The sequence below is a fragment of the Streptomyces sp. NPDC002513 genome (assembly GCF_053595355.1).
In genome coordinates this window covers 112,669-167,117 of record NZ_JBSFXK010000006.1, presented here as the reverse complement: position 1 = coordinate 167,117, position 54,449 = coordinate 112,669, and the positions used below count along the sequence as shown (strand labels likewise).

Sequence of the window (54,449 nt, the reverse complement as noted above, 5' to 3'; positions counted from 1 at the left end):
GGTGGTCGGCGACCGTCGCGGCCGTGGCGATCGGGCGCGGGTTGCGCTCCTCGAAGGCGTGGTGCACCTTCATCGCCTCGGCGGTGGTGTCGAGGTGGTGGAAGCCGTGCGCGCGCATGTTGTCGTCCGCCGCGGCCGTCCAGTCGACGGCCGCCTGGAGGACGAACTTCGGCACGAACGTCACCATGGCCACACCCCCGTTGGCGGGAAGGCGTTCGAGGACGTCGTCGGGGATGTTGCGCGGGTGGTCGCACACCGCCCGGGCGGAGGAGTGCGAGAAGATCACCGGGGCGTCCGTCGTGTCCAGCGCGTCCCGCATGGTCGTCGCGGCGACGTGCGAGAGGTCGACGAGCATGCCGAGGCGGTTCATCTCCCGGACGACCTCGCGGCCGAACCGCGTAAGACCGCCGGCCACCGGCTTGTCGGTCGCCGAGTCCGCCCACGCGACGTTGTCGTTGTGTGTGAGCGTCATGTAGCGCACGCCCAGCTCGTACAGCCCTCGCAGGGTGCCGAGGGAGTTCGCGATGGAGTGGCCGCCCTCCGCGCCCATGAGGGAGGCGATACGGCCCTGCGTACGCGCCGCCTCCATGTCGGCGGCGGTCAGCGCCGCGCGCAGGTCCGCCGGGTACCGGGCGATCAACTGCCGTACGCAGTCGATCTGTTCGAGCGTCGCCGGCACCGCGTCGGGCAGGTCGGCGCGGACGTACACCGACCAGTACTGCGCACCGACGCCGCCCTCGCGCAGCCGCGGGATGTCGGTGTGCAGGTGGGCGTTCTGGTGCGTGGCGATGTCACGGGCGTCGAGGTCGTAGCGGACCTGTTCGCGCAGGGCCCAGGGCAGGTCGTTGTGTCCGTCGACGACCGGGAACGCGCGCAGGAGTTCCCGGGCCGCGTCGAGTGAGCTGCTCACCGCGGTCACTTCCCCGTGCCGAAGCCGAAGCCGCCGGCCGCGCCGTCGACCTTGGCGCGCAGCCGCTTGCCCTTCTCGGTGGCCTGGTCGTTGAGGTCGTGCTGGAAGTCCCGCATCCTGCCGAGGAGTTCCTCGTCGTGCGTGGCGAGGATACGGGCCGCGAGCAGACCGGCGTTGCGGGCGCCGCCGACCGAGACCGTGGCCACCGGCACGCCGGCCGGCATCTGCACGATCGACAGCAGCGAGTCCATGCCGTCGAGGTACTTCAGCGGGACGGGGACGCCGATGACGGGGAGCGGGGTGACGGAGGCGAGCATGCCGGGCAGATGGGCGGCGCCGCCGGCACCGGCGATGATGACCTTCAGACCGCGGTCCGCGGCGTGCTCGCCATAGGTGATCATCTCGCGCGGCATACGGTGCGCGGAGACGACGTCGACCTCGTACCTGATCTCGAACTCGTCGAGGGCCTTGGCGGCGGCCTCCATGACGGGCCAGTCGGAGTCCGACCCCATGACAATGCCTACGACCGGGCTCATTCCGTGATCGTCCCTCTCAGGTAGCCGGCAGCGTGACGGGCGCGCTCCAGCACGTCGTCGAGGTCGTCGCCGTAGGTGTTGACGTGGCCGACCTTACGGCCGGGCTTCACGTCCTTGCCGTACATGTGGATCTTCAGCTGGGGGTCGCGGGCCATGCAGTGCAGGTACGCGGAGTACATGTCGGGGTAGTCGCCGCCGAGGACGTTGACCATGACGGTCCACTTGGCGCGGGGGCGGGGGTCGCCGAGCGGGAGGTCGAGGACGGCCCGTACATGGTTGGCGAACTGCGAGGTGATCGCGCCGTCCTGGCTCCAGTGGCCGGAGTTGTGCGGGCGCATTGCCAGCTCGTTGACGAGGATGCGGCCGTCGCGGGTCTGGAACAGCTCGACGGCGAGGTGGCCGACGACACCGAGTTCCTTGGCGATCCTCAGGGCCAGTTCCTCGGCCTTGAGCGCCAGTTCGTCGTCGAGGCCGGGGGCGGGCGCGATCACGGTGTCACAGACCCCGTTGACCTGCTGCGACTCGACGACGGGGTAGGCCACCGCCTGGCCGTGCGGCGACCGTACGACGTTGGCGGCCAGCTCCCGGACGAAGTCGACCTTCTCCTCGGCGAGGACGGGCACGCCGGCCCGGAACGGCTCGGCGGCCTCCTCCACCGACCGTACGACCCACACGCCCTTGCCGTCGTAGCCGCCGCGGACGGTCTTCAGGACGACCGGGAAGCCGTCGCCCTCCGCCGCGAAGGCGGCGACGTCCTGCGGGTCGCTCACGATGCGGTGGCGCGGACACGGCACCCCGATCGTGTCGAGCTTCGCGCGCATCACGCCCTTGTCCTGGGCGTGCACGAGCGCGTCCGGGCCGGGGCGCACGGGGATGCCGTCCGCCTCCAGGGCCCGCAGGTGCTCGGTGGGCACATGCTCGTGATCGAACGTGATCACGTCGCAGCCCCGCGCGAAGGCACGCAGCGTGTCCAGGTCGCGGTAGTCGCCGATGACCACGTCATGGGCGACTTGCGCCGCGGAGTCCTGGGGGGTGTCACTGAGGAGCTTGAATCTGATGCCGAGCGGGATGCCCGCCTCGTGTGTCATACGAGCGAGCTGACCCCCGCCGACCATGCCGACTACCGGGAATGTCACGCCCCTAGGGTATCGGCCGCGCCACGGAGGCCGGATTCCGCTCCTCTCCGGGCATTCTTTCCGTCCTCATGTAGTCGTCCAGCGGCGTCGCTCACGGCCGCTGGTTAGCATGGCGGGGTTGGCGGAACCGTTCGGCGTGCCGTGCCGACCGGCCGATGCGACGGGGCGGACGCATCCGATCGGTGCGTCCGGCCGTGACGAACGACCGATACGACCGACTCGACGGGGGCTGGCAACACCATGGGCAATGGTTCCACGGGCCTGCAGAACACACCCCGCGGCGCGGTGCGCCGGCAGGTCGAGCACCTGATGCGCGAGATCGCCAAGTTCGGGGCGGTCGGCGGAGCGGGGCTGCTGGTCAACCTCCTGGTGTTCAACCTGGTGCGCAGCGTCACCGGTCTGCAGGTGGTCCGGGCGAGTGTCATCGCCACGATCGTCGCGATCGTCTTCAACTACATCGGGTTCCGCTACTTCACCTACCGGGACCGGGACAAGAGCGGCCGTACCCGTGAGATGGCGCTGTTCCTGCTGTTCAGCGCCGCGGGTCTGCTGATCGAGAACGGCGTGCTGTTCGTGGCGACGTACGGGTTCGGCTGGGACAGCCCGCTGCAGAGCAACGTCTTCAAGTTCCTCGGCATCGGTCTCGGCACGCTCTTCCGCTTCTGGTCGTACCGTTCGTGGGTCTTCCGGGCGATGCCGGCCGGGGAGGCCGTGGCGGGCGCGGAGTCGATACTGGAGCAGGCGGAACAGCGCCGCCGCCAGGGCCAGCGCGTCAACCCCTGACCTCACGTCCGGGTGCCCGCCGGCCCTCCCCCGCACCCGCGGCGCGCCCTCGGCCCTCGCGGCTCGTCCGGCCTCTCCCAGCCGTCGCCGTCGCGGCTCATCTGACCGTCGGCTCCGCTTCCTCGCCCGGCGGGGGCATCCTGAGCGGTGTACGGGACAGGAACAGGCCGAAGACCGCGGGCTTGGCCTGGAGCATCTCCAGACGGCCGCCGTCGGCCTCTGCGAGGTCCCGGGCGACCGCCAGGCCGATGCCCGTGGAGTTGCGGCCGCTGATCGTGCGCTCGAAGATGCGGGAGCCCAGCTCCGACGGGACGCCCGGCCCCTCGTCGGTGACCTCCACGACCGCCTGGTTGCCGGTGACGCGGGTGCGCAGCGCGACCGTGCCGCCACCGTGCATGAGGGAGTTCTCGATCAGGGCGGCCAGCACCTGGGCGACCGCGCCCGGCGTGCCCACGGCCTGCAGATGCCGCTTGCCCGAGCTGACGATCGCCCGTCCCGCGCTGCGGTAGGCGGGACGCCACTCGGCGAGCTGCTGCTGGATGACCTCGTCGAGGTCGAAGGAGACGGCGGAGCCGGTGCGCGGGTCGCGGGCGTTCGTGAGCAGCCGTTCCACCACGTCCGTGAGCCGCTCCACCTGCGTCAGCGCGATGGTCGCCTCGTCCTTCACGATGTCGGGGTCATCCGTGAGGGTGATCTCCTCCAGCCGCATCGACAGGGCCGTGAGCGGCGTGCGCAACTGGTGGGAGGCGTCGGCGGCGAGCCGCCGCTCGGCCGTCAGCATGCGCCCGATCCGCTCGGCGGAGGCGTCGAGGACATCGGCGACCCGGTCCAGCTCGGGGACGCCGTACCGCTTGTGGCGGGGCCGCGGGTCGCCGGAGCCGAGGCGCTCCGCGGTCTCCGCGAGGTCGGTGAGCGGGGAGGCGAGGCGGTTGGCCTGGCGCACGGCGAGCAGGACCGCGGCGATGATCGCGAGCAGCGCCACCAGGGCGATGATCAGGAGCGTACGGCCGACTTCGCGGGTCACGGCGGAGCGGGGCTCCTCGACCCGTACGGTCTCGCCCTGCTCGCCCTTGGCGGTGGAGTGGATGACGTCTCCGGCCGACTTGACGCCGACCTGGATGGGGGCCTGGCCGGGGATGTCGATGACCGCGTACCGGTCGCCGGCGACCTGGGCTCTGAAGATCTCGCGGTTGACCTTCTCGTCGCCGAGGAGCCGGCTGTCCACGATGCTGGCGAGCCGCAGCGCCTCGGAGTCGACGCGCTCTTGGGCGCTGTTGCTGATCGTCCGGCTCTCGACGATCACGAGGGAGACACCGAAGACGGCGATCACGACGAGGACGACGGCGAGGGTGGACTGGATGAGACGACGACGCACGGGGCCCTCCGGGCGGTGGCTTGACGACGACCAGTGTGCCCCGGACACACCGGCACCCTCTGAGGGGGCGACGGCCCCCGACGGGCGCGGAGCCGTGACGTCGTACGGCGCAGCCGTCGTGGGCGCGGCCGTGGCGGCGTGACACGCGTAGCCCCGCGCGCCGTCGTCACGGCCGCGTGCTCTGGCAGGCAGCGTCTGCCCAGGGGCGAACGCTGCCTGCCGCGGTACTAGTTCTTCTCGAAGCGGAAGCCCACTCCCCGCACCGTGGCGATGTACCGCGGGTTCGCCGCGTCGTCGCCCAGCTTCTTGCGCAGCCAGGAGATGTGCATGTCGAGGGTCTTGGTGGACGACCACCACGTCGTGTCCCAGACCTCGCGCATCAACTGGTCGCGTGTGACGACCCGGCCCGCGTCCCGGACCAGGACCCGCAGCAGGTCGAACTCCTTCGCCGTGAGCTGCAACTCCTCGTCGCCCATCCACGCGCGGTGCGACTCGACGTCGATGCGCACCCCGTGCGTGGCCGGCGGCTGCGCGGGCTCGGTGGCGCCGCGCCGCAGCAGGGCCCGGACCCGGGCCAGCAGTTCGGCGAGCCGGAAGGGCTTGGTGACATAGTCGTCGGCGCCCGCGTCGAGACCGACGACGGTGTCCACCTCGTCGGCCCGTGCGGTCAGGATGAGGATGGGTACGGTGTGGCCGTCGGCGCGCAGTCGGCGGGCCACCTCCAGGCCATCCATCCCGGGCAGCCCGAGGTCCAGCACGACCAGGTCCACGCCGCCCTGCATTCCGGCGTCGAGCGCGGTGGGTCCGTCCTCGCGCACTTCGACCTCGTAACCCTCCCGTCGGAGGGCACGGGCCAGCGGCTCCGAGATGGACGCGTCGTCCTCGGCGAGCAGTACACGGGTCATGGGGTGATGGTAGTCCGCCTACGACCTGAGCATTGGTGTGATCGCGGGTGTGACCGGCGTACGGGCGTTCTTACCATCGGCTGCCGTCACGCGGCGGCCCGCCCCTCCGTCACGGAGCGCATGCGCGCCTTCGTCCTAGTGGCGTCATCCTGACAAAGACCTTCGAAAGAGCGCCCAGGGTTCCGGCATCACCTGTGATCTCGATCTCAAGTCCTTCCATATCTGGCAGTGTCATGCCGTAGGGTGACCGAAACGCCTGTAGCACCACCAGGGACCTTTGGCGGGCACTCGACGCTGAAGGTCTCTTTTGCGTGCGGGCTGGTTCTTTTTCCAGCCTTGAAAGGAAAGACCTAGGGCCGGGCCTCTGGCGCATCGACGCGCTCCGAGGCGTGGATCCCGGTGACCGCCGTCCGCCGCTCCGTGCGCCGGAGCGCACCCCCGTGGGCGTGGGGGTGGACGACTGTCCCACCGGTGTCGGCCACACCCCATACCGGGTACGCATGCCCCTTGAGCTCTCGGCTCCGCCCGAGCGGAGGGACCCCCACGGCAGCGCGCCCCGACCAGCAAGGAACGACCATGGCGTCCAGCCTGACGAAGGACTCGGTCCACCCGGGCACACCCGGCTCCGGGAAGACCTTCTTCGGCCACCCCCGCGGACTGGCCACCCTCTTCATGACCGAGATGTGGGAGCGCTTCAGCTACTACGGCATGAGGGCTCTGCTCGTCGTCTATCTGCTCTCCGGCGGCCCCGACGCCAAGAAGGGCGGCATGGGCGGCGGCCTCGGCATGGACCTGGCCACCACGACCGCGATCTACTCCGTCTACGTGTCGATGGTGTACCTGCTCGCCATGCCGGGCGGCTGGCTCGGCGACCGCGTCTGGGGTCCGCGCAAGACCGTGGCGATCGCCGCGGTCACGATCATGTCCGGCCATCTGGTGCTGGCGCTGCCCGCCGGCCAGGCGTCCTTCTTCGCCGGTCTGGCCCTGGTCGCGCTCGGCTCGGGCCTGCTGAAGGCCAACATCTCCACCATGGTCGGCCACCTGTACGACGGCCCGAACGACCCACGCCGTGACGGTGGCTTCACGATCTTCTACATGGGCATCAACATGGGTGCCTTCTTCGCGCCGCTGGTCATCGGCACCGTCGGGCAGCAGGTGAACTGGCACCTGGGCTTCGGTCTGGCCGCCGTGGGTATGGCGATCGGCCTCGTGTGCTTCCTCCTCGGCACCCGCTCCCTGAGCCCGCAGAGCAGTGTCGTCCCCAAGCCGCTGGACGCCGCGGAGCGCGCCTCCTGGCTGCGCAAGGGTCTGCTCTGGCTGGCCGTCGCGGCCGTCTTCTACGGCATCGTCGGCTTCACCGGCCACTTCACCCTGAACTGGGCGATGATCCCGCTCACCGTCATCGGCCTTATCATCCCGGCCGGTGTGCTGCTGCGCATCAAGCGGGACAAGGACCTGTCGGCCGTCGAGCAGTCGAAGATGACCGGCTACATCTGGTTCTTCATCGCGGCCGCGGTCTTCTGGATGATCTACGACCAGGGCGGCTCCACGGTCCAGGCCTTCGGTGAGACCAAGGCCAACGGCTCGCTGCTGGGCTTCGACTTCCCGTCCTCCTGGTACCAGTCGCTGAACCCGGTGTTCATCATGGCCCTGGCCCCGGTCTTCGCCTGGTTCTGGGTCTGGCTGAGCCGGAAGGGCAAGGAGCCGAGCACGGTCACGAAGTTCGCGGTCGGCCTGTTCTTCGTCGGCGTCTCGTTCTTCTTCTTCCTGCTGCCGCTGGGCATGGCCACCAACGGCACCCTGGTCAGCCCGATGTGGCTGGTGGGCATCTACCTGATCCAGACCGTCGGCGAGCTGTGCATCTCCCCCGTCGGCCTGTCGGTGACGACGAAGATGGCCCCGGCCAAGTACGCCAGCCAGATGATGGGCGTGTGGTTCCTCGCGGTCACCGCGGGCGACTCGGTGACCAGCCTGCTGTCCAACCCGGCCGTGGCCGGCGTGGACCTCAGCGGCACGGCAGCGGTGGCCGTGGAGGCCGTCCTCGCCGCCCTCGCGGGCGTCGCGGTCTTCCTGTACCGCCGGAAGGTCAAGTCCCTGATGGGCGACGTCCGCTGACGTTCCCCGGACCTGTGGAAAGGGCCGCCGCACCTTGGGTGCGGCGGCCCTTTCCACAGGGGGGCCGCTGAAGCCGCAGGGCACCGTCGGCTTCTCACCCGGCTTCCTCCACGGGCCGGACACCGTCCACGGCGTCGACGCCGAAGGGGCGGGTCCGGTTCACCCCCGATCCGGGGCGTCCGCCTCCGCCGCGCTCCCGCCGCTCAAGTCGGGTGAGGCGCTCGTACCGTTCGGGTGAGGCGTCCGTGCCGTACGAGGGAGACGCCGGACCGGCGGCGCGGCCTCCGGCCCGCGAGGTCAGGCGGGAGCGCCCAGTTCCGCCCACACGGTCTTGCCCGGCACGCCGGGCGTGCGCACGACCCCCCAGTCCAGACAGAGCCGCTGCACTATGAACATCCCGTGCCCGCCGGGGCGCCCGGCGCGGTGCGGGGTGCGCGGGGCGGGCCCGCCCGGGCCGTGGTCGGCGACCTCGACACGCAGCACCTTGTTGTCACAGGCGACCCGCAGCTCCTGCGGCCCCTCGGCGTGCAGGCACGCGTTGGTGACGAGTTCGGAGACGACGAGGAGCACATCCTCGGCGGCGGCCCGGTGGTCGGGGGTGGGGGCGGGCAGCCAGCCCCATGCGTACAGCGCCTGGCGGGTGAAGTCGCGGGCGAGCGGGACGACGCCGCTCTGGTCCTCGAAGCTCAGCCTGCGGACCTGCGGGACGCGGGCCGACGCCTCATCGCCGGGCACGCCGGACGCGGCGGGCACGCCGGACGCGGCGCCCTTGGCGGACGGCCCCGGCGCGGGCATGCCGGAAGCGCCGCTGGGCTCGTGGCCGCGGTCGCCCGGCGAGTAGGGCCGGGTGGTGCTCATCAGCGCTTCACCTCACCGATTCACCAGTTCACCATTCAGGACTCAGTACAGGGATGGGCGGCGTTCTCGCCGGTTGCTGCTCGTGCTGTGCGCGGGGGCTCTCCTCCTACGGCCCTCCACCGGGCCGCGGGCCTGTTCAGCATGTCTCCTGCCCGACCGGATCGCCGGAACACCCATGGATGAGGCCGGAACCCGTGACACCCGCAACGCACCGGTCGCAGAAGGGCACCCCGGGGCGCGGGCCCGCACACCGCGCTACTCGGCCAGGGCCGCGTTCAGCGTGTCGTGGACGGTGAAGACGGCGTCGGCTCCGGTGATCTCGAACACACGGGCCACCACCGGCCGCATCCCGGCCAGATGGATCCCACCGCCCGCGGCCTCGGCCTTCAATCGGGTGGCGAGCAGCACGTTCAGCCCGGTGGAGTCGCAGAACTCCAGCCGTGAGCAGTCCACGACCAGGCGCGCGAGGCCCTTGCCGAGGAAGTCCTCGAGCGGGTCACGCAACAGATCGGCGGTGTGGTGATCCAGCTCACCCGCCGGAGTCACGACGGCACTCGTGCCCTCTTGCCGCACCTCGACCAGAAGCCGGCCCGACTGTGCGCTGCCGACCGTCCCGCGGTCCATGCCGTGTCTCTCCCGACGTCGTCGCTGATGGTGGACGCCTTCGAACAGTACGCCTTCCTCGCGCTTCCCGGCACCCGAACAACCCCACCAAAACGGATATTTGTCGATGAAATGCACTTGCGGGGGGCTGACGAAAGCAGGTAGGGCTAGTGGGGACACCCGTACGACACGGCCGGCTTTGGAGGCGCCGCACACCGCAGTGCACGTACAGGCATCGGCGGCCATATGCCGAGAACGATGGAGGACATTCATGTCACCCCGGCTCGACGCATCGCAGAACCAGAGGGCGACGTCGGCACCCTCTCCGGTACGACCGGACGTACAGCCCGCAGCCGGCCCCGCACACCGCGACGGCGTCCCCGCGCCGCGCGGTCCGGTCGACCTCCCGGAGATCCCCCCGTACGACGAGGTGGAGGCCGTCGACGCACGGGCCCTGTCCAAGACGCTCTTCGAACGGCTGGAGTCGCTCGAGGAGGGCACTCACGAGTACGCGTACGTCCGCAACACCCTCGTCGAACTCAACCTGGCCCTGGTCAAGTTCGCCGCCGCCCGCTTCCGCTCCCGCAGCGAGCCGATGGAGGACATCATCCAGGTCGGCACGATCGGCCTGATCAAGGCCATCGACCGCTTCGAGCTCAGCCGGGGGGTGGAATTCCCCACCTTCGCGATGCCGACGATCATCGGCGAGATCAAGCGCTTCTTCCGTGACACCTCGTGGTCCGTGCGCGTCCCGCGACGGCTGCAGGAACTCCGCCTCGACCTGGCGAAGGCCGGCGACGAACTCGCCCAGCGGTTCGACCGCGCGCCCACCGTCACGGAGCTGGCGGATCGCCTCGGCCTGTCGAGGGACGAGGTCGTCGAGGGCATGGCGGCGTCGAACGCCTATACGGCGAGTTCCCTGGACGCGCAGCCGGAGGAGAACGACTCCGAGGGCGCGCTCGCGGACCGCATCGGGTACGAGGACCACGGGCTCGAAGGCATCGAGTACGTCGAGTCGTTGAAGCCGCTCATCGCCGAACTGCCGCCCCGGGACCGGCAGATCCTGTCGCTGCGCTTCGTGGCCAACATGACGCAGTCGGAGATCGGCGAGGAGCTGGGCATCTCACAGATGCATGTGTCGCGCCTGCTGTCCCGGACGCTGGTGCGACTGCGCGAGGGCCTCACCGTCGAGGAGTGAACGGGGCCGCGCTGCGGCCAACCCAGCCCGCACGGCGGGGGGGTGCCGCAGCGCGAACCCGTCGGCACGCCGTCGGAGTTACCCGGGGAAACATCTTTCCTCACGAGTTCCCTTCCATCACTATGGTCCCCCCAAACCGACTGGTCTGTCAGGACCACGGCGCATGGCCGCCGGGGCGCGAGGAGGCAGGTGGATGGCCCGGGCCGACGGGACCGACAACGACGTCGAGGCGACAGGCGGGGTGCACGCGGACGCGTCCGACGTGCGGCTCACCGAGTTGCTGCAGGCCAACACGCCCGGCGTCTATCCGGCGTTGCAGGAGGTACGCGCGCGGCACCGGCCGTCCGTGCTCCGGTACGCCCGTCTGTGCACGACGAGCGAGTCGGCGGCACGGCAGCTCGCCGCACAGGCGTTCACTTTTGCGGCCAGGGAGACGGCACGCGGCAGCGACCCCGGTGTCCCGCTGCGGCACCGACTCCTGCTGCTGACCGCGCGGCTGGCCGCCGCCTGGGCCCGCGACGAGCGGGCGGGCGGTCTCGACCCCGCCTTCCTGCTGACGCTGGCCCCGGCGGGACCCGGCGGCCCGTTCCCGCCGATGCTCGCCGCGTTCCGGTCCCTGCCGTCCCGCTCCCAGGGCCTCATCTGGTACGGGATCGTGGAGCGGGAACCCGAGGACCGCACGGCGGTCTTCCTCGGCCTGACCCGCGAGGACGTCGCGTACGGCACCCAGCAGGCGCTGGCGGCCCTCGGCCAGGCCTCCCTCAGATCCCGGCTGGCCGCCTCCTCCGACCCGCGCTGCGCCGACTTCCGCCGGCTGATCGAGGAGTCCGTACGGCCGGACACCCCCCGCCACAGCACCGATCTGCACGCCCATATGGCGCGCTGTCCGCACTGCACGACCGCGTTCGAGGAGCTGTCCGCCCTGCGCGACCAGCCGCGCACGGCGCTCGCGGAAGGGCTGCTGCCGTGGGGCGGTACGGCGTATGTCAAGCACCGCGAGGCCGAGGCACTGACCGAGCCCCGGGCCGGGACGGGCACCTGGTCGCCCTCCCGCCGGCTGGCCCTGGCCTCGGCGGCCCTCGGCACGGCCCTCGTCTCTCTGCTCCTCTTCCTCGTCCCCTCGGGCGGCGCACCGGACGAACACGCCGCTCCGGCCGCCGCGATCCCCGTGAACCCCCCGCCCGTGACGGTGACGGCGACGGTCTCGGCGACCCCGCCGAAGCCGAAGCCCTCCCGGACCTCCGCGTCTCCGTCCCCGTCTCCGTCCGCGACCCCGAGTCCCACGCCGTCGAGGACGGCGCACCCGAAGGCGCCACCCCCCGGGCCGGTCCCGAAACCCGTCCCGGCACACGCGCCGGACGGCGCCTTCGCCCAGGCGGTGAACGCCGCCTCGGGCCTGTGCCTGGAGGTCGCCGGGGACTTCGACAACGGCACGGACGTGGTCACGGTGCCCTGCACGTCCTCCCCCAGCCAGCGGTGGCGCGTGGACTACGGGCGCGGTGTCGTGCAGTCGATGGCCGATCCCGACTTCTGCCTGGACAGCCGCGGCTCCGTCGACAACGGCGTCGGGGTCTGGGCGTGCTCCTCGGTCTACGGCTCCAACGGCCGGAACCTGATGTTCACCGTGGACGGCAACGGTGTCATCCGCCCGGCCATCGACCTCGGGACCGCGCTCACGGCGTACGACGACGGCAGCCTGTGGCTGTCGCCGCTGACCGGGGGCGCGGAGCAGCGGTGGCGGGCGGGCGCGAGCTGACGGTCAGACCACCCGGACGCCCCGCCGCCACACACCGGTGACGAGCGGCACGCCCGGCCGGTAGGCCAGGTGGACATGGCTCGGGGCGTCGAGGAGCGCCAGGTCCGCGTACGCGCCCGGGGTGAGACGGCCGATGTCCGTGCGGCGCAGGGCCCGCGCTCCGCCCGCCGTGGCCGACCAGACCGCCTCGTCCGGGGTCATCCCCATGTCCCGTACGGCCAGCGCGACGCAGAACGGCACGGAGGACGTGAAGGACGACCCCGGGTTGCAGTCCGTGGACAGCGCCACCGTGACGCCCGCGTCGAGCAGCCGGCGGGCGTCGGGCCACGTCGCGCGGGTGGAGAACTCCGCGCCCGGCAGGAGCGTGGCGACCGTACGGCTGTTCGCCAGCGCGTCCACGTCGGCGTCCGTCAGATGGGTGCAGTGGTCGGCGCTGGCCGCGTCGAGTTCGACGGCGAGCTGCACGCCGGGGCCGTACGAGAGCTGGTTGGCGTGGATGCGCGGGTGCAGGCCCTTCTCCTTGCCCGCGGTGAGGATCGCGCGGGCCTGGTCGCCGTCGAAGGCGCCCTTCTCGCAGAAGACGTCGATCCACCGGGCGTGCGGGGCGCAGGCGTCGAGCATCTCGCCGGTGACCAGGGCCACATAGGCGGCGGGGTCGTCGGCGTAGTCCGGGGAGACGATGTGGGCGCCGAGGTAGGTGACCTCGTCCGTGTGCGCGGACGCGATGCGCAGGGCGCGTGCCTCGTGCTCGACGGTGAGGCCGTAGCCGGACTTCGTCTCGAGGGTGGTGGTGCCCTGGCGGAGGGCCTCGGTGAGATAGCGGACGAGGCCCGCCTCCAGCTCCGCGTCCGTCGCGGCGCGGGTCGCCGCGACGGTGGTGCGGATGCCGCCCGCCGAGTAGCCGCGGCCCGACATGCGGGCGTTGAACTCCTCGGTGCGGTCGCCCGCGAAGACGAGGTGGGAATGGGAGTCCACGAAGCCCGGGATCACCGCCCGGCCGCCGGCGTCGACCCGGTTGTCAGTGGCGGGTGCTTTGCTTGACTCACCGATCCACGCGACGCGGTCGCCGTCGATGACGACGGCCGCGTCCCGGATCAGTCCGAGGGGAGAGGTTCCCCCACTCTCGAATGCGCTCGAGCGGGCGGACTCCCGTCCGAGGGAGGGATCGTTGGTGACCAGGCTGGCGATGTTGGTGATGACCGTGCTGCTGCTCATGGGTTCCTCGTGGGTGGGCGGGCCGGTGATGGGCGTCAGGCGCGCAGGGCTTCGACGGCGTCCGCCAGCGCCCGCGGCACATCCGGTATGCGGGTGTGCGCCCCGTCGCGGACGACGTGGCGTCCGCCCACGACGGTATGGCGCACATCCGTCGCCGTCGCGGCGAATACGGCCGTCTCGGCGCCCAGCCGCGGCAGCGGTCCCGCGGTCCTGACCGAGTCGAGCGCGATCGTCGTGAAGTCGGCGGGCGCGCCGGCCTCCAGGACGCCCGCGCCCTGCCAGCCGAGCGCGGTGTGCCCGTCGGCGGAGGCGGCCCGCAGCAGCGCCGCCGCCGTCCAGTGACCGCGTGTGCGGGTGCGCAGCCGCTCGTTCAGCTCCATGGCGCGCGCCTCCTCGAACAGGTCGATGACGGCGTGGCTGTCGGAGCCCAGCGAGAGCGGGGAGCCGGCCGCCTGCAGGGCCACGGCCGGGCCGATGCCGTCCGCGAGGTCCCGTTCGGTGGTCGGGCACATGCAGGTGCCGGTGGAGGTGGAGCCGATCAGCCGGATGTCCTCGTCCGTGAGATGGGTGTTGTGGACGCCGGTGGTGCGCGGCCCGAGCACGCCGTGGTCGGCGAGGAGGCGGGTCGGGGTGCGGCCATGGGCCTGCAGGCAGGCGTCGTTCTCCGCCGTCTGCTCGGACAGGTGGACATGCAGCGGGGCCCGCCGCTCCTCGGCCCACCGCGCCACGGTCGCCAACTGGTCGGCGGGCACGGCCCGTACGGAGTGGATGGCCGCGCCGATCCGCGTGTGCTCCCGTTCCTTGAGAACTGAACAGCGTTCGGCCCAGGCCTCGGCGGTGCCGTCGGAGAAGCGGAGCTGGTGGATGTTGGGCGGCTGTCCGAAGCCGGAGGACAGATAGGCGGTGTCGAGGAGGGTGATGCGGATGCCGGCCTCGGCGGCGGCGTCGATGAGGGCCTCGCCCATGGCGTTGGGGTCGGCGTACGAGGTGCCGCCCGGGGCGTGGTGGACGTAGTGGAACTCGCCGACGGCGGTGACTCCGGCCAGTGCCATCTCCGCGTACACGGCGCGGGCGAGCGCGTGGTACGTCTCGGGGGTCAGCCGGTCGGCGAACGCGTACATGACCTCCCGCCAGGTCCAGAAGGTGCCGGAGCCGACCTGGACCGTGGAGCGCAGGGCGCGGTGGAAGGCGTGCGAGTGGGCGTTGGCGAGCCCCGGCAGGGTGAGCCCGCGCAGGATCTCGGCGCCGGGCGGCGGGGTGTCGGCACCCGTGCGGACCGACGCGATACGGCCGTCGGCGATCTCCAGGGCGACGCCCGGCTCGACGAAGGGGTCGAGCCAGGCGTGCTCCAGCCAGTACGTCTGTGTCACGTGCGGACCAGCCCTTCCAGGACGTCGGCGAGTGCGGTGACCCCGGCCAGGCAGTCGTCCTCGGCGGCGTGCTCGGCCGGGGAGTGGGAGACGCCCGTGGGATTGCGCACGAACAGCATGGCGGTCGGAATACTGCCGGAGAGGATCCCGGCGTCGTGTCCGGCACCGGTACCCAGGACGGGGACGGTCAGTCCCGGGTCATGGTCCTGGCCGAGGATGCGGGCCAGTTCGTCGCGCAGCGCGTGGTCGAACTCGACGACGGGTGTGAACGACTCACGGACGACGTCGAGTTCGACACCGTGGGCGGCGGCGTACTCCCGGGCCGCCTTCTCGATGCCGGCGACGACGGCGTCGAGGCTCTCCTGGCCGGCGGCCCGGGAGTCGAGCCAGCCGCGCACGAGGGAAGGGATGGCGTTGACGCCGTTCGGCTCCACGGCGATCTTGCCGAAGGTGGCGACGGCACCGGCGAGTTCGGCCTCCCGGCGGGCGGCGAGGACGGTCTCGGCGTACGACAGCATGGGGTCGTGGCGGTCGACGAGCCGTGTCGTCCCGGCGTGGTTGGCCTCGCCCCGGAAGTCGAACCGCCACCGCCCGTGCGGCCAGATCGCGCTGGCGACGCCCACGCGGTCACCGCTCAGGTCGAGGGCCCTGCCCTGCTCGACGTGCAGCTCGACGAACGCGCCGATGCGGCCGAGCCGCTCGGGGTCGGGCCCGATGGCGTCGGGGTCGTATCCGGCGGCCTCCATGGCCCGCGGCAGCGTGACTCCGTCGCCGTCGGTGAGCCGGTGCGCCTGCTCGACGGTGAGGTGCCCGGCGGTCAGCCGCGACCCGACGCAGGCGAGCCCGAACCGGGCGCCCTCCTCGTCCCCGAAGTTGACGACGGCGAACGGCTTGGCGAACTCGACGCCCCGCGCCCGCAGTTCGTCGAAGGCGGCGAAGGAGGACACCACCCCGAGGGGACCGTCGAAGGCGCCGCCGTCGGGCACGGAGTCCAGATGCGACCCGGTGACCACGGCGTCCCCGGCGGCGGGGTCACCGAACCAGGCCCACTGGTTGCCGTTGCGGTCCACCTCGTGGACCAGCCCCCGGGCCCGGGCCTGCTCCTCGAACCAGGCCCGGCACTCGGCGTCGGCGCCGGTCCAGGCGAAGCGCCGGTAGCCGCCGGAGCCGAGGTGCCGGCCGATGGGTACCAGCTCCCGCCACATCGCGTGGAAGGAGCCGCCGGGCACGGGCCGGGGCGCCCCGGCCCCGTCCCGTCCCGCTGCGTCGTGCGTCACGCGTCGTCACCTTCACGCATCGGAACCCGCACGCCCCGCTCCCCGGCCACCGACTGCGCGAGGTCGTACCCCGCGTCGACGTGCCGGATGACCCCCATGCCGGGGTCGTTCGTGAGGACGCGGCGGATCTTCTCGCCCGCGAGCCGCGTGCCGTCGGCCACCGTCACCTGACCGGCGTGGATGGACCGGCCCATGCCGACGCCGCCGCCGTGGTGGATGGACACCCAGGACGCGCCGGAGGCCACGTTGACCATGGCGTTGAGCAGGGGCCAGTCCGCGATCGCGTCGGAGCCGTCGAGCATCGCCTCCGTCTCGCGGTAGGGAGAGGCGACGGACCCGCAGTCGAGGTGGTCGCGGCCGATGACGATCGGCGCGGCCAGCTCCCCGCTCGCCACCATGTCGTTGAACCGCTCGCCGGCCTTGTCCCGCTCGCCGTAGCCGAGCCAGCAGATACGGGCGGGCAGGCCCTGGAAGTGGACCCGCTCGCCGGCCATCTTCATCCAGCGGGCGAGGGACTCGTTCTCGGGGAACAGGTCGAGGATCGCCCGGTCGGTCTTCGCGATGTCGGCCGGGTCGCCGGACAGCGCCGCCCACCGGAAGGGGCCCTTGCCCTCGCAGAACAGCGGGCGGATATAGGCGGGGACGAAGCCGGGGAAGGCGAAGGCGCGGTCGTAACCGGCCAGTTGCGCCTCGCCGCGGATCGAGTTGCCGTAGTCGAAGACCTCCGCACCGGCGTCCATGAAGCCGACCATCGCCTCGACGTGCCTGGCCATCGACTCACGGGCGCGGGTGGTGAAGCCGGCCGGGTCCTTGTCGGCGTAGGAGGCCATGTCCTCGAAGGCGACACCGACCGGCAGGTAGGAGAGCGGGTCGTGGGCCGAGGTCTGGTCGGTGACGATGTCGATGGGGGCGCTCATGGCGAGCAGCTGCGGGACGAGTTCGGCGGCGTTGCCGAGGAGGCCGATGGACAGCGGCTTGCGCTGGTCGCGTGCCTCGACGGCCAGCTGGAGGGCCTGCTCCAGGGAGTCGGCCTTCACGTCCAGGTAGCGGTGCTCGATGCGGCGCTCGATGGCGCGCGGGTCGCAGTCGACGCAGATCGCGACGCCGTCGTTCATCGTGACGGCGAGCGGCTGGGCTCCGCCCATGCCGCCGAGACCGGCCGTGAGGGTGATGGTTCCGGCCAGCGAGCCGCCGAACTTCTTGGCGGCGACGGCGGCGAAGGTCTCGTAGGTGCCCTGGAGGATGCCCTGGGTGCCGATGTAGATCCACGAACCGGCGGTCATCTGCCCGTACATGGTCAGGCCGAGGGCCTCCAGCCGGCGGAACTCCTCCCAGTTGGCCCAGTCGCCGACGAGGTTGGAGTTGGCGAGGAGGACGCGGGGCGCCCACTCGTGGGTCTGCATGACGCCGACGGGGCGGCCGGACTGGACGAGCATCGTCTCGTCCTGCTTGAGGGTCCTCAGCGTGCGGACCATCGCGTCGAAGGAGCGCCAGTCACGCGCGGCCTTGCCGGTGCCGCCGTAGACGACCAGCTTGTCGGGGTGCTCGGCGACCTCGGGGTCGAGGTTGTTCTGCAGCATCCGCAGGGCGGCTTCCTGCTGCCATCCCAGGGCGCTCATTTCCGTGCCGCGGGGTGCCCGGACGGGGCGGGGTCCTGACATGGTCTGCCTCCTGGAGGACGGCCGCACGCGGCCGGGGGCGCGCGGGGACTTTTGCAGCGATTATTCACATACTCGCTTCATGAATAGAGCCAGTCAATACGTGCGCGTGTCAGCGTCGGGACGGCCGGGATGTTCGGCCGGGGACGGAGCCGCCAGCGACCGGGATGCCGGGACCGGAGCCCTGACCGCGAGTGGGACACGGCGGAACGGCGGACGCGGTGAGCATGAGGCACGGCGGGACGGGGGACGCGGTGGGTATGAGGCGCAACGGGACGGAACACGACGACCACCACCGGAACGGGGACGGGCACCCCGACGACGCCGGGCGGGTGGCGCGCCGGGACGGGGCCGTGCGCGGCGCCGTCGAGCAGGGACTCCTGGGGCCGGATGCGCCCCTGGTCGGCCTGCTGGACGTCGTCGGCATCCGGGACTCGGCGGCCGCGCTGCGGGCGGCCTTCGACGCGGTGGTCGCGCCCGGCACGGCGGTGCTGCACGCCTTCGCGGTGAAGGCGGCCCCGCTCGTCCCGGTGCTGCGGCTGCTGCGGGAGGCGGGCATCGGCGCGGAGGTGGCGAGCCCCGGGGAGCTGGCGCTGGCCCGCGCGGCCGGAGTGGAGCCGGAGTGGACGGTGCTGGACTCGCCCGCCAAGACGACGGCGGAGCTGCGCGAGGCGCTGGCACTGGGTGTCGCGGTGAACGCGGACAACCCGCAGGAGCTGGAGCGGATCGACGCCCTCGTCCGGGAGTCGGCAACGTCCTCCCCGCTCGGGATGCGGGTGAATCCGCAGGTCGGCGCGGGGGCGATCGACGCGCTGTCCACGGCGACCGCGACCTCCAAGTTCGGCGTGGCGCTGCGGGACGAGGGGGCGCGCGAGTGGCTGGTCCGCGCCTATGCCGACCGGCCCTGGCTGACCCGGCTGCACGCGCACTCCGGCTCACAGGGGGTCCCGCTCTCGCTGATGGCGCGGGGCATCGCGGAGAGCCACGCGCTCGCCGAGGAGATCAACCGGCGCATCGGCCGCCACCAGATCGACACGATCGACATCGGCGGCGGGCTGCCGGTCAATTTCGCGTCGGACACGACGACACCGACGTACGCGAAGTACGCACGGCTGCTCGCGGAGGCGGTGCCGATGCTGTTCGACGGGCGGTACGGACTGGTCACGGAGTTCGGGCGGTCGCTGCTGGCCAAGCACGGGACCGTGGTGGCGCGGGTGGAGTACGCCAAGCGCGCGGGCGGCCGGGCCGTGGCGATCACGCACGCGGGCGTGCAGGTCGCGACCCGCACGGTGTACGCGCCGGAGTCCTGGCCGCTGCGGATCGCGGCGTACGACGCCAAGGGGCACCCCAAGGAGGGGCCCGCCGTGGTGCAGGACGTGGCGGGGCCAGCATGCTTCGCGGGCGACCTGCTGGCCGAAGCGCACCCGCTGCCGCTGCTGGAGCCGGGCGACCACGCGGCGGCCCTGGACACCGGGGCGTACTACTTCGCGCACCACTACGCGTACAACTCCCTGCCCCGGCCCGGGGTGTACGGCTACGCACCGGGCGAGGGCGGCGGGATGCGCTTCGCGGTCGTACGGGATCCGCAGACCGTCGAGGAGATCGTCGCCGAGTCGGGCGGGGGGCGCGCAGGCGCCCTGATGGAGCTGTGACGAGCGCGCGCACCCCCGGGGCGCCGCCCCCCTCGGATACACCCCGCCCGCATCCACGCAGGTCGGCGAGGGGGCGCCGCAATCGCCCCAACGGCCCTACTAACAAGGCAAGTTGACCTACCTTAGCGATTCCACGCATGTTCCACTGGAAAATGCCGGAAGCCTCACTCCTCGCGCACACGTTGCGTAGCGTCAGGGTCACTCAGCCGTACCCGAGGCGGGAGGGGAGCCACGGTGCCCGGAATCGACGAGTGCCTGTTGGAAGCCATGCGACTGCCCGGTGCCCGGGGCGCCGCGGTGGTCGACTGGACCAGCGGGCTCGCGCTGGGCACGGTCGGGGACGCGCCCGGCGGTGACCACGAGACGGCCGCGGCGGAAGCCGCGGAGCTGGCCCGGCTGGCGGCCGAACACCGCGCGTTCGCCCCGGAGGAGGACGCCGACTGGTCCGACGCCGCGTGCCCGGTCGAGGATCTGATCATCGCCAACCGGGACAGCTACCACCTGCTGCGGTTCGTCCCGACGACGTTCGACAGCAGCGTCTTCCTGCATGTGTGGCTGGCCCGCTCGGAAGGAAACCTCGCCCTCGCCCGCATCCGGCTCGGCGAGATGGCCGGGCGGCTGGTGCTGGGATGACGATGGTCGCGACTCCTGTGCCGCCCCCGCTGCCCGTGCGGCAGCGCACGCAGATCCCGGGCGGCGGCCTGTCCCCCATGCTCGACAGGCTCGCCGTCGAGCGGGCCACCGGAGTGCTGATGCGCGAGGGCGGCCTGCTCCATCTGGTCGACGGCCAGGTGGTGTACGCCGAGAGCCCCGCGACCCCCGGCCTCGACGTCCTGCTCATCGCGCACGGCGCGCTCGACGAGGACGGCTGGCGGGAGGCGGTCTCCGAGGCGGGGGCACGACAGCGGGTGGGACGGTTTCTGGTCGACAGCGGCCGGATCAGCGAGGGCGCCCTGGAGCTGTGCCATCTGGGAGCGCTCTACGACGCGGCGTACTTCGTCCTGGGTCCGAGCAGCGCCCCCGCCCGCTTCCGGTACGGCGAGGCGCACTGGCTGGGCCCCGTGCACCCGGTGCCCGTGGCCGGGGTGGAACGCGAGACGCTGCGCCGCCGCGCGCTGCTGCACCGCATCTGGCCCGACCCGGCCGTCGACGAGGCCCCCCTCGTGCGCACCGACCACCCGGCCGGCCCGGCGGCCACCCCCCGCCAGGGGGAGGTGCTCGACCGGATCGACGGAGTGCGCACGGCGGCGGACATCTCCCGGGCGCTGGGCCGCCCGGCGTTCCACACGCTGGTCGACGTACGGCGGCTGACGGCAGCGGGCGCCGTCACGGCCGGCCCGCGCCCGGTCACCGGCCCGGCGCCGGCCCCAGGGCCGGCCTCCAGCCCGCTTCCGGCCCCTGGCCCGCTTTTGGCTCCGGTCCCGAGCCCGGTGCCTCGCGCGCAGGCGCCGTTGCCCGCGCAGGAGGCGCCAAGGCCCGCGCCCCCGGATGTGCTGCCGCCGTTCGCCGACCCCCACGTCACGTTGCTGAAGAGGCTGAGGGATGCGCTGGAGGCCCTTTGACCGGCTCGAACGCCTACGCCCCGCCGAGAGGAGATCCCTGATGGACACGGAGCCCGAGGTCCTCGACGAACTCCGCCGCCTGAGAACCCGTATCCCCCAGCTCACCGGTGCCCTCGCCGCCAGCGTCGACGGACTCGTCCTCGCCCAGGACACCGCCGGCATCGAACCGGAGGGGGTCGCCGCGCTCACCGCCGCCGCGCTGGGCGTCACCGTACGGCTGGCCGAGGCGACGGGGCAGGGCGACTTTCGCGAACTGCTCGTCCGCGGCGTCCACGGCTATGTCGCCACGTACGCGGCGGGCCGCAGCGCCGTCCTCACGCTGCTCGCCCAGGACCGTGTGAACGTCGGCCGGCTGCATCTGGAGGGCCGGCGCGCCGGCGGCCGGATCGGCGAGCTGATCGACGAGGCCGTCCTCCGGGCCGAGCCGCCGCAGCCCCGCACCGCCAGGGCCCCCACCCCTGCCACCGACCGGTCCGCCCCCGCGCGGACCCGCACCGCGCGCACCGCCGCGAGCCCGCGTTCGGCCGCGAACGCGCGCACCACCACGGAAAGTTGAAAGGACACACTCCGAACATGGCCAACACCGAAACCGCGCTGAAAGAGGCGCTCGCCTCCATCGAGGGCGCGACCGGAGCCGCCCTCGTCGACTACACCAGCGGCATGGCGCTGGGCACGATCGGCGGCAGCAAGAGCTTCGACCTCACCGTCGCGGCCGCCGGCAACACCGATGTCGTACGGGCCAAGCTGCGCACCATGGAGCACCTCGGCCTCAAGGGACAGATCGAGGACATCCTGATCACGCTGTCCGACCAGTACCACCTGATCCGGCTGCTCACCGGCCGCGGCGGCAACGGCCTGTTCCTCTACCTGGTCCTCGACGCCAAGCGCGCCAACCTGGCGATGGCCCGCCACCAGCTGAAGAAGATCGAGGAGGGCCTGGAGGTCTGACCGCCGGCCCACCTGCCCCCGGCCCGCGCTACACCAGCTCCGCGGTACGGCGGCGCGCCCTGCCCGGGGCCGCGTCGCCGGCCGTGACACCGGTGCTGCGGCAGCCCTTGACCGGCTTGCCCGCGGGCGCGCCGCCACGGCGGCCTGGAGGACCGGAACCGGGAACGTCCGGGCAGCTCCGCGGGCTACTCCACGAACAGCCCCCGGGCCGCCGCCCGCGTGTCGAACTCCTCCAGGCGCGCCTGGGCGTCCGGCAGGTCGTCGCACATCGCCTCCAGCAGGACCCGGCCGAGCAGCATCGGCGCACAGGCCGTGTCGAAGGCGAGCCCCGTGCCGACGGCGGCCGGCAGCAGCAGGTCCGAGACCTTGGCCACCGGAGCGAACACCGAGTCGGCGACCGTGACCACCGTCAGATCCGCCTCCTGGGCGTAGCCGAGGGCGTCCAGAACCTCGCGCGGATGCCGGGGCAGCGCGAAGCACAGCAGGGCGCTCGCACCGGCCCGTACGGCGGCGTCGATGCGGTCGTTCAGCACCGTGCCGCCCTCGTGCAGCAGCCGTACGTCCGGATGGACCTTGGCGGCGAAGTACGCGAAGCCGTACGCCTGCGAGGCCGCGGCCCGCAGGCCGAGCACGGGCAGCGGGCGCGAGGCGGCGAGGAGCCGTCCGGCCTGCTGCACGGGCCGCGGATCGGCCAGCACCTCGGCCAGGTGCCTCAGGTTCTCGATCTCGGCCTCGACCGCCTGCTGGTACTCGTTGTACGCGCCGGTGTCCGCCGCCTGTTCCGCGGGCGCGACCTCCCGCAGGTGCTTGCGCAGCGCCGGGTAGCCGTCGAAACCGAGGGCGACCGCGAACCGGGTGACCGACGGCTGGCTCACCCCGGCCAGTTCGGCCAGCTCCACGCTCGACAGGAACGGCACGTCGGTGGCGCGCCGCACCATGCTGTGCGCGATGCGCCGCTGGGTCGGCGTGAGCCGGTGCCCCTCGAAGAGCGTCTGCAGCCGTGCCGCAGGACTGTCGGTCACGCTCATCACGTCCTCCCCCTCCAGATCTTCCGTGCACCGGGTCGGCACCGGCGCGACCGGCTCCGGCGCCCGGAGCACCGGAGGCGACCGTGCGCGGTCGGCCCCCAGACGGTACGCACCGCGGGCACGCGGTGTCTCACGTCCGGGCCCCTGTTCCGGCTCATGCCCACCTATTCAAACACCAAGAAACCTGCATGGCGATATGCAAGGGGGCGTCCGGCGTTGCGCGGCGCGCGCCCCGGAGCACGCGGACGGAAGCGCCGGCTGACGATCAAGCCGCGGTTTCTCGGCGGCTGCGATCCGCGGCCCTACCGAAAGTCCCACCGGGTACGCCCGGCGGGCCCCACCCCGAAGACGGGGGCTTCCCCCACTGACTCCGGCGCCCCGGCTCCCTAACGTGGTGTGCATGACGGGAATGGACGCGCGGGGCGCCGACCTCGAGAAGGAACTGGACGCCACCCTGAGGGCCCGCAGGGAACTGGGCGAGGAGTACGACTCGGCGCTGGTCGAGTCCTTCCTCGAGAAGGTCGACCAGCACATCGACGGCGCGGTCGACCGCCGGCTGCGCAGACACCTGGCCGAGCAGCAGATGGTGACGGCGCGCGCCGCGCGGTCCCCGGGGGCGACCGACTCCTGGGGCGAGCGCTTCGGCTTCGGCATCGTCTCCCTGGTGCTGGCGATTCCGCTCTCGGCGATCGGCGCCGGCGTCGGCCACCTGCCCGGCCTGCTCATCACCTGGGTGGGCATCGTCGCGGTCAACGCGGTCCAGGCAGCCCGCACCACTCCCGGTCTCTTCGGCCGCCGCCACCGGTCCTCGGAAGACGGCGACTGGGAGGACTGACGCGCCGGGCCGACCGCAGGTGATCCGGATCGGGGAACGGGAACGGGGAGTGGGACCGAGATCGGGACCGAGATCGGGACCGAGATCAGAGGCTGGGATCGGGGACCAGGACCAGGGACCGGATCAGGCGTCCGCAGGCCGTCCCCCGGGGGAAGGCTCCCCGGGGAAACCCCGGAAAAGATATGCGCGGGGACCGCCGCACCCCCGTTGCCGGGGGGCGGGACGACGGCGGTCCCCGCGAGGGACGCGGGCCGGGTCAGGGCCGGGCTTGCGCGTCCGTGGCGTCCATGGAGGTCCGGGAGCCGCTCCGGAGGTCCTTGGCGCCGTTTCGGTTGCCGGCCGGGGCGGGGAGCCGCTCCCGCCCTGCCGACACCCACCAATGTGCCGGACGCGTGTTAAGCGGGTGCTGCGCGGACATGACGTGCTCGTACCACTTCCGAGAAGCCGCGCCCCCGCACGTCATCCCACGTTTCCCGTCGACGCGCCCGGTTCACCGGACGTTCGTCACTGATTTCCGCCCTTGGCCAGGAACGCCAGCAGGTCCTGCCGGCTGACCACGCCGGTCGGCTTGCCCTCGACGAGGACGATCGCCGCGTCGGCCCTGCCCAGCACGGACATCAGGTCCGCGACGGGCTCGCCGGAGCCGACCTGCGGCAGCGGAGCGGACATGTGCTTCTCCAGCGGGTCGTCCAGCGAGGCGCGCTTGGTGAACAGCGCGTCCAGCAGTTCGCGCTCGACGACGGACCCGACGACCTCCGCCGCCATGACATCGGGGTGGCCGGCGCCCGGCTTCACGATCGGCATCTGCGAGACGCCGTACTCGCGCAGCACCTCGATGGCCTGGCCGACCGTCTCGTCGGGGTGCATGTGGACGAGGGAGGGGATGCCGCCCTCCTTGTCGCTCAGCACGTCCGCGACACGGGCGCTCGGTCCGGCGTCCTCCAGGAAGCCGTAGTCGGCCATCCAGTCGTCGTTGAAGATCTTGCTGAGGTAGCCGCGCCCGCTGTCCGGCAGCAGCACGACCACGACGTCGTCCGGCCCCAGCCGCTCGGCGACCTTCAGCGCGGCCACGACCGCCATGCCGCAGGAGCCGCCGACCAGCAGGCCCTCCTCCTTCGCCAGCCGCCGCGTCATCTGGAAGGAGTCCTTGTCGGACACGGCGACGATCTCGTCGGCGACGGTCCGGTCGTACGCGGACGGCCAGAAGTCCTCACCGACGCCCTCGACGAGGTACGGCCGCCCGGAGCCGCCCGAGTACACCGAGCCCTCGGGGTCGGCGCCGACGACCTTGACCCGGCCGTCGCTGGCTTCCTTCAGGTAGCGCCCGGTGCCGGAGATCGTCCCGCCCGTGCCGACGCCCGCGACGAAATGGGTGATCTTCCCCTCCGTCTGCTCCCACAGCTCGGGACCGGTCGAGTGATAGTGCGAAAGGGGGTTGTTGGGGTTGGAGTACTGGTCCGGCTTCCAGGCGCCGGGGGTCTCCCGGACGAGGCGGTCGGAGACGTTGTAATACGAGTCCGGGTGCTCCGGGGCGACCGCCGTCGGGCACACGACCACTTCGGCGCCGTACGCGCGCAGCACGTTGATCTTGTCGGTGGAGACCTTGTCGGGGCACACGAAGATGCACTTGTAGCCCTTCTGCTGGGCCACGATCGCCAGGCCCACGCCCGTGTTGCCGCTGGTCGGCTCCACGATCGTGCCTCCCGGCTTGAGCTCGCCGCTCTGCTCGGCCGCCTCGATCATGCGCAGGGCGATGCGGTCCTTGACCGAACCGCCGGGGTTGAAGTACTCGACCTTCGCGAGGACGGTCGCCTGGATACCGGCGGTCACGCGGTTGAGCCTGACCAGCGGTGTGTTGCCGACCAAGCTGATCATCGAGTCGTGGAATTGCACCGTTGTCTCCGGTTGCTTGCAAAAAGGTGGTCGTGATGTGCCGCCAGAGTAAGCGCTCGCGCGCCAGGGCGGTCCGCAACAGCTGAGGTCCCGGCGTTCACGTGCCGTTGAGATTGGACGACGGTGCGTACGGGGCAAGCAGTGGATGTAAGGCTATGAGGAGGTGGCGGCGACGCATGTCCAGCATGTCGAGGGCGAGGGTGGCCCGGCGCATCGCTGCGGGCGCGGCGTACGGCGGCGGCGGAATCGGCTTGGTCGGAGCGGCCGCCGCCGGGCTGCTGATCGCCGAGGTGCAGATGGCCAAGCGTCATGTGGGCAATGGGCACAGCCCCCACCCGCCGAGCGCGGACGGCCTCTACGGGCGGGGGTACGCCGGCCTGGACGAACCGCCGCTGAGGCTGATGATGCTCGGCGACTCCACGGCCGCGGGACAGGGTGTGCGCCGCTTCCGCCAGACCCCGGGCGCGCTGCTGGCCTCGGGGCTCGCGGCGGTGGCGGAGCGCCCGGTGGAGCTGCGGGTGGTGGCTCTCCCCGGAGCGCAGTCGGACGACCTCGACCGCCAGGTGACGCTGGCGCTGGAGGGCCCGGACCCGGTCCCCGACATCTGCGTGATCATGGTCGGCGCGAACGATGTGACGCACCGCATGCCGCCGACGCGCTCGGTGCGCCATCTGTCGGCCGCCGTGCGCCGGCTGCGCACGGCGGGCGCGGAGGTCGTGGTGGGCACCTGCCCCGACCTCGGGACCATCGAGCCCGTCCAGCAGCCGCTGCGCTGGCTGGCCCGCCGCTCCTCCCGCCAACTGGCCGCGGCGCAGACGATCGGCGTCGTCGAGCAGGGCGGCCGCACGGTGTCGCTGGGCGACCTGCTGGGCCCGGAGTTCGCGGCGAACCCCCGCGAACTCTTCGGCCCCGACAGCTACCACCCCTCGGCCGAGGGGTATGCCACGGCGGCGATGGCGGTTCTGCCGACGGTCTGCGCGGCCCTGGGCCTGTGGCCGGCGGAGGAGGAGCGCCCGGACGCGTCCCGCCGGGAGGGCTTCCTGCCGGTGGCCCATGCGGCGGCGGAGGCGGCCTCGGAGGCAGGCACCGAGGTCACGGCCGCCCTGCCGACGGGCCCCCGGGGCCCCTGGGCCCTCCTCAAGCGGCGCCGCCGCCGGCGCCTCCCGACCCCGGAAACGAGCCCGGCCGCCGAACGGGAACCGCTGTCCTGACCGCCCCGCTCCGCTCCCGTCCGAGGCGAGGCGGGTCGGCCGGGGCGGAGGATGGGCGACCCACGCGCCACCGCTGCCGCTCCGGAGCCACCGCGCCGCCCCTCCCGCTCCGAAGCCGCGCCGCCCCTCCCACTGCGGCGACTCACGCGCGGCCGCTCCGGCTCCCGCCCGCCGTGCCCTTCCCCTCCCCTCCCGCGACCCGAAAAAGCAAGCGCTTAGAAAAGTGCGGCCCGAGTCACACCCCACAGCCCGTGACCTCCACCGTACGTACGGGTAACTTCCCCCACAGCCCTGCCTCTCCTCGCGCATTGGAGCCGTGATGCCCGAAGCCGTCATCGTCTCGACCGCCCGCTCCCCCATCGGCCGCGCCTTCAAGGGCTCCCTGAAGGACCTCCGTCCGGACGACCTGACCGCCACGATCATCCAGGCGGCTCTGGACAAGATCCCCGCGCTGGACCCGAAGGACATCGACGACCTGATGCTCGGCTGCGGCCTCCCGGGCGGCGAGCAGGGTTACAACCTCGGCCGCATCGTCGCCGTACAGATGGGCATGGACCACCTGCCGGGCTGCACCGTCACCCGGTACTGCTCCTCCTCCCTGCAGACCTCCCGCATGGCCCTGCACGCCATCAAGGCCGGCGAGGGCGACGTCTTCATCTCCGCGGGCGTCGAGATGGTCAGCCGCAGTGTCAAGGGCACCTCCGACGGCCTCCCGGACACCCACAACCCGCTCTTCGCCGAGGCCGAGGCCCGCACCACCGCCGTCGCCGAGTCCGTGGGCGCCGACTGGCACGACCCGCGCGAGGACGGCCTGCTCCCCGACCCGTACATCGCGATGGGCCAGACCGCCGAGAACCTCGCCCGCCTGAAGGGCATCACCCGCGAGGAGATGGACGAGTTCGCCGTCCGCTCGCAGAACCTCGCCGAGCAGGCCATCGCCAAGGGCTTCTGGGAGCGCGAGATCACCCCGGTGACGCTTCCCGACGGGACGGTCGTCAGCAAGGACGACGGCCCGCGCCCCGGCGTGACCCTGGAGGGCGTGGCCGGGCTCAAGCCCGTCTTCCGTCGCGACGGCCGCGTCACCGCCGGCAACTGCTGCCCCCTCAACGACGGCGCCGCCGCCCTGGTCGTCATGAGCAACACCAAGGCCCGCGAGCTGGGGCTCACGCCGCTCGCCCGGATCGTCTCCACCGGCGTCTCCGGGCTCTCCCCCGAGATCATGGGCTACGGCCCCGTCGAGGCCAGCAAGCAGGCCCTGAAGCGCGCCGGGCTCACCATCGGCGACATCGACCTCGTCGAGATCAACGAGGCGTTCGCCGCCCAGGTGATCCCCTCCTACCGCGACCTGGACATCCCGCTGGACAAGCTGAACGTCAACGGCGGTGCCATCGCCGTGGGCCACCCCTTCGGCATGACCGGCGCCCGCATCACCACCACGCTGATCAACTCCCTCCAGTGGCACGACAAGCAGTTCGGCCTGGAGACGATGTGCGTCGGCGGCGGCCAGGGCATGGCGATGGTCATCGAGCGTCTGAGCTGACCTGCTCGCGCCCGTGCGCTCCTCGTGCAGCGGTCCGGAGCCCCTGTCCCTCAGGGCTTCGGGCCGTTTCGTGATTCAATCTCCCCCAGGATGTGACCTATCTCGCTCCGGCTAAGGTTTGCGCAGGTCGGAGTGTTTTCCGGGAGAGGTCAGCACACTTCGGAGCTGTCCGTTTCGTGACGTTACGCACTGACAGATGTTTAGTCCACCCTTCAAGCTGATGTAGGAAGTCCGGGGCCGACCTCGAACCGGGAGTACGTCAGTGAGCGCCATGCCGATTGCTCTGCTGCTCACCACCTCCGCCACCGCGGGTGTGGGCGTCGCCGTCCTGTGCGGCGTGCGAGCGCTGCGCCGACAGGTCGCGGCCCTGCACGGTGAACTCATCAAAGACCGCGCCGCGCAGGCACACGGCCTGGTGCCCGCCGCCCGCGCCAGCGCGGACGCGGAGGAGATACGCACGGCCGTGGCCGAGGCGCTCGCCGAGGAGCGGGAGCGCGAGCTGGCCGAGGCGCGTGCCTTCTGGGCCGCTCAGGAGGCCCAGGACATCGCCGACGCCCCCACCCTGTTCGGACTGCCCGACGGGCTGCCCGACAGTGAGCTGTTCATGCCCCGCCAGTCGGACTTCGCGGGCCTGGAGCAGGGCAGCCTGGAGCCGGTGACGGAACCCTCCCTCGAAAAGAACGAGTTCGCTCAGTACGCCTCCCCGGACGACGGCCTCGCGGGGGACTCCCCCGAACTGGCCGCCGCCCGCCGCCGGCACCCCTCGCACCCCGACTTCGTCCCGTCCCCGTCCCCCTCCCCCGTGGTCAACGACCACGAGCGCACGGTCGCCCGCCTGGAGGAACTGGCCGCCGCCCGCACCGAACTCGCCGATGTGCGCCCGGGCCCGCTGGGAACCCTCGACGTCTACGTCTTCGCGGACGGCACGACGCTGTGCATGACTCCCGGCCACCGCGAGACCGCGGAGCGTCTGAACGCCGCCCTGGACGCCGGCCGCACCCCGGTCCTGCTCGGCGGTTCGGGTGTCTCGGGGGCGTACGCGCTGACGTTCCAGTGCGGCGACGAGAGCATCTACATCCTGGCGGACCGCGTCATCGCGACCCTGTGACCGGGAACCGCGTCACCGCATCCCCGTAACCCGGAATCACGGCATCGCACCCCCGGTGACCCGGGCCCGCACCCTCGCGCCCCCGTGACAGAGCGGGGTGGCACGAGGCGGCCACCCGTCCCGCATCCCAGGGGGCCTCGCCGAGCCGGGGGTGTCCGTGCCGTCAGACCCCCGCACGTCGCTGCGCCTCCTGTACGAGCGTCACGGCCCCGGCGAGTTCCTCCTCGTCGCTCAGGACGACCGCGAGATCGTGTGCGGCGACCGTGATCTGGTCGGCGACCGCGAACATACCCGCGTCCGGCATCTCGCGAGGCTCGGCCGAGGGGTCCTCCAGGAGCTGCGCGCGGCGCGCCAACTCCCTTGCCAGGCCGAGCGCTTCGGCTGCGGCACTCCGTTGCAGCCGACTCTGCGGAGCGGCCCGCAAGCGGTCGGCGAAGTGGTCCACGGCCTGGGTCAAAGGCGTCGTATCAAGCACGCGGCGAGACTACGCGTCGCGGCACGACTGTTGCCAACAGGCGAACACTCAGGCACGGTGACCTGAAGGACCGGCTTCATCGAACGCGTCCGGAGGCGCCGATGTCCCAAGTCTTCTCCGAGGAGACCCATCGCAATCTGCTCGCCCGTATCCCTCACTGCACCGGTCGCGAAATCTCCGACTGGCTTCGCACCGTCGCCGAAGGTCCCGCTCTCTGCTTCGAGGAGAAGGTCACCTGGCTCCGGCACGAACACAACCTCGCCTACGGCCACGCCAAGGCGATCATTCACGAGTACGACCTGAGGAGGGCCGCGCGCAACCTCGCCTGAGCGCGCACGACCGAACCTGACACCACATGCCGAAGGGCCCACGAACCGTGGTTCGGGGGCCCTTCGGCATATACCCGGGACGCTCGGAAGCCGGCGCCCCGGGCACGACCGGCCGGGACCGCTGGAGACTGACCGGCACCGGCCGCTGAATCGGAAGCAGCTAGTCGTTATTGCTGAAGATGGCGACCAGCCGCAGCATCTCGACGTAGATCCACACCAGGGTCATGGTCAGGCCGAACGCGGCCAGCCAGGACTCCTCGCGCGGCGCGCCGTACGCGATGCCGTCCTCGATCTGCTTGAAGTCGAGGGTGAGGAAGAAGGCCCCGAGCAGGATCGCGATGATGCCCACGAGCGCGCCCAGCGGGCCCATGCTGCGCAGCCCGCCGTCCGGGGCGACACCGAAGACGACCAGCAGCAGATTGACCGCCATCACCAGGACGAACGCGATGGCGATGGCCATGCCGATGCGGGCGTACCGGGCGGTGACCCGGATCCAGCCCGCCTTGTAGACGAGCAGCGTCGCGCCGGACACCGCCATGGTGCCGAGCACCGCCTGGAAGGGCGCGCCGGACCACCGCGCGTTGTAGATCTCGCTGATGACACCGAGGAAGACGCCCTCGAAGGCGGCGTACCCCAGGATCAGCGCGGGCGAGGGGGTGCGCTTGAAGGACTGGACCATCGCCAGCACGAACGCGATCAGGGCGGAACCGATCGCGAGACCGTAACTGGTGGACGAGACCGGCAGCAGCGTCCAGGCGAGGATCGCGCCGACGGCGACCGTACCGAGCGTGATCGCCGAGCGTGCGACGACGTCGTCCATCGTCATCCGGCCGGTGGTGGCCGGGGCCTGCGGCGGGGCGCCGTACTGCGTCTGCTGGGCGTAGGGGTTCTGCGCGTAGGGGTTGCCGCCCGCGTAGGGGGTCTGCGCGTACGGGTTGCCCTGCGTGCCGACAGCGGCTCCCCCGGCCTGCGGCGCGGTGTTGAAGCCCGCGTAGCCGTTGTCGCGGCTGAACCCCCGTCGCGAGAAGACCGGGTTGCTGCTCCTCATTTCACTCCTCCATGGCCACCCTGCGTGGCCTTGGCTCAAGAGTAATAGGTAGGCAAAAGACTGACCCTAGTGCTTGGGGAGGATCTTTCTCTCACCTGTTCGCGCAACACGCTACGCACATGCGTGACTCCCCGCACGGAACCGCCCCGTCCATGGCCGAGTCGGAACACAGTCGAGACCGGCCGCAGATCAACCGCGGATCCTCCGTCACCCGGAGGGGCGATACCGGCCGCCGGCGAATTCACCCCGACGGGCCTCCGAGGGCTCACCCCAGCGGGTCACTGCGCCAAAGGCCCGTGCGACGGGTCACTCCCACCAAAGCCCGTGTAACCGTCGGCGAGCTCGGCCTCGGCGGCGCGCGAGGTGGCGAGCCGGTCCAGGCGGGCCAGCTGGATACGGTCGTCGAACGGCGTGGCGTCCGGGGCCCGGTGCAGCAGCGTCGTCATCTCGTAGGAGAACCGCTCGGCCTGCCAGACCCGGCGCAGACAGGTCTCGGAGTAGGCGTCGAGCCGCTCGTCCGAGCCGGTCTGCCTGCGGTGCGTCAGCGCCCGGGCGAAGGTGACGACGTCGCCGACGGCGAGATTGAGCCCCTTGGCCCCGGTCGGCGGCACGATGTGGGCGGCGTCCCCGGCGAGGAAGAGCCGGCCGTGCCGCAGGGGCTCGTGGACATGGCTGCGCATGGGGGTGACGGACTTGGCGGTGATGGGGCCGCGGGCCAGGGTCCAGCCGTCGGCGGTCTCAAGGCGCCGCTCCAGCTCGTCCCAGATCACCTCGTCGGGCCACTGCCCGGCGTCCGTGCCGGCCGGCACCTGGAGATAGAGGCGGGAGACGGCCGGGGAGCGCATGCTGAGCAGCGCGAACCCGCGCTCGTGCCGGGCGTAGACCAGTTCGTCGTGCGAGGGCGGGACGTCGGCGAGGATGCCGAGCCAGCCGAACGGGTACGTACGTTCGAACGTTCGGGAGACTCCGGCCGGGAACGCCTCGCGGGACACCCCCCAGAAGCCGTCGCAGCCGACGACGTAGTCGCACTCCAGGACGTCCCCGCGCCCTTCGTGCCGGAAGCGGATCAGGGGCCGGTCCGTGGTCGCGCCCTCGACGGCGAGCGCCTCCGCCCCGAACAGCAGGGGCCCGCCCTCCTTGAGCTGGAGCGCGATGAGGTCCTTGCAGACCTCCGTCTGCGCGTACACCATCACCGAGCTGCCGCCGGTGAGCGCGGGAAAGTCGACACGGTGGCGGCGGCGCGCGAAGCGCAGCTCGATCCCGTCGTGGCGCAGCCCCTCACGGTCCATGCGCTCGCCCGCCCCCGCGGCCCGCAGCACGTCGGCGGTTCCCTGCTCCAGGATCCCCGCCCGCTGCCGCCGTTCGACATAGGACCGGTCGCGGCTCTCCAGCACGACCGAGTCGATGCCCGCGTTGTGCAGCAGCCGCGCCAGCAGCAGCCCGGCGGGTCCCGCTCCGATGATGCCGACGGTGGTACGCATCCCGACGCCCCTTCGCGCTCGCACGATCCCTGACGGCGCTAGTTCGTAAAGTGAAATTTACTTCACCAATTGGAGGCGAGTGTCCGCCCCTCGGCACCGACTGTCAACGGTCACCGCAGCGGTTCCCACCGGAGCGCGGGGCCGCCGGCCGGAGCGCCCGGCGAGCGTACGCGCCGTGTGGATCGCCGGGACGAGGGCACGGTGATCTCGACACACGACGGCGGCAGAACCTGGACCCCATACTTCAACAGCCCAAAGAAGGAAGCGGGTTCCCGCCGAGCGGCCAAACCCGCCCGATCCCATGGACCCGAGCGGCAGCTCCCAGAACGTGAGGAACGAGATGAGCGAGATGAGCGAGAACAACGACGGCACCGTGTTCGACGACATCCCCCCGACCACGCTCGCCGAACTGCTGGGGCGTGCGCAGGTCATGGACATGGGCATCCGCCCGCTGTGGCAGCCGATACCCCGTGTCGCGGGCCCCGCCTTCACCGTGCGGTGCCCGCCCGGCGACAACTTGATGCTGCACGCGGCGATCTATCGCGCCGCACCCGGTTCGGTGATCGTCGTCGAGTCGGGCGATGTGGACTACGCGCTGGCCGGCGGCAACGTGTGCGCCGTCGCCCAGCGGCGAGGCATCGCGGCGTTCGTGCTCGACGGCCTCATCCGGGACCTGAGCGAAGTACGGGAAGCGGGTTTCCCCGTCTTCGCACGAGGAGTCATCCCGATCCCGGGCGCCAAGAAGGCCATCGGGGCGCTCGGTGAGCCCGTACGCTGCGGCGGCGTGTTCATTCACCCCGGGGACGTGGTGGTGGCCGACGAGGAGGGCGTCGTGGTCACTCCCGCCGACCGGCACGAGGAGATTCTGGCCGCCGCCCGCGCGAAGCTCGCGAAGGAGGACAAGGAATCCCTCGACTCCTGGGAGACGCAGCACCGAGCCCGCATCGAAAAGGCCCTGAGCGAAGAGGGGTTCACCGGCTGACGGATCTCACCGGCATCGCCCTCTCCTCGACAACTCTCGGAAGTTCGCTCTCTACGCGACATGGGGGTACCGGAAGATCGGCAACCGTCAGCCCATCCCGGACTCCCCGGACTTCGCCCTCATGCTCCGCGACCTGCGCGTGGCCGGGACAGACCGGAACGGGGATACGGCGTGACCGCTCACGCCCCCGGAGACGCCTGACCTCGACTCCTGACCGCCGGAGCCCCGGGCTCGTCGTCTCCGCGCCTGTGGCACAGCCGACGGCGTGCTGCTGACCGGCCTCGACCACGCGGAGCGGAAGATCCCCGACGCGTTCGAGCCGGCTTCGGCGGGCCGGACGCGGACGTGGTCGTCACCTGTGATGCGGTTCCGTCCACGTCCGGCCCACGTACGAAGCGGAGGCTACGCCGTGACCGCAGGGACTGTTGCCGTGAAGGCGTCCGCGTGCTCCGCGGCCCACTGCGCGAAGGTGCGGGCCGGGTGGCCGGTGACCTTCTCGACGGTGTCGACGACCGTACGGCCCACCTCCGGAGTGTTCCCGTACGCCTCGACCAGGAAGCCGATGACGTTCTCCGGGTAGCCCGCCGCTCGCCATTGCGCGACGGCCTGCTCCTCGCTGAGCTCGACCAGGGCGATCTCCCGGCCGAGGGCGGCAGCGATCGTCGCCACCTTGTCGCCGACGGTCAGCAGCTCGGGGCCGGTGATCACGTACTCCTGGCCCCCGTGGCCCTCCTCGGTGAGCGCGACCGCGGCGACGGCGCCGATGTCGCCCTCGTGAACCATGGCACTCAACCGGGAGACAAACGGCTCGCGTACTTCGCCCGAGGCCACGATCCCGTCCGCCCATGCCAGGCAGTTGGCCATGATCTCGACCGGCATGAGCACGGTCCAGTCCACATCGGCATCGGCACGCACGGCGTCCTCCAGCAGGGACGGCCCGCCGCCGTGCAGCACGGTGACCCGGCGTACGCCGGCCGCGCGGGCCAGTTCCAGGATCCGCGGGCCGGTCTCCAGCGAGGCGAAGTAGGCCCCGCCGAAGGTGATCAGATGGAGGCCGGTGACGCCCTCCAAGGCCGGGATCAGGCTGTCGGGTTCGGCCAGATCACCCTGGACGACCTCGACGCCGGCCGGGAAGTCGGCCTTCGCCGCGTTCCGGGTGAGAGCGCGGACCGCATGGCCGCGGGCGAGCAGTTCGGCGACGACCTGGCGGCCGACGGTTCCGGTGGCGCCGGTGACAAGAATCTTCTGCGTCTGGGTCATGACACGACCGTAGGGAGCCTTCAGGTCAACTTCTGTCCGCAAGGACACCCGCGCCCGCGCCGCTTGCCGGGCGACCGATGGCAGCCGGCCGTTCCCGGCGGCGTGATGCGGAGATTTGCGCGGGCGCCCACGACGCACACCCGGAAAAAGCGGTACGCACCGTCACCGACTCCTCTTCCACGGTCGCGGGCACTCCGGGGAAACAGGGCCGGCCCCCGGTGTTCCCGCGGTGTTCCCGCGAAGACGAAACCGAGGGCCCCGAACCTGCCGTTTGTCAGTCGGCAGGGTGTCGGTGAAGGTGCCCGGAACCGGACTTGAACCGGTACGCCCGCGAGGGGCAGCGAGGTTTAAGCTCGCCGTGTCTGCATTCCACCATCCGGGCAGGCCATGGGCTCCGCACCGAGCGTTCCGAGCCTAGCGGGAGGCATCCCTCGAACACCGGTCGCACGATGCGATGTTGTCTTATTTTATTGATGTCTGAGGGTGCATCAGCACTCGGTACCGCCCATCGGCACTTGCCAATAGCCTTTCGGGCAACCGTGAGCTGTGCATGCGAAATGACGGAATTTCACCGCCCTGAGGAGGGCGCCGCGACCAGGCACGTAACGGCCGGCCAACCGCTTTCGGCTCCGGGCGGACCCGGGGGTGCTCTCAGGGACGCCCGTCATCCCCAGGTATGACACCGGCGGGCACGGTCCGACTCGAGGCTGCCCACGGAACGGGAACAGCGGCTGACTCCACAGGACCGACGGGCCGCCACGATGGAAGTCGTCCCCTTGACCGTCGTCGTCCCGACAGGAGCACCCGCCGTGACCAGCACCCCCCTCGCCGACCGGACCACCACCGTGGCCGCCCGTGCCACGGATCTGTCGAAGGTCTACGGACAGGGCGAAACCCAGGTGGTGGCCCTGGACCGGGTGACCGTCGACTTCCGGCAGGCCCAGTTCACGGCCATCATGGGGCCCTCCGGCTCCGGCAAGTCGACGCTCATGCACTGCGTCGCCGGCCTCGACTCCTTCTCGTCCGGTTCCGTCCGCATCGGCGACGTCGAACTGGGCTCGCTGAAGGACAAGCAGCTCACCAAGCTGCGCCGGGACAAGATCGGCTTCATCTTCCAGGCGTTCAACCTGCTGCCGACCCTGACCGCGCTGGAGAACATCACCCTCCCGATGGACATCGCGGGCCGCAAGCCGGACAAGGCGTGGCTGGACACCGTGATCCAGATGGTCGGGCTCTCGGGGCGGCTGAGCCACCGGCCCGCACAGCTGTCCGGCGGTCAGCAGCAGCGGGTCGCGGTGGCGCGGGCGCTCGCGTCCAAGCCGGACATCATCTTCGGCGACGAGCCCACCGGAAACCTGGACTCGCGCTCGGGCGCGGAGGTGCTGGGCTTCCTGCGCAACTCCGTGCGCGAGCTGGGGCAGACGGTGGTGATGGTCACGCACGACCCGGTGGCGGCTGCCTACGCGGACCGGGTGATCTTCCTGGCGGACGGCCGGATCGTGGACGAACTGTACGAGCCGAGCGCCGACGCGGTGCTGGACCGCATGAAGCGGTTCGACGCCAAGGGCCGCACGAGCTGAGGGCCGTGCGCCCCGCCCCCGGAGCCACGGCCTCCACAGCCCCGCCGGCCTGAACGGCCCCGTCCCGCATCCCGCTCCCAGCCCAGGAAGAGAAATGTTCCGTACCGCCCTGCGCACTGTGCTCGCGCACAAGGCCAGGCTGCTCATGACCGTCCTCGCCGTGATGCTCGGCGTCGCTTTCGTGTCGGGCACCCTGGTCTTCACCAACACCATCTCGCAGGCCTACCAGAAGAGTTCCGCCAAGGGCTTCGACCAGGTCGACGTGGCCATCCGGCCCGAGGGCCGCCAGAACACCGGCGACACCATCGGCAAGGAGCCCCGGCTCACCCAGGCCCTCCTCGACAAGGCCGCCGGGGTCCAGGGCGCCAAGTCGGCCATCGGCGTCGTCAGCGGCTTCACCGCCATCGCCGACAAGCACGGCAAGCTCCTCGGCGACGGCTTCCGGTCCCAGGGCGCGAACTACTGGAAGACCGACGACCCCCGGTACCCGGTCGTCAGCGGGCACGCCCCGCAGGGCGAGGACCAGATCCTCATCGACTCCAAGACCGCCGAGCGCGCCGGATACACGGTGGGCGACACCGTACGGCTGTCGATCGACGGCCCCGTGCTGACCCCGAAGATCACCGGCATCTTCACCACCGACGACGGCAACGTGGCGGCCGGCGGCAGCCTCGTCCTCTTCGACACGGCCACCGCCCAGCGGCTGTTCCACAAGGACGGCTCCTACGACGAGATCGACGTGAAGGCGGCCCCGGGCACCAGCCAGACCGCACTGCGCAACGCCCTCGACGAGATCCTGCCGAAGAACACCGCCTCCACCATCACCGGAAAGCAACTCGCCGACGACCAGGCCAGGCAGATCGCCGACGCGACGAGCAGCATGCGCACCGCCCTGCTGGTGTTCGCGGGCATCGCCCTGTTCGTCGGCACGTTCATCATCGCCAACACCTTCACCATGCTGGTCGCGCAGCGCACCAAGGAGCTGGCACTGCTCCGCGCGGTCGGCGCCTCCCGCCGTCAGGTCACCCGGTCCGTCCTCATCGAGGCGTTCGTGGTGGGCGCGGTCGCGGCCGTCACCGGTCTGGTGGCCGGCATCGGCATCGGCGCCGGGCTGCGCGGGCTGATGGGCTCTCTGGGCGGGACGGTTCCGGACGGGCCCCTCGTCATCACCCCGGGCACGGTCGCCGCCGCCCTCGCCGTCGGCATCCTGATCACGATGCTGGCCGCCTGGCTGCCGGGCCGGCGCGCCGCGAAGATCCCACCGGTCGCCGCGATGAGCAGCGTCCACGCGCAGGCCACCACCAAGTCCCTGGTCGTACGGAACACGATCGGCGCCCTGTTCGCCGGGGCCGGTATCGCCACCGTGCTGTACGCCACCACGCTGAACGCCACGGACGGCCAGGCCCCGATGGGTCTCGGCGCGGCCCTCCTCGTCCTCGGCGTCTTCGTGCTCACCCCGCTGCTGTCCCGCCCGCTGATCGCGGCCGCCGCCCCGCTGCTGCGTGTCTTCGGGATCGCCGGGAAGCTGGCCCGGCAGAACTCGGTGCGCAACCCGCGCCGCACCGCGGCCACCGCCTCGGCCCTGATGATCGGCCTGACCCTGATCACCGGTCTGACGGTGATGGCGGGCAGCCTGCAGACCGCGATCGACAAGATGGCGTCCTCCGCCATCAAGGCGGACTACGTGGTGTCCATGGCGAACCGCAACGACCTGTCGCCCGAGGTCGACAAGACGCTGCGGACGACCGCCGGGGTCACCGCGACCAGCCCGCTGCGCAACGCGCCCGCCCGCATCGACGGCCGGACCGAGTTCCTGACCGGTGTCAACGGCGCCACGATCGGCAAGCTGACGGCCCTGACGGTCGACGACGGCACGTTCCGGGTCGGCGGCAGCCAGGTCGTCGTGGACGACAAAACCGCCAAGTCCCACCACTGGACGGCGGGATCGCGGTTCACGGTCTCCTACGAGGACGGCCGCAAGCAGCAGCTGACGGTCGCCGGTGTCTACCAGGCCACCGAGATGATGCGCGGCATCATGCTGGACAACACGACGCTCTCCCCGCACCAGAGCGACCCGGCCGACATGCAGGTCATGGTGAAGATGTCGGGCGGCGCCACCGCGTCGGCCAAGAGCGCGCTGCAGAAGGCGCTCGGCGACAACCCGGCCATCCTGGTGCAGGACAAGAAGGACATCTCCAACGGCATCGCACAGATCTTCACGCTGATGCTGAACATGCTCTACGGCCTGCTGGCCATGGCGGTGATCGTCGCCGTCCTCGGGGTCATCAACACCCTGGCCATGTCGGTCTTCGAGCGCTCGCAGGAGATCGGGATGCTGCGGGCGATCGGCCTGGACCGCAGGGGCATCAAGCGGATGGTCCGGCTGGAGTCCCTGGTCATCTCGCTGTTCGGCGGAGTGCTCGGCATCGGTCTGGGCGTGTTCTTCGGCTGGGCGGCCGGGGAGCTGCTCGGCACCACGATGTCGACGTACGAGCTGGTCCTGCCCTGGGGCCGGATGGCCGTCTTCCTCGTCCTGGCGGCGGTGGTCGGCGTCCTGGCCGCCCTGTGGCCGGCCCGGCGGGCGGCCCGTCTGAACATGCTCGCGGCGATCAAGTCGCAGTAACGGAACCCGTCACACGAAGGGGCCCCCGTTCCGCTGCGGAACGGGGGCCCCTTCGCCGTCCTCGGACACCGCTCCTACGGTGTCGTCGGCACGGGGGTCAGGTGTGCCAGGTGCGGGTGCGCAGCGGCAGCCCGGACGCGCCCGAATCCGGCGCCCGCACGGCGAGGACCTGGTTGACGCCGATGCGGTTGCGTTCGAAGGCGAGGGCGGAGGCGGCCATGTACAGGCGCCACACCCGGGCGCGGCCGGGGCCGGCGAGGGCCTGCGCACGCCCCCACTGGGCCTCCAGGTTGGCGACCCAGCCGCGCAGGGTGAGGGCGTAGTGCTCGCGGAGCGACTCCACGTCGCGGACCTCGAATCCGGCGCGCTCCAACTGGCTCACGGTGCTGCCGATGGGGGCGAGTTCGCCGTCGGGGAAGACGTAGGCGTCGATGAACGCGTCGACGGTGTACGAGGATTCGTCCCGCTGGGGGCGCCGGGCGATCTGGTGGTTGAGCAGCCGCCCGCCGGGCTTGAGCAGGTCGTACAGATCGCGGGCGTACTCCAGGTACCGTTCGGCGCCGACATGTTCGGCCATGCCGATGGAGGAGATCGCGTCGTAGGGGCCGTCGACGACGTCCCGGTAGTCCTGCACCCGGATCTCGACGCGGTCGGCGAGGCCCTCCTCGGCGACCCGCTTGCGGGCGTAGGTGGCCTGTTCCTGGGAGAGGGTGACGCCGACGACGCTCACCCCGTGCTCGCGGGCCGCGTGGATCGCCATGGAGCCCCAGCCGCAGCCGACGTCGAGCAGGCGCTGACCGGGCTTCAGGCCGAGTTTGCGGCTGACGAGTTCGAGCTTGTCGCGCTGGGCGTCCTCCAGGGTGGCGTCCGGCGCGTCCCAGTAGGCGCAGGAGTAGACCATGGACGGGCCCAGGACGATCTCGTAGAAGTCGTTCCCGACGTCGTAGTGGTGGCTGATGGCGCGTTTGTCGCTGTGCCGGGTGTGGAGGTGGCCGCGGACTCTGCGGATCTCCTCCCGGGGCGGTGGGGGCGGCGGGACGGGGCCGGCCAGCCGGGCGAGCCCGCGGACGGCGGCGCGCACATCCGGGTCGCGGACCGCCTGGACGAGGGTGCGGGCGTCGTCACCGCGCTCCCAGATGAAGCCGGCCATCAGGTCGAGGGCGGTGTACAGATCGCCGTCGATCGTGAGGTCCCCGGCGACCCAGGCACGGGCGAGTCCCAGTTCCCCCGGCTTCCACAACAGGCGGCGCAGGGCACGGCGATTGCGTACGACGAGAGCGGGAGCGTCCGGCGGGCCGGCTTCCGATCCGTCCCAGGCGCGGATGCGCACCGGGAGCGATGCCCCCAGCAACTGTTCGACGAGGCTCCTCAGCCGCAGCGCGGCGTCGGCCATGGCGCACACCTCCGATGGGCGTATCCCCTGCCCGAACCGTACGACGAACCGGACGGCGGGCCGGGGAAGGGTTCCGGGATGTCCAACACCACGTAAACACCTGTGAGGCCGTGCCGCAGTCCCCCGCGTGTATTACGGCTCGGCAAAATGCCCGTGTGCAGGGGCCGGTGGGCGCCGCCCTTGCGAGGTCAGGCGCCCAAGGCGCGCCGAACGCCGAAGGGCCTCCCGCACCACGGATGGCGGGAGGCCCTTCGGCTGGACCGGTGACCCTCAGGTCAGGAGGCCTTGGCCTTCTCCTCGGTCTTGGCCACGGCGGCGACCGGCGCGGGCTTGGCGGCCTCGTAGAACTCCTCACGCGGAGTCTCGATCGCGCCGAGCGAGACGACCTCGCGCTTGAGGAACATGCCGAGCGTCCAGTCCGCGAAGACCCGGATCTTGCGGTTCCAGGTCGGCATCGCCATACCGTGGTAGCCGCGGTGCATGTACCAGGCGAGACGGCCCTTGAGCTTGATCTTCGTCTTGCCCATGACGATCATCGCGACGCCCTTGTGCAGGCCGAGACCCGCGACCGCGCCCTTGTTGGCGTGGCTGTACTCCTTCTGCGGGAAGCCCCGCATGCCGGAGACCACGTTGTCGCCGAGGACCTTGGCCTGACGCAGCGCGTGCTGCGCGTTCGGCGGGCACCAGGCGTTCTCGATACCGGCCCTGCGGCTGACGAGGTCGGGCACCTGGGCGTTGTCACCCGCGGCCCAGATGTAGTCGGTGCCCTGGACCTGGAGCGTGGCGGCGGTGTCCACGTGACCGCGCGGACCGAGCGGGAGGCCGAAGCGGGCGAGCGCCGGGTTCGGCTTGACGCCTGCCGTCCACACGATCGTGTTGGAGTCGACCTCGAGGCCGTTCTTGAGCACCACGTGGCCGTCGACGCAGGACTCCATGGAGGTGGACAGGTAGACCTCGACGCCGCGGCCCTCGAGGTGCTGCTTGCCGTAGTGGCCGAGCTTGGGACCGACCTCGGGGAGGATCTTGTCGGCGGCGTCGACGAGGATGAAGCGCATGTCCTCACGGGACACGTTCTTGTAGTACTTGGCCGCGTCCCGGGCCATGTCCTCGACCTCGCCGATGGTCTCCGCACCGGCGAAGCCTCCGCCGACGAAGACGAAGGTGAGCGCCTTGCGGCGGATCTCCTCGTCGGTCGTGGAATCGGCCTTGTCGAGCTGCTCGAGAACGTGGTTGCGCAGGCCGATGGCCTCCTCGATGCCCTTCATACCGATGCCCTGCTCGGCGAGGCCGGGGATCGGGAAGGTGCGGGAGACCGCGCCGAGCGCGACGACCAGGTAGTCGAAGGGCAGCTCATACGCCTCACCGACCAGCGGGGCGATGGTGGCGACCTTGCGGTCCTGGTCGATGGTGGTGACCCGACCGGTGAGGACCTCCGCCTTCGGCAGGACGCGTCGCAGCGGGACGACGACGTGCCGGGGGGAGATGCTGCCGGCGGCGGCTTCGGGGAGGAAGGGCTGGTAGGTCATGTACGAGCGCGGGTCGACGACCGTGACGGTCGCCTCGCCGTAGCGCATCTTCTTCAGGATGCGTCGAGCTGCGTACAGGCCTACGTACCCACCGCCTACTACGAGGATCCTGGGACGCTCCGTGGTGCTCATGCCATCGAGTATCCACCCGCCCCTGGGGGGTCGCTCGTGCGCCCCTTCACAAGCTTGGGCAGGTCATCTGCTACACTACGCCGCCCGCGTGATGGAGATCATGACGCCGCCCGGGAACCGCGAGGGCGGGCGGATCGTTGTCAAGGCCTCGTGAGCTGCCCCTCCGGGCCTTCACCCCCCTCTTACCCGACCCCGACCGGGCGCACGCGCCAGGCCCCGGAAACGCTCCTGCGAGTCCCCCGGAAGGGCCGTTGAGCCCCCTGAACGGCCCCATGGACCCATGGCGCGGCCCGGCACGGGCGATTTCCTTGTGAAGAAGTTCACGAACTTCGTCGGCGACGCATCCCTGGCGGGCCTCCCAGCCCCCCTCAGGGATGCTCATACGTTATAGGGCCTGCTCAGGAGAGGCTACCGATAAGGAGGAGGAGCCACCGCCGAACCCCTCCCGACAGTCCGTCAGAACCCCGGGCCGAAGCGCCCGGGGAGCCGCCCGCGGGCGGCTCCCCGGGCGATGGGTCACGCGATGCCGTCGCCCCTGTCCCACGAACGCGAATCCCCAAGGCGGGCGACCGGCGGGACGTCCACCGCAACCTGTAGCGCCCCGGCCCGGCCCGCGCCGTCACCGGCGCAGGGGCCCCTTTCCGCCTCTCAACGCGGGTCGGGTACCAACGACCACGCGATCCCGTCGGGCATGTCCTACAAACTGCCACTCCCGCCGAGGGCCGAGCGGCCCCTACTGCACGAGCGCCGGTTCGTCCTTCCACACGGGGATCACACGAGCCGCAGCCTGGTAGCGGGACGGCCGGGGCAGCACCCACACGTACCGCATCAGCTGTCGCAGCAGTAGGTTCTTTTGCACGATGGTCAGGAGGTGCGGCTCCTCCCACTGGGCAAGCAGGTCGGCCGCCAGCGGCTGGAAGTCGGCCAGCGTCTTCTTCGGCTTCTCCTCTTCATACTGCGCCAGTTCGGTCAGTACCTTCTTGCGGTCGGCCTCGAGCTTCTTCACGGCCTGGTCGTAGGCGTCGGCCGGGTACCGGTCGGGGTTGAGGGCGTAGTCGGTGGTGAGCCTGCCCAGCGCGTCGGAGAGGCGCGCGACATCGGCGGTGAGCCGGGCGCGCTGCACAGCCGGGTCGGGGCCGGCAGGTCGCGCGGCGGGGATGGTGGCCGGGGCCGCGTCCACGCCCGCCGCCACGTCCCGGATGAAGGGCAGCACCACCTCGGCCAGCAGCCATCTGCCCGGAGCGGTGGTACCGGGGCACAGCAGGCCGTCGGATTTGCGTGAGCATCCCCAGTCCACGTCACGGCCGTCTGCGCGGCGCTTCGGGCTCATCGCGGAGCGGCAGTAGCAGCAGCGCACCAGTCCGGTGAGTTCGTAGGTGGCCCGGCGCGCACGGGGCGGCTGGCGGCGGACCAGGGAGCGCCGCTCGCGGTACGCCTCCCAGATCTCCGTGGGATCGGTGTCGAGGCCGTACCCGATGATCGGCAGATGCGCGCCGTCGATGTACCGCCAATGCCCGCAGCTCTTGTAGCCGCGCCCATCGGCCTTAGGGCAGTCGCAAGCGTCACGGACGCGCAGCATGCCAGCCGGGAATCCGCTGTCCATGTAGCGGAGGAGGCTGTCGTAGGCCCACGGGCCGCCGCGCGTGGTCTGGTGACCGGCGGCGTTGAGCTGCTGGGCGAGCGCGACCATGCCGGTGCCGCCGACGTACTGGGCGTAGAGGGATGCGACAAGCGGCGCCAGCTCGGGGTGCGGCTCGTACAGCTCCGGTTGGGTGCCGTAGCCGGTGGGCGAGGTGGGGTCGGGGATGCGGCGTGGGTGCCAGATGTAGCCGAAGCGGGGACGCCCGGCTGCGGGGACGCCCTGTGAGAGCCGGTGCTTGTGGGTCTCCTGCCATTGCTCGCCGATGCGCCGTGACTCGAACTCGGCGATGCCAAACTGGACATGTCGGGAGAGACGGCCGACGGCGGTGGTCGCGTCGATCCGCTCCGTCGCCGACTCCAGCGTGCCGCCCGCCTCTTCGAGGCGACGGAGGTTGATCTGGATCCCGTAGTCGTCGCGGCCGAACCGCGAGTATTTCCAGACGGCGATCCCCTTGGCCTCACGGCGCTCGACACGCTGAATCGCTCCCATGATCTTGCGCCTGAAGTGCCGGCCGGACACGTCCAGGTCCTCCACCCAGTCGACGATGCGGTGGCCGGTCTGCTGCGCCCAGCTGGTGATCGCGGTCCGTTGGATTTCCGGGCTGATCTTCTCCTCGCGCCATGTGCTGACGCGGACGTATCCGATGAACGGCTCTGGTGTGGTCATGGCGGACTCCGGGTACAGGTAGGCCCCGGTCGCGGTGCAGCGCCGGGGCCTCGATGCTTGCGGTGCGCGCTACTTGGCGCGCTGGTTCAGGCTCACCACGTCCGCGGTGTCGCTGCGGGCGAGGACGGCGTCGAGACGCAGCTGCCTGGAGTGCGAGGTCACTCCCCGGTCGTGGGCCCAGTGGTAGTAGGCGCGGGCGGCGGCCGGGAACGTGGCGGCGAGGCTGAGGGTGCCCAGGGTGCTGAGGGCGAGGCCGATGTCGGACGCCGTGGTGATGGTGCCGGTGGTACGGGCGGTGATCTGGATGATGAGGCCCGAGACCAGGGTGAGTACCGCGAGCCCGAAGAGCGTGTAGCGGGTGCGCGGGCGGAGGTCGGTACGGCGTCTCATGTCGTGCGCTCCTAGCTGGTGTTCGCCCCCCCTGTGAGGGCGCTGATCATGGTGAGTACGGCCTGTTGGTGGGTTGGGTCGGTGACGCCTAGAGCTTCGAGGGCCTCGCGTTGGGTGATGGTCCGGTCCCCCCGGGCCGGTAGTTCATCTGGGTCGATGTAGCCGCAGATGGCGAGGATGGGTGCGATCGGGACGCCGAGGCGCCGGGCAACCTGCTCGATCGCGCTGGTGGTGGGGCGCTCGATACCGCGGAGCCACCGGCCGAGGGCCTGGGGGCTGACTCCGGCGTCGTGTGCGAATCGTGAGCGGCCTCCGCCTCTGGGGCCGAGGTCGTAGCCTCTGGCCTCCAGTTGCTCGGCCAGCCATGCGCCGAATCGTTGGGCATCCGTCTGGTGCGTAGACATGCCCGAGAGGCTATCGCGCGTGATAGGTCGGATGAAGTAGCTATCGCGACATGCAGACCCCAATCAGGGTAAATGGCATATGCAAGTGGGCTAGCCTCCGCACAATATCCCCCCAATGTTCGACACTGCAACCGTTGCCGCATAAGGGGAGTTGAGGCAAAAAATCGAACACACGACCTCACTAACAAAGAGACTCCCTCACGCGATCTCCATCTACTTCTTAACTACCTCTCCCGGTAGATGCCTGGTACGGTCTATCTACCACAGCAGGTATCTACCTGCTGAGTGAGAGAGGTATGTCCCCGTGAGGTACGACCGCACAGCACTACAGCGGGCCGCCGAAGCCGCCGGCCAACCGAACAGCTGGCAGATGGCAGACCGGCTCGGCATCGGCAAGATGACCGCCTGGCGTCTGTGGCACGGTCACGGAGCGCCCAGCGTCCAGACCGCGGTCCGCGTCGAACTCGTCTACAGCGTGCCCATGGCCGCCCTACTCAAGCCGACCGAGGCGCGGACGGAAGTGCCGGTATGAGCGCGCCGACCGTAACTCGCGCCCAGGCCTACGCCGGCGCGCGCGCCGTGCTGGACCAGGTACTCGCCGACATCGCCGACGACTACGCGGCAGGGCGGCTGAGCACGGAGCGGGCCGCCGCCTATGAGCGGCTGCTAATGCGGCAGCGCAGCCACCAGATGGTGCCCGCCGCCTGACCCCCTGATGCGCCGAAGGGCCGCCCGACTTCCCGGCCCGGCGACCCCCGACCGGCGCCCCAACCAAACACAGAAAGAGAGGCCACCGATGGCCACCGAGGTTACCTCCCGCACCCCCGACGTCGGACAGATGCGCTTCGCGCTCGACCTCATCCGCTGGTACTCGATCCACTTCCCCGAGCTGCCCGCCCCGTACGCCGTCGTGCAGGCGCACCCGTCCAGAACGGTCCTGGGGCTGCAGCTGGACAGCCCAGCGCACTTCGAGATGTGGCGTGAGGCGCTGGAGTTCGACGCCGAGAACGTCGAGCTGGTCACGAATGGCAACTCGTCCTGGCTGCGGCTGGAGCAGGAGACCTGCTGGTTCCAGGTCGTGGTGCAGTTGACCGGCCACGGGGTCCCGGACGTGGCCCCGCGCCTGGCTGAGGTTGCCGAGGTGGCGGCGTGAGCGCCCCAACGTCGCGTGACCCGCTGGTGGTGCGCACGCAGGACGGTACGTGCTGGGTGCGGCGTGCGGTGACGAAGGACAAGCGCGGCTTGTACGTGGTCAATGGGGCGCCGAGGTGCTGCCCCGAGTACGTGATGGCGACGCTGCGGGAGTTGGCGGAGCTCGGGCTCGCGTCGATGGCGGACGCGCTGCCGATGCCGGTAGGCCCGGAGCTGAAGACCTGGCAGGCCCGGGTCGATGAGGTCGAGCGGAAGTACGCGTTCGACACGGCTGAGTTGAAGCGGCAGTTGGAGTCCGCACGCGTCGACCGGCAGCGCCTCATCCGGGCTGAGCAGCGGCGCGCGGAGCTGGAGGCGGTCCTCGGCACGCACCGGGAGGACGACCAGGCGGAGATCAAGCGACTGCGTGAGCGTGTCGCCGCGTTGGAGGCTGGTCTGCCGGCGATGCAGGAGGCGCTGACCCGGGCACTTGACCGCATTGCCGAGTTGGAGGCGGAGCGTCATACGACGAACGAGGCGCTCGCGGATGTGACCGTGGCGCAGCGTGCGGCGGAGGCGGCCGTGGGTGGGATCACGCGCCGGTTCGCGCCGACGCAGGCCCTCCGCGAGGACGAGCCCACCGCCGTGTGCCGATGCGACGAGCCCGGAGCGGACCCCTACTCGTGCGAGGCCGACGACTGCTCGGGCCACTTCTCGGAGCTGAACCCCTTCGGGGGTGCACGCCCCGTCAACGTGCCCAGCGCCGAGGTCTCCCGCACGTGCGGGTGCGGCTGGCGCACGTCCGTCTGGCACGTGGATGACGGGTCGGCCGACGAGGAGCTCCATGGCCACATCGTCCGCGTCCACGGCGGGATCACGCCGACGCAGGCCGTCCGCGTGGCCGAGGACGTGACGCCGCAGGTGCAGAAGCTGCGGAGCTTGCTCGCCGGGCAGCGCACTGCGTTGGAGGACCCGCACGACTCGCCGCTGCACCGGGAGTACCGCGTCTCGCGCGACCTGCCCGAGATGGGCGGTGCCCGATGATCGCCGTCCTGATCGTCTCCGCCGCGCTCGCCGTGTACGCGGTCGGCTGCTGGGCCGTGGTTCGGGGGTGCGAGCGATGAGCGCCCGAATCGTGATCGAGCACGCGCTGATCGTCTACTACGCGGAGAGCGCCGAGCCGAAGGCCATCGCTCGCGAGCTGCTCGCTCAGTACGACGCTGAGCGCGATGCCGAACGGGAGAAGAGCAGCCCCGCTGGGGCCGATGCCACTCCCGGGCCTACTGGCCGCGTCGCCGAGCTCCTCGACGCCATCCGCACCCACCGCGGGCGCTGGACCACCACACGCGCCGCCGAGTTCTACCGGGACGCCCGCCTCGGGCCGCCCGGCGCCCGGTGGCCGCAGATCCGCACGGTCGCCCACGGCGACCTCCGCGACCTCGCCGCATGGGGCCACCTCGTGCGACACGAGGAGCCGGGCCGCCAGTACTTCACGCTCAAGACCAGGAAGGACGTGCGCCCGTGAGCGCGCAACACACCACCCCGCACCCGCTCGCCGGGCAGACCGTCACCGTCCGCGCCGACCTCGACGGCGAAGGCCCCGGCGCCCACGCGTTCCGCGTGGAGGACTGGAACGACCGCCTCTTCGGCCAGTCCTGGATGTTCATGGAGGGCCACCCCGCTTCCCTCGTCTACGCGTGGCGCTCGGCCATGGCCGGGCTGCCCACGGACAACGAGGTTGTCTACGGCAAGGTTGGCCCGTTCGGCCACCTGGTGCACGTCAGCGAGATCCAGGACGGTACCGAATGACGACCATCGCGCAGGCCGGGGGCACCACCGCCTCGGCCGCCGGCCCCCGGCCGACACCAGGCGGCGAACTCGCGGGCGCCGAGGCCCGCCGCCACTACCTCCTCGCCGTCGCACGCCACACCAACGCTCCCCTCCTCACCACCAGCCTGGCCCTGCAGATCTACGCAACGTCGCCGTGGTACACCACCGCCCGGAGCACCGCCCGCCGCGACCTGAGGGACCTCGCCCGACGCGCCTACCTCGTACCCCGCGACACGAAGACGGGACGCGCCTACCAGCTCGGAAGCGATCCCCACCCCGCCCACCCGGCCCGGGGGCGCATCAGGCAGCCCCTGCTGGAACTGATCCGCAGGGACGGCGGCGAGTGGACCGTCGGACGCCTGAAGCGCTACTGGCACCATGCCACCGGCACCCACGTCCTCCGGATGTCCTGCCGCCGCTTCCTCGCCGACCTGCACCGGGACGGCCACCTGGACCGGCACGGCGACGGTACCCCGCGCCGTTTCTACACCTGCCACAAGCCCGGAGGCGACGACTGATGGCGACCGCCGTACAGCAGCATCAGGCCGCTGAACAGATCACCGAGCCGGGCATCTACAACCTCACCAACGACGAGTACCACGCCCAACGCGACAGTCTGTCTTCCAGCGGCGCCCGCATGCTGCTCCCCCCGTCCTGCCCCGCCCTATTCCGGTACGCACAGGACAACCCGAACGAACCGAAGAAGACGTTCGAGATCGGCACCGCCGCGCACAAGCTCGTCCTCGGCGAAGGTCCGGATCTCGTCCTCGTCGACGCCGACAAGTGGACGACGAACGCCGTCAAGGCCGAAGTCGCCGCGATCCGCGATGAGGGTGGCATCCCGCTGAAGCACGCCGAGTACGAGCAGGTCCACGCGATGGCCGACGCCCTGCGCCGACACCCCGTCGCCGCGGCCCTGTTCGACCCGGCCCGCGGGAAGCCCGAGCAGTCCCTGTTCTGGCGCGACCGCCAGACCGGTGTAATGCGCCGAGCCCGCTTCGACTGGCTGCCCGACGCCCGCGCCGGGCGGCTGATCATCCCCGACTACAAGACCTGCCGCAGCGCCGAGCCCGCCGCGCTCGCCCGCGCCGTGGAGGAGTTCGGCTACCACCAGCAAGACGACTGGTACCGCGCCGGCGCCCGGGCCCTCGGCCTCGCCGACGACAGCGCAGCATTCGTGTTCGTCTGCCAGGAGAAGACGCCGCCGTACGTCGTGACCGTCGTCGAGATGGACGCCGAGGCCCGCCGCATCGGCGCCGCCCGCAACCGCCGGGCCCTGGAGATCTACGCCGAATGCACCGGCGCCGGCCACTGGCCCGGCTACAGCGACGAGATCGCCTATCTCTCTCTGCCCACCTGGGCCGCCATCCGCGATACCGAGGAGTACCTGTGAACCACCCCGTCGAGCGCATGACCCCGGCCGCGGCTCCGGCCCGGATCGGGCAGGGCACCGCGGTGGAGCAGTCCCGCGCCGTCGCCGAGGTCCAGGCCGCGATCGTCGTCGCACAGCAGTGTCCTCGCGACATCAACGCGGCCATCGCCGAGATGCGGCAGTCGTGCCGCCAGCCGTACCTCGCGGAGAAGGCGTTCTTCCGATACTCGCGCGGCGGCGGCACCATCACCGGCCCGTCCGTGCACCTGGCCCGGGAGCTGGCGCGCTGCTGGGGCAACGTGCAGTACGGGCTCGTGGAGATGCGCAGGGACGACGAGTTCGGGCAGTCGGAGATGCAGGCCTTCGCCTGGGACGTCGAGAAGAACTCCCGCAACAGCTCGACGTTCATCGTCCCGCACAAGCGCGACCAGAAGGGCGGTCCCAAGGCCCTCACAGACATGCGGGACATCTACGAGAACAACGCGAACAACGGCGCCCGCCGGGTCCGTGAGGCGATCTTCGCGATCCTGCCGCCCTGGTTCGTCGAAGAGGCCAAGGAGCTGTGCGCCAAGACCCTCCAGGACGGCGGGGGCAAGCCGCTGCCGCAGCGGATCGCTGATGCCGTCCGCGCGTTCGAGGGCATCGGCGTGACCGCTGACCGGATCGAGACCAAGTTCGACCGGCCGTCGGGGAAGTGGACGGAGCACGACGTTGCGCAGCTGCTGGTGGTGTACCAGTCGATCCAGCGGGGCGAGGTCACGGCGGATGAGGAGTTCCCGCTGCCGCGGGTGACGGTCGACGAGATCGCCCAGCAGGCCGCGCAGCCTCCGGCTAGTGAGAGCGACGCGGCGGGCTGGCCGACCGCGCGGCAGCCCGGATCGGGGGCCAGTGCATGAGCTGGCATCTCGGCCGCATGGCTGGCTTCGACCTGGAGACCACAGGCATCGACCTCGAGCGGGACCGTATCGTGACCGCCTGCGTCGTCCAGTGCGGCGGTGGACAGCCGACCGCCTCCGCAACGTGGCTCGCCGACCCCGGGATCGAGATCCCCGAGCAGGCCGCGGCCATGCACGGGATCGCGACGGAGCGGGCCCGCGCGGACGGTAAGCCCGCCGCGGAGGTCGTCGCTGACGTGCTCGCCGCGCTCGGGCAGGCCATCACCCACGGCATTCCGATCGTGGCGATGAACGCCCGCTTCGACCTGACCATGCTGGACCGCGAGGCTGCCCGGTACGGGCTGCCGCCGCTGCCGACCGGCTTCCCAGTCGTCGATCCGTACGTCATCGACAAGCAGGTCGACAAGTACCGGCGCGGCTCCCGCAAGCTCGTCGACCTGTGCACCCACTACGAGGTGCCGATCGGGGATGCGCACACCGCGGACGCGGACGCGATCGCAGCCTGTCGCGTCGCGTGGCGGCAAGGCTCCCGGTACGAACGGCTCGCCGCCATGTCCCTCAACGAGTTGCACACCGCGCAGGTCGAGTGGGCGGCAGAGCAGGCAGCCTCGCTGCAGGCGCACCTCCGCAAGGTGAACCCGGATGTGCAGGTGCCTGCCGCGTGGCCGCTCGTCCCTCGGCAGCGGGACGGGGGCGAGTGATGTTCGTCCGCCGCAGCAAGTACGACGACCTGGCCGACCGGTACGGGCGCACCGTTGAGGAGTTGGACGACACACGTGACGAGCGGGACGCGTTCCGCGAGTCCGCGACCACGACGGCCCGCCAGTTCGCCGAGGCCGATGCCGCCGTGAAGCGCCTCACCGGCCGCGTACAGCGGCTCCAAAGCCTGTTGCACCGCAACGACGACCAGGCCGACGCCGCCTATGTGGCGCAGCTGGAACGGCGCGTGCAGCGCCTCGCCAGCGGCACCGCACGGTGGATGACCGCCCTGTGGGCCGAGCGCGCGGAAAGCCTGAAACTCGCCCGGCAGATCGACCAAGCCCGCAGCGCGCTCACCCTGTTGCGCACCGAGCTGCAGGAGGAGCGGGACGCGCGCCGCCCGATCGAGGGGGGCACCGGACGACCGGCCGCGACGCCGCCGGCCGAGCTGCTCCAGGCGCGCGCCCACGCGCGGGCCCTCGAGGAGCGGCTCGCCGAGCTCACGGCCGCAAACCATGCCTTCACCTGCGGAGGTGGGGCGTGAACGGCATCGAACACGGCACCATGCGCGGCTGGCGGCAGCACAAGCGCCGCAGCATCCCGGCATGCGACCTGTGCGCCGACGCCCGTCGAGTGGACAAGGAGCACCAGGCAAGTGAGGCAACGCAGCGCGCCCGCCAGGCGTGGAACAGCTGGCTCGTCGGCACGAGCCGCCCGGCCACCGTCACGCCCGTGATCGAGCGGTGCACCGTCGCTGGTTGCGGTACGGCCACCGATCAGCCGCAGCCCAACGCGGCCATGGTCCGCGTCGACGCGCCAAGCGTGATGGAGCCCGCCCGCTGGTACTGCCCCGGCCGCTGTGCCGCCATCGGCCGCGCCCTCGTCGACCTGCGGAGCGCGTCGTGAACGAGCACATCGCGGTCGGCGCTGCCGTCCTCCAGGCCGCGCTCATCGCCGCCACGTTCCTCACCCGCTGGTACGTCCGCCCGGCCCCCACCGGCGGCCGGCACCGTCACCCGCACTCGCTCAACACCATCCGGAAGGAAGGGCAGTGACCGCCCCGCTCCTGTTCGACGCCGAGGTTACGGCCGCCATCACGGCGGCCGGGCCCCGGCCCGCACCGTTCGTCATCCCCCTGCCCGCCGGGCTCGACCTGATCAACGCGAACCAGCGGCTACACGAGAAAGCCCGCGCCCGGCTGACGAAGAAGATCCGCGCAGCCGCGATGGAGGCCGTCAGCGAGTGCCCGTCGCTCATGGACGCGCTCGCCGCCGCCAAGCCCGGACCATTGTTCCAGCGCGCCCACGTCCTCGGCGTCCTCAACCCGTCGACGTACGGCCGCCGCCGGGACCCGGCGAATTGGTACGGGAGCTTCAAGGCGGCCGTGGACGGGCTCGTAGACGCCGGGCTGCTGGAGGACGACGACCACACCCGGCTGCTCGGCCCGGACATGCGCCTCGGCCGCGTCGTCAAGGGTGGTCAGATCGTCCTCGTCGTCCGCGGACTCGGACCGGGCGAGGACCCGCTCGGCTACGGGGCGGTGAGCCGGTGATGGCCCCCGACACGCTGCCCAACACCCTCAGTTGGGCCGAACGGGCTGCCTGCCGCGGCCAGGAGCTGGACCTGTTCTTCACCGACTCCAAGACTGGCATCACAGCCGCCAAGCGGATCTGCGCCGCCTGCCCGGTGCGTGAGGAGTGCCTCGCTGAGGCCCTGCGCGCCGAGGACGGTTCCCGGTACGGCGTCTATGGGGGCCTCACCAAGGAGGAACGCGCCGAGCTGGTCGACGGCCCCAGGACCACGGGCCGGAAACCAGCGGCGTGCGGCTCCCGGTCCGCGTATCAGCGGCATGTGAAGAAGGGCGAGCCGATCGACCAGGCGTGCCGGGACGCGAACGCGGCGGCGAGCCAGCGGCTCCGGAACTCCGGCAGCACGAGGAGCCGACCGTGACTGCCCGCCGCAGCCGCCGAGCTCCGCCTGAGCCCTCCTACGTGCCCGGGACGCTCCTCGACTGGCGTGACTCCTCGCACTGGTCCGAACGCGAACTCCCGTGCCGCTACTGCGGCTTCTCCACCCACCTGCGGGACTCCCGCATGAAGCCCGCACACAAGACGTGCGCCGAAGAGGCGCTCGCGATCCAGGCCGCCGAGACGGCCTCCGCCTACCAGCAGAACGGACTGTGATGGCCCGGCCCACGGTCTCCATCGACCTCCACGACCAGGCCGCCGCCGACCTCATCGAGGCCCTCCGCGGCCAGCCCCCACGCACCGAAGCCGACGCCCAACGACGCGAACGGCTCGCCGACCAGCTCGACAAAGCCCTCTTCGCCTGCCTCATCAAGAAGGACACCTGATGCCCAAGCTCAGCCCCGCAGACATCCCCGAGGTCAAGCTCGACAGCGCCGCCGCCTCGATCGAGGCCAGCATGCCCCGCGATATGCGGCGCGGCCTCTTCGAGAAGCCCGGCACGGTCGTCTTCGCCATCGTCGAGCTCACCTCCAAGTCCTACACCGGCCACGCCGAAGGCGAGGACAAGGACCCGCAGGTCAAGCTCCGCGTCACCGCGTGCGAGGTCGCCCGCAGCAACGAGGACGCCGCCGCCCTGGCCGACGCCAAGCGCGCCATGTGGAGGGGCCGGCAGATCGACGGAACTCTCGACGAGGTTGGTGAGGGCCCGCAGCGTCCGGACGCCGCCCTCCTCGATGTCACCGCGAGCAAGCCGACCGAGGTCGAGCTGAAGGAGCACAAGCGGCGCCAGGAGGAGCGCCGCCGCGCCGAGTACGTCCGCTGACCTGCGCCGCCCGGGGCGCCTCGCTGCGCGTCCCGGGCGGATCTTGCCGAATCGGTTCCGCACCACCACTGAGAGAAGAGCGAGTTGAGCGACAGCGACCGCGTGCAGTCCGTCCGCAACGCGTGGTCCAACGCCCTCCGGGCCGAGGTGCTGCGCGTCGGGCGCACTATCCCCGAGGTGGCGCGCGTTGCCGCGGTCGGCATGTGGATCGCGACGTACACCGACGCGGACGGTTCCAACGCGTTCCCGGGCCGGGACACCCTCGCGACCCTGTGTGGCTGTTCTCAGGAGACCGTCACGCGCGCCGTGAAGGTGCTCATAGGTGTGG

58 protein-coding genes and 1 tRNA gene (2 of these 59 only partly in view) are annotated in these 54,449 nt (G+C 71.3%); 36 read left to right on the top strand and 23 right to left on the bottom strand.

The annotated features are described in order from the left end of the window. The 3 genes in view from ACWD5Q_RS06950 to ACWD5Q_RS06940 are tightly spaced (at most 5 nt apart) and all read right to left on the bottom strand, a layout consistent with a single transcriptional unit that may run on beyond the window. Positions 1–910: the 5' portion of a dipeptidase gene (locus tag ACWD5Q_RS06950; protein ID WP_451425979.1), read on the bottom strand. It extends 272 nt beyond the left edge of the window; only the first 910 of its 1,182 coding nucleotides appear in the window; the start codon lies at positions 908–910; its stop codon lies off the left edge, out of view. A gap of 5 nt (positions 911–915) precedes the next feature. After that, positions 916–1,446, bottom strand: coding sequence for a 5-(carboxyamino)imidazole ribonucleotide mutase (gene purE, locus ACWD5Q_RS06945; protein WP_451425978.1), 531 nt, complete (start codon positions 1,444–1,446; stop codon positions 916–918). Then, a complete protein-coding gene (locus ACWD5Q_RS06940; RefSeq protein WP_451425977.1) occupies positions 1,443–2,582 on the bottom strand; it encodes a 5-(carboxyamino)imidazole ribonucleotide synthase in 1,140 nt (379 codons plus the stop codon). The genes purE and ACWD5Q_RS06940 overlap by 4 nt, the downstream gene beginning before the upstream one ends. 240 nt (positions 2,583–2,822) lie before the next feature. Here ACWD5Q_RS06940 and ACWD5Q_RS06935 point away from each other — a divergent pair, with 240 nt between their 5' ends. Continuing rightward, positions 2,823–3,365: a GtrA family protein gene (locus ACWD5Q_RS06935; RefSeq protein WP_451425976.1), complete on the top strand. Its 543-nt coding sequence runs from the start codon at positions 2,823–2,825 to the stop codon at positions 3,363–3,365. Between the two features lie 97 nt (positions 3,366–3,462). On the opposite strand, the gene ACWD5Q_RS06930 is transcribed toward ACWD5Q_RS06935, so the two are convergent. Both ACWD5Q_RS06930 and ACWD5Q_RS06925 read right to left on the bottom strand, forming a co-directional pair. After that, positions 3,463–4,740, bottom strand: a complete 1,278-nt coding sequence (locus ACWD5Q_RS06930) for an ATP-binding protein (RefSeq protein ID WP_451425975.1) — start codon at positions 4,738–4,740, stop codon at positions 3,463–3,465. A 227-nt stretch (positions 4,741–4,967) separates the two neighbouring features. Further along, positions 4,968–5,645: a response regulator transcription factor gene (locus ACWD5Q_RS06925; RefSeq protein ID WP_263230290.1), complete on the bottom strand. Its 678-nt coding sequence runs from the start codon at positions 5,643–5,645 to the stop codon at positions 4,968–4,970. A 576-nt stretch (positions 5,646–6,221) separates the two neighbouring features. Between ACWD5Q_RS06925 and ACWD5Q_RS06920 the strand changes: the two genes are divergently transcribed. Next, positions 6,222–7,760 carry a peptide MFS transporter gene (locus ACWD5Q_RS06920; protein WP_451425974.1) on the top strand — a complete coding sequence of 513 codons (1,539 nt, stop codon included), beginning with the start codon at positions 6,222–6,224 and terminating at the stop codon, positions 7,758–7,760. 297 nt (positions 7,761–8,057) lie between these two features. On the opposite strand, the gene ACWD5Q_RS06915 is transcribed toward ACWD5Q_RS06920, so the two are convergent. Further along, the gene (locus ACWD5Q_RS06915) at positions 8,058–8,618 is read right to left on the bottom strand and encodes an ATP-binding protein (RefSeq protein WP_451425973.1); all 561 of its coding nucleotides are present in this window, start codon (positions 8,616–8,618) and stop codon (positions 8,058–8,060) included. A 255-nt stretch (positions 8,619–8,873) separates the two neighbouring features. Then, positions 8,874–9,242 carry an STAS domain-containing protein gene (locus tag ACWD5Q_RS06910; RefSeq protein ID WP_451425972.1) on the bottom strand — a complete coding sequence of 123 codons (369 nt, stop codon included), beginning with the start codon at positions 9,240–9,242 and terminating at the stop codon, positions 8,874–8,876. Positions 9,243–9,492: 250 nt separating this feature from the next. On the opposite strand from ACWD5Q_RS06910, the gene ACWD5Q_RS06905 reads away from it, so the two are divergent. Further along, positions 9,493–10,419, top strand: coding sequence for an RNA polymerase sigma factor SigF (locus ACWD5Q_RS06905; protein WP_451425971.1), 927 nt, complete (start codon positions 9,493–9,495; stop codon positions 10,417–10,419). A 193-nt stretch (positions 10,420–10,612) separates the two neighbouring features. Next, complete coding sequence (locus tag ACWD5Q_RS06900) at positions 10,613–12,175, top strand: ricin-type beta-trefoil lectin domain protein (RefSeq protein WP_451425970.1); 1,563 nt, start codon at positions 10,613–10,615, stop codon at positions 12,173–12,175. 3 nt (positions 12,176–12,178) lie between these two features. Here ACWD5Q_RS06900 and hutI read toward each other — a convergent pair whose 3' ends face one another. From hutI to hutU, 4 genes are all read right to left on the bottom strand, one after another. Further along, a complete protein-coding gene (gene hutI, locus ACWD5Q_RS06895) occupies positions 12,179–13,390 on the bottom strand; it encodes an imidazolonepropionase (RefSeq protein WP_451425969.1) in 1,212 nt (403 codons plus the stop codon). A 35-nt stretch (positions 13,391–13,425) separates the two neighbouring features. Then, entirely contained in the window at positions 13,426–14,760 is a 1,335-nt protein-coding gene (locus ACWD5Q_RS06890) for a formimidoylglutamate deiminase (protein ID WP_451425968.1), read from the bottom strand. Beyond that, positions 14,757–15,965 (bottom strand): allantoate amidohydrolase, encoded by a 1,209-nt coding sequence (locus ACWD5Q_RS06885; protein WP_451426005.1) that lies wholly within the window; start codon positions 15,963–15,965, stop codon positions 14,757–14,759. Before ACWD5Q_RS06885 ends, ACWD5Q_RS06890 begins: the two co-directional genes overlap by 4 nt. 68 nt (positions 15,966–16,033) lie before the next feature. After that, positions 16,034–17,698, bottom strand: a complete 1,665-nt coding sequence (hutU, locus tag ACWD5Q_RS06880) for a urocanate hydratase (protein WP_451425967.1) — start codon at positions 17,696–17,698, stop codon at positions 16,034–16,036. Between the two features lie 257 nt (positions 17,699–17,955). Between hutU and ACWD5Q_RS06875 the strand changes: the two genes are divergently transcribed. The 5 genes from ACWD5Q_RS06875 (at position 17,956) to ACWD5Q_RS06855 (ending at position 21,857) form a co-directional block, all read left to right on the top strand. Further along, positions 17,956–19,347: a diaminopimelate decarboxylase gene (locus ACWD5Q_RS06875; RefSeq protein ID WP_451425966.1), complete on the top strand. Its 1,392-nt coding sequence runs from the start codon at positions 17,956–17,958 to the stop codon at positions 19,345–19,347. A 234-nt stretch (positions 19,348–19,581) separates the two neighbouring features. Further along, positions 19,582–19,980 carry a hypothetical protein gene (locus ACWD5Q_RS06870; RefSeq protein WP_451425965.1) on the top strand — a complete coding sequence of 133 codons (399 nt, stop codon included), beginning with the start codon at positions 19,582–19,584 and terminating at the stop codon, positions 19,978–19,980. Continuing rightward, positions 19,977–20,909: a transcriptional regulator gene (locus tag ACWD5Q_RS06865; RefSeq protein WP_451425964.1), complete on the top strand. Its 933-nt coding sequence runs from the start codon at positions 19,977–19,979 to the stop codon at positions 20,907–20,909. Before ACWD5Q_RS06870 ends, ACWD5Q_RS06865 begins: the two co-directional genes overlap by 4 nt. 40 nt (positions 20,910–20,949) lie before the next feature. Next, positions 20,950–21,465 (top strand): roadblock/LC7 domain-containing protein, encoded by a 516-nt coding sequence (locus ACWD5Q_RS06860; protein WP_451425963.1) that lies wholly within the window; start codon positions 20,950–20,952, stop codon positions 21,463–21,465. Positions 21,466–21,482: 17 nt separating this feature from the next. Beyond that, complete coding sequence (locus ACWD5Q_RS06855) at positions 21,483–21,857, top strand: hypothetical protein (protein ID WP_451425962.1); 375 nt, start codon at positions 21,483–21,485, stop codon at positions 21,855–21,857. A gap of 185 nt (positions 21,858–22,042) precedes the next feature. Here ACWD5Q_RS06855 and ACWD5Q_RS06850 read toward each other — a convergent pair whose 3' ends face one another. Then, a complete protein-coding gene (locus tag ACWD5Q_RS06850) occupies positions 22,043–22,885 on the bottom strand; it encodes a MurR/RpiR family transcriptional regulator (protein WP_451425961.1) in 843 nt (280 codons plus the stop codon). Positions 22,886–23,294: 409 nt separating this feature from the next. Here ACWD5Q_RS06850 and ACWD5Q_RS06845 point away from each other — a divergent pair, with 409 nt between their 5' ends. After that, on the top strand, positions 23,295–23,720 hold the full coding sequence (locus ACWD5Q_RS06845; protein WP_451426004.1) for a hypothetical protein: 426 nt from the start codon (positions 23,295–23,297) through the stop codon (positions 23,718–23,720). 504 nt (positions 23,721–24,224) lie between these two features. On the opposite strand, the gene ACWD5Q_RS06840 is transcribed toward ACWD5Q_RS06845, so the two are convergent. Continuing rightward, positions 24,225–25,613, bottom strand: a complete 1,389-nt coding sequence (locus tag ACWD5Q_RS06840) for a cystathionine beta-synthase (RefSeq protein ID WP_451425960.1) — start codon at positions 25,611–25,613, stop codon at positions 24,225–24,227. 176 nt (positions 25,614–25,789) lie between these two features. Between ACWD5Q_RS06840 and ACWD5Q_RS06835 the strand changes: the two genes are divergently transcribed. The 3 genes from ACWD5Q_RS06835 to ACWD5Q_RS06825 all read left to right on the top strand — a co-directional run bounded on the left by ACWD5Q_RS06835 (position 25,790) and on the right by ACWD5Q_RS06825 (position 29,472). Continuing rightward, positions 25,790–26,824, top strand: coding sequence for an SGNH/GDSL hydrolase family protein (locus ACWD5Q_RS06835; protein ID WP_451425959.1), 1,035 nt, complete (start codon positions 25,790–25,792; stop codon positions 26,822–26,824). A 319-nt stretch (positions 26,825–27,143) separates the two neighbouring features. After that, positions 27,144–28,364 (top strand): acetyl-CoA C-acetyltransferase, encoded by a 1,221-nt coding sequence (locus tag ACWD5Q_RS06830; protein WP_451425958.1) that lies wholly within the window; start codon positions 27,144–27,146, stop codon positions 28,362–28,364. A gap of 271 nt (positions 28,365–28,635) precedes the next feature. After that, positions 28,636–29,472, top strand: a complete 837-nt coding sequence (locus tag ACWD5Q_RS06825) for a hypothetical protein (protein ID WP_451425957.1) — start codon at positions 28,636–28,638, stop codon at positions 29,470–29,472. A 163-nt stretch (positions 29,473–29,635) separates the two neighbouring features. Here ACWD5Q_RS06825 and ACWD5Q_RS06820 read toward each other — a convergent pair whose 3' ends face one another. Beyond that, the gene (locus ACWD5Q_RS06820) at positions 29,636–29,947 is read right to left on the bottom strand and encodes a hypothetical protein (RefSeq protein WP_451425956.1); all 312 of its coding nucleotides are present in this window, start codon (positions 29,945–29,947) and stop codon (positions 29,636–29,638) included. Positions 29,948–30,048: 101 nt separating this feature from the next. On the opposite strand from ACWD5Q_RS06820, the gene ACWD5Q_RS06815 reads away from it, so the two are divergent. Continuing rightward, entirely contained in the window at positions 30,049–30,276 is a 228-nt protein-coding gene (locus tag ACWD5Q_RS06815) for a DUF4287 domain-containing protein (RefSeq protein ID WP_451425955.1), read from the top strand. Between the two features lie 160 nt (positions 30,277–30,436). Here the strand turns inward: ACWD5Q_RS06815 and ACWD5Q_RS06810 are convergent, their stop codons facing one another. Beyond that, entirely contained in the window at positions 30,437–31,324 is an 888-nt protein-coding gene (locus tag ACWD5Q_RS06810; protein ID WP_451425954.1) for a Bax inhibitor-1/YccA family protein, read from the bottom strand. Between the two features lie 278 nt (positions 31,325–31,602). After that, complete coding sequence (locus ACWD5Q_RS06805; RefSeq protein ID WP_451425953.1) at positions 31,603–32,805, bottom strand: 4-hydroxybenzoate 3-monooxygenase; 1,203 nt, start codon at positions 32,803–32,805, stop codon at positions 31,603–31,605. Positions 32,806–33,154: 349 nt separating this feature from the next. Between ACWD5Q_RS06805 and ACWD5Q_RS06800 the strand changes: the two genes are divergently transcribed. Further along, complete coding sequence (locus ACWD5Q_RS06800) at positions 33,155–33,787, top strand: RraA family protein (protein ID WP_451426003.1); 633 nt, start codon at positions 33,155–33,157, stop codon at positions 33,785–33,787. A 402-nt stretch (positions 33,788–34,189) separates the two neighbouring features. On the opposite strand, the gene ACWD5Q_RS06795 is transcribed toward ACWD5Q_RS06800, so the two are convergent. Next, positions 34,190–35,047: an NmrA family NAD(P)-binding protein gene (locus ACWD5Q_RS06795; protein ID WP_451425952.1), complete on the bottom strand. Its 858-nt coding sequence runs from the start codon at positions 35,045–35,047 to the stop codon at positions 34,190–34,192. 299 nt (positions 35,048–35,346) lie between these two features. Next, positions 35,347–35,429 (bottom strand) — tRNA-Leu (locus ACWD5Q_RS06790). A gap of 427 nt (positions 35,430–35,856) precedes the next feature. Here ACWD5Q_RS06790 and ACWD5Q_RS06785 point away from each other — a divergent pair. Both ACWD5Q_RS06785 and ACWD5Q_RS06780 read left to right on the top strand, forming a co-directional pair. Beyond that, complete coding sequence (locus tag ACWD5Q_RS06785; protein ID WP_451425951.1) at positions 35,857–36,627, top strand: ABC transporter ATP-binding protein; 771 nt, start codon at positions 35,857–35,859, stop codon at positions 36,625–36,627. Between the two features lie 94 nt (positions 36,628–36,721). After that, on the top strand, positions 36,722–39,250 hold the full coding sequence (locus tag ACWD5Q_RS06780) for an ABC transporter permease (protein WP_451425950.1): 2,529 nt from the start codon (positions 36,722–36,724) through the stop codon (positions 39,248–39,250). Positions 39,251–39,347: 97 nt separating this feature from the next. Here the strand turns inward: ACWD5Q_RS06780 and ACWD5Q_RS06775 are convergent, their stop codons facing one another. From ACWD5Q_RS06775 to ACWD5Q_RS06755, 5 genes are all read right to left on the bottom strand, one after another. Further along, a complete protein-coding gene (locus ACWD5Q_RS06775) occupies positions 39,348–40,643 on the bottom strand; it encodes a class I SAM-dependent methyltransferase (protein WP_451425949.1) in 1,296 nt (431 codons plus the stop codon). 275 nt (positions 40,644–40,918) lie between these two features. Next, entirely contained in the window at positions 40,919–42,301 is a 1,383-nt protein-coding gene (locus ACWD5Q_RS06770) for an NAD(P)/FAD-dependent oxidoreductase (RefSeq protein WP_451425948.1), read from the bottom strand. Positions 42,302–43,034: 733 nt separating this feature from the next. Beyond that, positions 43,035–44,609, bottom strand: a complete 1,575-nt coding sequence (locus ACWD5Q_RS06765) for a recombinase family protein (RefSeq protein WP_451425947.1) — start codon at positions 44,607–44,609, stop codon at positions 43,035–43,037. A gap of 69 nt (positions 44,610–44,678) precedes the next feature. After that, positions 44,679–44,999: a hypothetical protein gene (locus ACWD5Q_RS06760; RefSeq protein WP_451425946.1), complete on the bottom strand. Its 321-nt coding sequence runs from the start codon at positions 44,997–44,999 to the stop codon at positions 44,679–44,681. Positions 45,000–45,010: 11 nt separating this feature from the next. Next, positions 45,011–45,403 carry a helix-turn-helix domain-containing protein gene (locus ACWD5Q_RS06755; RefSeq protein WP_451425945.1) on the bottom strand — a complete coding sequence of 131 codons (393 nt, stop codon included), beginning with the start codon at positions 45,401–45,403 and terminating at the stop codon, positions 45,011–45,013. A gap of 370 nt (positions 45,404–45,773) precedes the next feature. Here ACWD5Q_RS06755 and ACWD5Q_RS06750 point away from each other — a divergent pair, with 370 nt between their 5' ends. The 19 genes from ACWD5Q_RS06750 to ACWD5Q_RS06660 form a co-directional block, all read left to right on the top strand. Continuing rightward, a complete protein-coding gene (locus ACWD5Q_RS06750) occupies positions 45,774–45,935 on the top strand; it encodes a hypothetical protein (protein WP_451425944.1) in 162 nt (53 codons plus the stop codon). Beyond that, on the top strand, positions 45,932–46,111 hold the full coding sequence (locus ACWD5Q_RS06745) for a hypothetical protein (protein WP_451425943.1): 180 nt from the start codon (positions 45,932–45,934) through the stop codon (positions 46,109–46,111). The genes ACWD5Q_RS06750 and ACWD5Q_RS06745 overlap by 4 nt, the downstream gene beginning before the upstream one ends. Positions 46,112–46,199: 88 nt before the next feature. Beyond that, positions 46,200–46,556, top strand: a complete 357-nt coding sequence (locus tag ACWD5Q_RS06740) for a hypothetical protein (protein ID WP_451425942.1) — start codon at positions 46,200–46,202, stop codon at positions 46,554–46,556. Beyond that, on the top strand, positions 46,553–47,578 hold the full coding sequence (locus ACWD5Q_RS06735; protein ID WP_451425941.1) for a hypothetical protein: 1,026 nt from the start codon (positions 46,553–46,555) through the stop codon (positions 47,576–47,578). The genes ACWD5Q_RS06740 and ACWD5Q_RS06735 overlap by 4 nt, the downstream gene beginning before the upstream one ends. Positions 47,579–47,654: 76 nt before the next feature. Beyond that, positions 47,655–48,059, top strand: coding sequence for a hypothetical protein (locus tag ACWD5Q_RS06730; protein WP_451425940.1), 405 nt, complete (start codon positions 47,655–47,657; stop codon positions 48,057–48,059). After that, on the top strand, positions 48,056–48,343 hold the full coding sequence (locus tag ACWD5Q_RS06725; protein WP_451425939.1) for a hypothetical protein: 288 nt from the start codon (positions 48,056–48,058) through the stop codon (positions 48,341–48,343). The genes ACWD5Q_RS06730 and ACWD5Q_RS06725 overlap by 4 nt, the downstream gene beginning before the upstream one ends. Continuing rightward, entirely contained in the window at positions 48,340–48,882 is a 543-nt protein-coding gene (locus tag ACWD5Q_RS06720) for a hypothetical protein (protein ID WP_451425938.1), read from the top strand. The genes ACWD5Q_RS06725 and ACWD5Q_RS06720 overlap by 4 nt, the downstream gene beginning before the upstream one ends. After that, positions 48,882–49,757 (top strand): PD-(D/E)XK nuclease-like domain-containing protein, encoded by an 876-nt coding sequence (locus ACWD5Q_RS06715; protein WP_451425937.1) that lies wholly within the window; start codon positions 48,882–48,884, stop codon positions 49,755–49,757. Before ACWD5Q_RS06720 ends, ACWD5Q_RS06715 begins: the two co-directional genes overlap by 1 nt. Next, positions 49,754–50,632 carry a hypothetical protein gene (locus tag ACWD5Q_RS06710; protein WP_451425936.1) on the top strand — a complete coding sequence of 293 codons (879 nt, stop codon included), beginning with the start codon at positions 49,754–49,756 and terminating at the stop codon, positions 50,630–50,632. Before ACWD5Q_RS06715 ends, ACWD5Q_RS06710 begins: the two co-directional genes overlap by 4 nt. Beyond that, positions 50,629–51,333 carry an exonuclease domain-containing protein gene (locus tag ACWD5Q_RS06705; protein WP_451425935.1) on the top strand — a complete coding sequence of 235 codons (705 nt, stop codon included), beginning with the start codon at positions 50,629–50,631 and terminating at the stop codon, positions 51,331–51,333. The genes ACWD5Q_RS06710 and ACWD5Q_RS06705 overlap by 4 nt, the downstream gene beginning before the upstream one ends. Next, entirely contained in the window at positions 51,333–51,875 is a 543-nt protein-coding gene (locus ACWD5Q_RS06700) for a hypothetical protein (RefSeq protein WP_451425934.1), read from the top strand. Before ACWD5Q_RS06705 ends, ACWD5Q_RS06700 begins: the two co-directional genes overlap by 1 nt. After that, the gene (locus ACWD5Q_RS06695) at positions 51,872–52,237 is read left to right on the top strand and encodes a hypothetical protein (RefSeq protein WP_451425933.1); all 366 of its coding nucleotides are present in this window, start codon (positions 51,872–51,874) and stop codon (positions 52,235–52,237) included. The genes ACWD5Q_RS06700 and ACWD5Q_RS06695 overlap by 4 nt, the downstream gene beginning before the upstream one ends. Then, a complete protein-coding gene (locus tag ACWD5Q_RS06690; protein ID WP_451425932.1) occupies positions 52,234–52,386 on the top strand; it encodes a hypothetical protein in 153 nt (50 codons plus the stop codon). Before ACWD5Q_RS06695 ends, ACWD5Q_RS06690 begins: the two co-directional genes overlap by 4 nt. Next, entirely contained in the window at positions 52,383–52,883 is a 501-nt protein-coding gene (locus tag ACWD5Q_RS06685) for a hypothetical protein (protein WP_451425931.1), read from the top strand. Before ACWD5Q_RS06690 ends, ACWD5Q_RS06685 begins: the two co-directional genes overlap by 4 nt. After that, positions 52,883–53,281, top strand: a complete 399-nt coding sequence (locus ACWD5Q_RS06680; protein ID WP_451425930.1) for a WhiB family transcriptional regulator — start codon at positions 52,883–52,885, stop codon at positions 53,279–53,281. Before ACWD5Q_RS06685 ends, ACWD5Q_RS06680 begins: the two co-directional genes overlap by 1 nt. Next, positions 53,278–53,514, top strand: coding sequence for a hypothetical protein (locus tag ACWD5Q_RS06675; protein WP_451425929.1), 237 nt, complete (start codon positions 53,278–53,280; stop codon positions 53,512–53,514). Before ACWD5Q_RS06680 ends, ACWD5Q_RS06675 begins: the two co-directional genes overlap by 4 nt. Then, positions 53,514–53,684 (top strand): hypothetical protein, encoded by a 171-nt coding sequence (locus ACWD5Q_RS06670; RefSeq protein WP_451425928.1) that lies wholly within the window; start codon positions 53,514–53,516, stop codon positions 53,682–53,684. The genes ACWD5Q_RS06675 and ACWD5Q_RS06670 overlap by 1 nt, the downstream gene beginning before the upstream one ends. Then, positions 53,684–54,121 carry a hypothetical protein gene (locus ACWD5Q_RS06665; RefSeq protein WP_451425927.1) on the top strand — a complete coding sequence of 146 codons (438 nt, stop codon included), beginning with the start codon at positions 53,684–53,686 and terminating at the stop codon, positions 54,119–54,121. Before ACWD5Q_RS06670 ends, ACWD5Q_RS06665 begins: the two co-directional genes overlap by 1 nt. An 84-nt stretch (positions 54,122–54,205) precedes the next feature. Next, positions 54,206–54,449, top strand: the 5' portion of a protein-coding gene (locus tag ACWD5Q_RS06660) for a helix-turn-helix domain-containing protein (RefSeq protein ID WP_451425926.1). 563 nt of this gene lie beyond the right edge of the window; 244 of the gene's 807 nt are visible here — the first part of the coding sequence; the start codon lies at positions 54,206–54,208; its stop codon lies beyond the right edge, outside the window.

What these genes read in the sequence shown, in the direction of transcription:
- ACWD5Q_RS06705 (WP_451425935.1), top strand. Translation starts at nt 50,629, where the DNA reads ATGAGCTGGCATCTCGGCCGCATGGCTGGCTTCGACCTGGAGACCACA.
- ACWD5Q_RS06835 (WP_451425959.1), top strand. Translation starts at nt 25,790, where the DNA reads ATGTCCAGCATGTCGAGGGCGAGGGTGGCCCGGCGCATCGCTGCGGGC.
- ACWD5Q_RS06680 (WP_451425930.1), top strand. Translation starts at nt 52,883, where the DNA reads ATGGCCCCCGACACGCTGCCCAACACCCTCAGTTGGGCCGAACGGGCT.
- ACWD5Q_RS06810 (WP_451425954.1), bottom strand. Translation starts at nt 31,324, where the DNA reads ATGAGGAGCAGCAACCCGGTCTTCTCGCGACGGGGGTTCAGCCGCGAC.
- ACWD5Q_RS06765 (WP_451425947.1), bottom strand. Translation starts at nt 44,609, where the DNA reads ATGACCACACCAGAGCCGTTCATCGGATACGTCCGCGTCAGCACATGG.
- ACWD5Q_RS06885 (WP_451426005.1), bottom strand. Translation starts at nt 15,965, where the DNA reads ATGTGGCGGGAGCTGGTACCCATCGGCCGGCACCTCGGCTCCGGCGGC.
- ACWD5Q_RS06905 (WP_451425971.1), top strand. Translation starts at nt 9,493, where the DNA reads ATGTCACCCCGGCTCGACGCATCGCAGAACCAGAGGGCGACGTCGGCA.
- ACWD5Q_RS06775 (WP_451425949.1), bottom strand. Translation starts at nt 40,643, where the DNA reads ATGGCCGACGCCGCGCTGCGGCTGAGGAGCCTCGTCGAACAGTTGCTG.
- ACWD5Q_RS06740 (WP_451425942.1), top strand. Translation starts at nt 46,200, where the DNA reads ATGGCCACCGAGGTTACCTCCCGCACCCCCGACGTCGGACAGATGCGC.
- ACWD5Q_RS06800 (WP_451426003.1), top strand. Translation starts at nt 33,155, where the DNA reads ATGAGCGAGAACAACGACGGCACCGTGTTCGACGACATCCCCCCGACC.
- hutI (WP_451425969.1), bottom strand. Translation starts at nt 13,390, where the DNA reads ATGAGCAGCAGCACGGTCATCACCAACATCGCCAGCCTGGTCACCAAC.
- ACWD5Q_RS06720 (WP_451425938.1), top strand. Translation starts at nt 48,340, where the DNA reads ATGACGACCATCGCGCAGGCCGGGGGCACCACCGCCTCGGCCGCCGGC.
- ACWD5Q_RS06815 (WP_451425955.1), top strand. Translation starts at nt 30,049, where the DNA reads ATGTCCCAAGTCTTCTCCGAGGAGACCCATCGCAATCTGCTCGCCCGT.
- ACWD5Q_RS06795 (WP_451425952.1), bottom strand. Translation starts at nt 35,047, where the DNA reads ATGACCCAGACGCAGAAGATTCTTGTCACCGGCGCCACCGGAACCGTC.
- ACWD5Q_RS06750 (WP_451425944.1), top strand. Translation starts at nt 45,774, where the DNA reads ATGGCAGACCGGCTCGGCATCGGCAAGATGACCGCCTGGCGTCTGTGG.
- ACWD5Q_RS06770 (WP_451425948.1), bottom strand. Translation starts at nt 42,301, where the DNA reads ATGAGCACCACGGAGCGTCCCAGGATCCTCGTAGTAGGCGGTGGGTAC.
- ACWD5Q_RS06915 (WP_451425973.1), bottom strand. Translation starts at nt 8,618, where the DNA reads ATGAGCACCACCCGGCCCTACTCGCCGGGCGACCGCGGCCACGAGCCC.
- ACWD5Q_RS06845 (WP_451426004.1), top strand. Translation starts at nt 23,295, where the DNA reads ATGGACGCGCGGGGCGCCGACCTCGAGAAGGAACTGGACGCCACCCTG.
- ACWD5Q_RS06920 (WP_451425974.1), top strand. Translation starts at nt 6,222, where the DNA reads ATGGCGTCCAGCCTGACGAAGGACTCGGTCCACCCGGGCACACCCGGC.
- ACWD5Q_RS06925 (WP_263230290.1), bottom strand. Translation starts at nt 5,645, where the DNA reads ATGACCCGTGTACTGCTCGCCGAGGACGACGCGTCCATCTCGGAGCCG.
- ACWD5Q_RS06935 (WP_451425976.1), top strand. Translation starts at nt 2,823, where the DNA reads ATGGGCAATGGTTCCACGGGCCTGCAGAACACACCCCGCGGCGCGGTG.
- ACWD5Q_RS06700 (WP_451425934.1), top strand. Translation starts at nt 51,333, where the DNA reads ATGTTCGTCCGCCGCAGCAAGTACGACGACCTGGCCGACCGGTACGGG.
- ACWD5Q_RS06910 (WP_451425972.1), bottom strand. Translation starts at nt 9,242, where the DNA reads ATGGACCGCGGGACGGTCGGCAGCGCACAGTCGGGCCGGCTTCTGGTC.
- purE (WP_451425978.1), bottom strand. Translation starts at nt 1,446, where the DNA reads ATGAGCCCGGTCGTAGGCATTGTCATGGGGTCGGACTCCGACTGGCCC.
- ACWD5Q_RS06715 (WP_451425937.1), top strand. Translation starts at nt 48,882, where the DNA reads ATGGCGACCGCCGTACAGCAGCATCAGGCCGCTGAACAGATCACCGAG.
- ACWD5Q_RS06830 (WP_451425958.1), top strand. Translation starts at nt 27,144, where the DNA reads ATGCCCGAAGCCGTCATCGTCTCGACCGCCCGCTCCCCCATCGGCCGC.
- ACWD5Q_RS06745 (WP_451425943.1), top strand. Translation starts at nt 45,932, where the DNA reads ATGAGCGCGCCGACCGTAACTCGCGCCCAGGCCTACGCCGGCGCGCGC.
- ACWD5Q_RS06850 (WP_451425961.1), bottom strand. Translation starts at nt 22,885, where the DNA reads ATGAGCGTGACCGACAGTCCTGCGGCACGGCTGCAGACGCTCTTCGAG.
- ACWD5Q_RS06780 (WP_451425950.1), top strand. Translation starts at nt 36,722, where the DNA reads ATGTTCCGTACCGCCCTGCGCACTGTGCTCGCGCACAAGGCCAGGCTG.
- ACWD5Q_RS06855 (WP_451425962.1), top strand. Translation starts at nt 21,483, where the DNA reads ATGGCCAACACCGAAACCGCGCTGAAAGAGGCGCTCGCCTCCATCGAG.
- ACWD5Q_RS06730 (WP_451425940.1), top strand. Translation starts at nt 47,655, where the DNA reads ATGAGCGCCCGAATCGTGATCGAGCACGCGCTGATCGTCTACTACGCG.
- ACWD5Q_RS06900 (WP_451425970.1), top strand. Translation starts at nt 10,613, where the DNA reads ATGGCCCGGGCCGACGGGACCGACAACGACGTCGAGGCGACAGGCGGG.
- ACWD5Q_RS06665 (WP_451425927.1), top strand. Translation starts at nt 53,684, where the DNA reads ATGCCCAAGCTCAGCCCCGCAGACATCCCCGAGGTCAAGCTCGACAGC.
- ACWD5Q_RS06805 (WP_451425953.1), bottom strand. Translation starts at nt 32,805, where the DNA reads ATGCGTACCACCGTCGGCATCATCGGAGCGGGACCCGCCGGGCTGCTG.
- ACWD5Q_RS06760 (WP_451425946.1), bottom strand. Translation starts at nt 44,999, where the DNA reads ATGAGACGCCGTACCGACCTCCGCCCGCGCACCCGCTACACGCTCTTC.
- ACWD5Q_RS06825 (WP_451425957.1), top strand. Translation starts at nt 28,636, where the DNA reads ATGCCGATTGCTCTGCTGCTCACCACCTCCGCCACCGCGGGTGTGGGC.
- ACWD5Q_RS06865 (WP_451425964.1), top strand. Translation starts at nt 19,977, where the DNA reads ATGACGATGGTCGCGACTCCTGTGCCGCCCCCGCTGCCCGTGCGGCAG.
- ACWD5Q_RS06875 (WP_451425966.1), top strand. Translation starts at nt 17,956, where the DNA reads ATGAGGCGCAACGGGACGGAACACGACGACCACCACCGGAACGGGGAC.
- ACWD5Q_RS06670 (WP_451425928.1), top strand. Translation starts at nt 53,514, where the DNA reads ATGGCCCGGCCCACGGTCTCCATCGACCTCCACGACCAGGCCGCCGCC.
- ACWD5Q_RS06860 (WP_451425963.1), top strand. Translation starts at nt 20,950, where the DNA reads ATGGACACGGAGCCCGAGGTCCTCGACGAACTCCGCCGCCTGAGAACC.
- ACWD5Q_RS06755 (WP_451425945.1), bottom strand. Translation starts at nt 45,403, where the DNA reads ATGTCTACGCACCAGACGGATGCCCAACGATTCGGCGCATGGCTGGCC.
- hutU (WP_451425967.1), bottom strand. Translation starts at nt 17,698, where the DNA reads ATGTCAGGACCCCGCCCCGTCCGGGCACCCCGCGGCACGGAAATGAGC.